57 protein-coding genes (2 of these 57 only partly in view) are annotated in these 55,835 nt (G+C 60.7%); 7 read left to right on the plus strand and 50 right to left on the minus strand.

All coding sequences use genetic code 11. From position 1 onward, the window contains the following. Together AC1DWQ_RS12060 and petA are read right to left on the minus strand one after the other, a co-directional pair. Positions 1-967: the 5' portion of a cytochrome b gene (locus tag AC1DWQ_RS12060; RefSeq protein ID WP_477669850.1), read on the minus strand. It extends 575 nt beyond the left edge of the window; only the first 967 of its 1,542 coding nucleotides appear in the window; the start codon lies at positions 965-967; the stop codon falls past the left edge of the window. 127 nt (positions 968-1,094) lie between these two features. Beyond that, entirely contained in the window at positions 1,095-1,730 is a 636-nt protein-coding gene (petA, locus tag AC1DWQ_RS12065; RefSeq protein ID WP_457279695.1) for a ubiquinol-cytochrome c reductase iron-sulfur subunit, read from the minus strand. A 291-nt stretch (positions 1,731-2,021) separates the two neighbouring features. Here petA and mscL point away from each other — a divergent pair, with 291 nt between their 5' ends. Beyond that, the gene (mscL, locus tag AC1DWQ_RS12070) at positions 2,022-2,447 is read left to right on the plus strand and encodes a large conductance mechanosensitive channel protein MscL (protein ID WP_457279696.1); all 426 of its coding nucleotides are present in this window, start codon (positions 2,022-2,024) and stop codon (positions 2,445-2,447) included. Between the two features lie 174 nt (positions 2,448-2,621). Here mscL and pdxA read toward each other — a convergent pair whose 3' ends face one another. Beyond that, positions 2,622-3,656 (minus strand): 4-hydroxythreonine-4-phosphate dehydrogenase PdxA, encoded by a 1,035-nt coding sequence (pdxA, locus tag AC1DWQ_RS12075; protein ID WP_477669851.1) that lies wholly within the window; start codon positions 3,654-3,656, stop codon positions 2,622-2,624. After that, positions 3,653-3,799, minus strand: a complete 147-nt coding sequence (locus tag AC1DWQ_RS12080) for a hypothetical protein (protein ID WP_477669852.1) — start codon at positions 3,797-3,799, stop codon at positions 3,653-3,655. Before AC1DWQ_RS12080 ends, pdxA begins: the two co-directional genes overlap by 4 nt. A gap of 80 nt (positions 3,800-3,879) precedes the next feature. Between AC1DWQ_RS12080 and AC1DWQ_RS12085 the strand changes: the two genes are divergently transcribed. Further along, positions 3,880-5,217: a hypothetical protein gene (locus tag AC1DWQ_RS12085; RefSeq protein WP_477669853.1), complete on the plus strand. Its 1,338-nt coding sequence runs from the start codon at positions 3,880-3,882 to the stop codon at positions 5,215-5,217. Between the two features lie 17 nt (positions 5,218-5,234). Here the strand turns inward: AC1DWQ_RS12085 and AC1DWQ_RS12090 are convergent, their stop codons facing one another. Together AC1DWQ_RS12090 and AC1DWQ_RS12095 are read right to left on the minus strand one after the other, a co-directional pair. Next, positions 5,235-5,996 carry a Nif3-like dinuclear metal center hexameric protein gene (locus AC1DWQ_RS12090; RefSeq protein WP_477669854.1) on the minus strand — a complete coding sequence of 254 codons (762 nt, stop codon included), beginning with the start codon at positions 5,994-5,996 and terminating at the stop codon, positions 5,235-5,237. A gap of 34 nt (positions 5,997-6,030) precedes the next feature. Continuing rightward, a complete protein-coding gene (locus AC1DWQ_RS12095) occupies positions 6,031-6,636 on the minus strand; it encodes a chalcone isomerase family protein (protein WP_477669855.1) in 606 nt (201 codons plus the stop codon). Between the two features lie 243 nt (positions 6,637-6,879). On the opposite strand from AC1DWQ_RS12095, the gene AC1DWQ_RS12100 reads away from it, so the two are divergent. Continuing rightward, positions 6,880-8,037, plus strand: a complete 1,158-nt coding sequence (locus AC1DWQ_RS12100; protein ID WP_477669856.1) for a S1C family serine protease — start codon at positions 6,880-6,882, stop codon at positions 8,035-8,037. 130 nt (positions 8,038-8,167) lie between these two features. On the opposite strand, the gene tatC is transcribed toward AC1DWQ_RS12100, so the two are convergent. The 39 genes from tatC to AC1DWQ_RS12295 form a co-directional block, all read right to left on the minus strand. Beyond that, positions 8,168-8,968, minus strand: coding sequence for a twin-arginine translocase subunit TatC (tatC, locus tag AC1DWQ_RS12105; protein WP_477669857.1), 801 nt, complete (start codon positions 8,966-8,968; stop codon positions 8,168-8,170). A gap of 70 nt (positions 8,969-9,038) precedes the next feature. Further along, entirely contained in the window at positions 9,039-9,506 is a 468-nt protein-coding gene (gene tatB / locus AC1DWQ_RS12110; RefSeq protein WP_457279703.1) for a Sec-independent protein translocase protein TatB, read from the minus strand. Positions 9,507-9,547: 41 nt separating this feature from the next. Then, positions 9,548-9,787 (minus strand): Sec-independent protein translocase subunit TatA, encoded by a 240-nt coding sequence (gene tatA, locus AC1DWQ_RS12115; protein ID WP_477669858.1) that lies wholly within the window; start codon positions 9,785-9,787, stop codon positions 9,548-9,550. Positions 9,788-9,962: 175 nt separating this feature from the next. Then, positions 9,963-10,322 (minus strand): histidine triad nucleotide-binding protein, encoded by a 360-nt coding sequence (locus tag AC1DWQ_RS12120; protein WP_477669859.1) that lies wholly within the window; start codon positions 10,320-10,322, stop codon positions 9,963-9,965. 23 nt (positions 10,323-10,345) lie between these two features. Continuing rightward, complete coding sequence (locus tag AC1DWQ_RS12125) at positions 10,346-10,693, minus strand: DUF4870 family protein (protein WP_477669860.1); 348 nt, start codon at positions 10,691-10,693, stop codon at positions 10,346-10,348. Between the two features lie 77 nt (positions 10,694-10,770). Next, the gene (locus AC1DWQ_RS12130) at positions 10,771-11,154 is read right to left on the minus strand and encodes a phosphoribosyl-ATP diphosphatase (protein WP_457279706.1); all 384 of its coding nucleotides are present in this window, start codon (positions 11,152-11,154) and stop codon (positions 10,771-10,773) included. Beyond that, positions 11,141-11,566 (minus strand): phosphoribosyl-AMP cyclohydrolase, encoded by a 426-nt coding sequence (hisI, locus tag AC1DWQ_RS12135; RefSeq protein ID WP_477669861.1) that lies wholly within the window; start codon positions 11,564-11,566, stop codon positions 11,141-11,143. The genes AC1DWQ_RS12130 and hisI overlap by 14 nt, the downstream gene beginning before the upstream one ends. A gap of 199 nt (positions 11,567-11,765) precedes the next feature. Then, positions 11,766-12,566 (minus strand): imidazole glycerol phosphate synthase subunit HisF, encoded by an 801-nt coding sequence (hisF, locus tag AC1DWQ_RS12140; protein WP_477669862.1) that lies wholly within the window; start codon positions 12,564-12,566, stop codon positions 11,766-11,768. 58 nt (positions 12,567-12,624) lie between these two features. Then, the gene (locus tag AC1DWQ_RS12145; protein ID WP_477669863.1) at positions 12,625-12,918 is read right to left on the minus strand and encodes a hypothetical protein; all 294 of its coding nucleotides are present in this window, start codon (positions 12,916-12,918) and stop codon (positions 12,625-12,627) included. 16 nt (positions 12,919-12,934) lie between these two features. Continuing rightward, positions 12,935-13,675, minus strand: coding sequence for a 1-(5-phosphoribosyl)-5-[(5-phosphoribosylamino)methylideneamino]imidazole-4-carboxamide isomerase (gene hisA, locus AC1DWQ_RS12150; protein WP_477658834.1), 741 nt, complete (start codon positions 13,673-13,675; stop codon positions 12,935-12,937). 94 nt (positions 13,676-13,769) lie between these two features. Further along, on the minus strand, positions 13,770-14,459 hold the full coding sequence (gene hisH, locus AC1DWQ_RS12155) for an imidazole glycerol phosphate synthase subunit HisH (RefSeq protein WP_477669864.1): 690 nt from the start codon (positions 14,457-14,459) through the stop codon (positions 13,770-13,772). A 124-nt stretch (positions 14,460-14,583) separates the two neighbouring features. Further along, a complete protein-coding gene (gene hisB, locus AC1DWQ_RS12160) occupies positions 14,584-15,192 on the minus strand; it encodes an imidazoleglycerol-phosphate dehydratase HisB (RefSeq protein ID WP_457279710.1) in 609 nt (202 codons plus the stop codon). Then, complete coding sequence (hisC, locus tag AC1DWQ_RS12165; protein WP_477669865.1) at positions 15,189-16,292, minus strand: histidinol-phosphate transaminase; 1,104 nt, start codon at positions 16,290-16,292, stop codon at positions 15,189-15,191. The genes hisB and hisC overlap by 4 nt, the downstream gene beginning before the upstream one ends. 47 nt (positions 16,293-16,339) lie before the next feature. After that, entirely contained in the window at positions 16,340-16,786 is a 447-nt protein-coding gene (locus AC1DWQ_RS12170; RefSeq protein WP_477669866.1) for a hypothetical protein, read from the minus strand. A 7-nt stretch (positions 16,787-16,793) separates the two neighbouring features. Beyond that, positions 16,794-18,170: a histidinol dehydrogenase gene (gene hisD, locus AC1DWQ_RS12175; protein WP_477669867.1), complete on the minus strand. Its 1,377-nt coding sequence runs from the start codon at positions 18,168-18,170 to the stop codon at positions 16,794-16,796. An 11-nt stretch (positions 18,171-18,181) separates the two neighbouring features. After that, positions 18,182-18,823, minus strand: a complete 642-nt coding sequence (gene hisG / locus AC1DWQ_RS12180) for an ATP phosphoribosyltransferase (RefSeq protein WP_477669868.1) — start codon at positions 18,821-18,823, stop codon at positions 18,182-18,184. After that, positions 18,820-20,094 (minus strand): UDP-N-acetylglucosamine 1-carboxyvinyltransferase, encoded by a 1,275-nt coding sequence (murA, locus tag AC1DWQ_RS12185; RefSeq protein WP_457279714.1) that lies wholly within the window; start codon positions 20,092-20,094, stop codon positions 18,820-18,822. Before murA ends, hisG begins: the two co-directional genes overlap by 4 nt. Positions 20,095-20,100: 6 nt before the next feature. Next, positions 20,101-20,346: a BolA family protein gene (locus AC1DWQ_RS12190; RefSeq protein WP_477669869.1), complete on the minus strand. Its 246-nt coding sequence runs from the start codon at positions 20,344-20,346 to the stop codon at positions 20,101-20,103. A 15-nt stretch (positions 20,347-20,361) separates the two neighbouring features. Then, the gene (locus tag AC1DWQ_RS12195) at positions 20,362-21,117 is read right to left on the minus strand and encodes an ABC transporter permease (protein WP_477669870.1); all 756 of its coding nucleotides are present in this window, start codon (positions 21,115-21,117) and stop codon (positions 20,362-20,364) included. A 110-nt stretch (positions 21,118-21,227) separates the two neighbouring features. Beyond that, positions 21,228-22,187 carry an ABC transporter ATP-binding protein gene (locus AC1DWQ_RS12200; RefSeq protein WP_477669871.1) on the minus strand — a complete coding sequence of 320 codons (960 nt, stop codon included), beginning with the start codon at positions 22,185-22,187 and terminating at the stop codon, positions 21,228-21,230. 100 nt (positions 22,188-22,287) lie between these two features. Continuing rightward, positions 22,288-22,569, minus strand: a complete 282-nt coding sequence (locus AC1DWQ_RS12205; RefSeq protein WP_477669872.1) for an STAS domain-containing protein — start codon at positions 22,567-22,569, stop codon at positions 22,288-22,290. A 13-nt stretch (positions 22,570-22,582) separates the two neighbouring features. Beyond that, positions 22,583-23,233 carry an MlaC/ttg2D family ABC transporter substrate-binding protein gene (locus AC1DWQ_RS12210; protein WP_477669873.1) on the minus strand — a complete coding sequence of 217 codons (651 nt, stop codon included), beginning with the start codon at positions 23,231-23,233 and terminating at the stop codon, positions 22,583-22,585. Between the two features lie 193 nt (positions 23,234-23,426). Further along, the gene (locus tag AC1DWQ_RS12215) at positions 23,427-24,203 is read right to left on the minus strand and encodes an MlaA family lipoprotein (RefSeq protein WP_477669874.1); all 777 of its coding nucleotides are present in this window, start codon (positions 24,201-24,203) and stop codon (positions 23,427-23,429) included. Next, the gene (gene mlaD / locus AC1DWQ_RS12220; RefSeq protein WP_457279721.1) at positions 24,200-24,706 is read right to left on the minus strand and encodes an outer membrane lipid asymmetry maintenance protein MlaD; all 507 of its coding nucleotides are present in this window, start codon (positions 24,704-24,706) and stop codon (positions 24,200-24,202) included. Before mlaD ends, AC1DWQ_RS12215 begins: the two co-directional genes overlap by 4 nt. Positions 24,707-24,837: 131 nt before the next feature. Further along, a complete protein-coding gene (gene mlaE / locus AC1DWQ_RS12225; protein ID WP_457279722.1) occupies positions 24,838-25,632 on the minus strand; it encodes a lipid asymmetry maintenance ABC transporter permease subunit MlaE in 795 nt (264 codons plus the stop codon). Further along, the gene (locus tag AC1DWQ_RS12230; protein ID WP_477669875.1) at positions 25,629-26,474 is read right to left on the minus strand and encodes an ABC transporter ATP-binding protein; all 846 of its coding nucleotides are present in this window, start codon (positions 26,472-26,474) and stop codon (positions 25,629-25,631) included. The genes mlaE and AC1DWQ_RS12230 overlap by 4 nt, the downstream gene beginning before the upstream one ends. A 665-nt stretch (positions 26,475-27,139) precedes the next feature. Further along, complete coding sequence (locus AC1DWQ_RS12235) at positions 27,140-28,606, minus strand: glutamate synthase subunit beta (protein WP_477669876.1); 1,467 nt, start codon at positions 28,604-28,606, stop codon at positions 27,140-27,142. Between the two features lie 114 nt (positions 28,607-28,720). Then, the gene (locus AC1DWQ_RS12240) at positions 28,721-33,466 is read right to left on the minus strand and encodes a glutamate synthase-related protein (RefSeq protein ID WP_477669877.1); all 4,746 of its coding nucleotides are present in this window, start codon (positions 33,464-33,466) and stop codon (positions 28,721-28,723) included. Between the two features lie 236 nt (positions 33,467-33,702). Next, positions 33,703-34,413 carry a transposase gene (locus tag AC1DWQ_RS12245; RefSeq protein WP_477669878.1) on the minus strand — a complete coding sequence of 237 codons (711 nt, stop codon included), beginning with the start codon at positions 34,411-34,413 and terminating at the stop codon, positions 33,703-33,705. A gap of 105 nt (positions 34,414-34,518) precedes the next feature. Next, positions 34,519-35,667: an ABC transporter substrate-binding protein gene (locus AC1DWQ_RS12250; RefSeq protein WP_477669879.1), complete on the minus strand. Its 1,149-nt coding sequence runs from the start codon at positions 35,665-35,667 to the stop codon at positions 34,519-34,521. Between the two features lie 192 nt (positions 35,668-35,859). Then, a complete protein-coding gene (locus AC1DWQ_RS12255) occupies positions 35,860-37,050 on the minus strand; it encodes an MFS transporter (protein ID WP_477670209.1) in 1,191 nt (396 codons plus the stop codon). A gap of 85 nt (positions 37,051-37,135) precedes the next feature. Continuing rightward, complete coding sequence (locus AC1DWQ_RS12260; RefSeq protein ID WP_477669880.1) at positions 37,136-38,332, minus strand: deoxyguanosinetriphosphate triphosphohydrolase; 1,197 nt, start codon at positions 38,330-38,332, stop codon at positions 37,136-37,138. Positions 38,333-38,431: 99 nt separating this feature from the next. Continuing rightward, a complete protein-coding gene (gene aroB, locus AC1DWQ_RS12265) occupies positions 38,432-39,547 on the minus strand; it encodes a 3-dehydroquinate synthase (RefSeq protein ID WP_477669881.1) in 1,116 nt (371 codons plus the stop codon). 45 nt (positions 39,548-39,592) lie between these two features. Continuing rightward, positions 39,593-40,129: a shikimate kinase gene (locus AC1DWQ_RS12270; protein WP_457279811.1), complete on the minus strand. Its 537-nt coding sequence runs from the start codon at positions 40,127-40,129 to the stop codon at positions 39,593-39,595. A gap of 157 nt (positions 40,130-40,286) precedes the next feature. Next, the gene (locus AC1DWQ_RS12275; RefSeq protein WP_477669882.1) at positions 40,287-42,395 is read right to left on the minus strand and encodes a type IV pilus secretin PilQ; all 2,109 of its coding nucleotides are present in this window, start codon (positions 42,393-42,395) and stop codon (positions 40,287-40,289) included. Continuing rightward, positions 42,392-42,946, minus strand: a complete 555-nt coding sequence (locus AC1DWQ_RS12280) for a pilus assembly protein PilP (protein WP_477669883.1) — start codon at positions 42,944-42,946, stop codon at positions 42,392-42,394. The genes AC1DWQ_RS12275 and AC1DWQ_RS12280 overlap by 4 nt, the downstream gene beginning before the upstream one ends. Then, the gene (locus AC1DWQ_RS12285) at positions 42,943-43,611 is read right to left on the minus strand and encodes a type IV pilus inner membrane component PilO (protein ID WP_477669884.1); all 669 of its coding nucleotides are present in this window, start codon (positions 43,609-43,611) and stop codon (positions 42,943-42,945) included. The genes AC1DWQ_RS12280 and AC1DWQ_RS12285 overlap by 4 nt, the downstream gene beginning before the upstream one ends. A 22-nt stretch (positions 43,612-43,633) precedes the next feature. Beyond that, complete coding sequence (locus AC1DWQ_RS12290; RefSeq protein ID WP_477669885.1) at positions 43,634-44,302, minus strand: PilN domain-containing protein; 669 nt, start codon at positions 44,300-44,302, stop codon at positions 43,634-43,636. Next, positions 44,299-45,378, minus strand: coding sequence for a pilus assembly protein PilM (locus AC1DWQ_RS12295; RefSeq protein ID WP_477669886.1), 1,080 nt, complete (start codon positions 45,376-45,378; stop codon positions 44,299-44,301). The genes AC1DWQ_RS12290 and AC1DWQ_RS12295 overlap by 4 nt, the downstream gene beginning before the upstream one ends. Before the next feature lie 268 nt (positions 45,379-45,646). Between AC1DWQ_RS12295 and AC1DWQ_RS12300 the strand changes: the two genes are divergently transcribed. Continuing rightward, positions 45,647-48,058 carry a penicillin-binding protein 1A gene (locus tag AC1DWQ_RS12300; RefSeq protein WP_477669887.1) on the plus strand — a complete coding sequence of 804 codons (2,412 nt, stop codon included), beginning with the start codon at positions 45,647-45,649 and terminating at the stop codon, positions 48,056-48,058. Positions 48,059-48,139: 81 nt separating this feature from the next. On the opposite strand, the gene cyaY is transcribed toward AC1DWQ_RS12300, so the two are convergent. Next, positions 48,140-48,490: an iron donor protein CyaY gene (gene cyaY, locus AC1DWQ_RS12305; protein ID WP_477669888.1), complete on the minus strand. Its 351-nt coding sequence runs from the start codon at positions 48,488-48,490 to the stop codon at positions 48,140-48,142. A gap of 12 nt (positions 48,491-48,502) precedes the next feature. Between cyaY and lptM the strand changes: the two genes are divergently transcribed. Next, positions 48,503-48,709 carry an LPS translocon maturation chaperone LptM gene (gene lptM, locus AC1DWQ_RS12310; RefSeq protein WP_477669889.1) on the plus strand — a complete coding sequence of 69 codons (207 nt, stop codon included), beginning with the start codon at positions 48,503-48,505 and terminating at the stop codon, positions 48,707-48,709. A gap of 162 nt (positions 48,710-48,871) precedes the next feature. Then, a complete protein-coding gene (lysA, locus tag AC1DWQ_RS12315) occupies positions 48,872-50,155 on the plus strand; it encodes a diaminopimelate decarboxylase (RefSeq protein WP_477669890.1) in 1,284 nt (427 codons plus the stop codon). 68 nt (positions 50,156-50,223) lie between these two features. Here lysA and AC1DWQ_RS12320 read toward each other — a convergent pair whose 3' ends face one another. The 4 genes from AC1DWQ_RS12320 to AC1DWQ_RS12335 form a co-directional block, all read right to left on the minus strand. Beyond that, the gene (locus AC1DWQ_RS12320) at positions 50,224-50,871 is read right to left on the minus strand and encodes a protein-methionine-sulfoxide reductase heme-binding subunit MsrQ (protein WP_477669891.1); all 648 of its coding nucleotides are present in this window, start codon (positions 50,869-50,871) and stop codon (positions 50,224-50,226) included. Positions 50,872-51,031: 160 nt separating this feature from the next. Continuing rightward, the gene (msrP, locus tag AC1DWQ_RS12325; RefSeq protein WP_477669892.1) at positions 51,032-52,030 is read right to left on the minus strand and encodes a protein-methionine-sulfoxide reductase catalytic subunit MsrP; all 999 of its coding nucleotides are present in this window, start codon (positions 52,028-52,030) and stop codon (positions 51,032-51,034) included. A gap of 91 nt (positions 52,031-52,121) precedes the next feature. Beyond that, entirely contained in the window at positions 52,122-53,498 is a 1,377-nt protein-coding gene (ccsB, locus tag AC1DWQ_RS12330) for a c-type cytochrome biogenesis protein CcsB (RefSeq protein WP_477669893.1), read from the minus strand. Continuing rightward, entirely contained in the window at positions 53,495-55,714 is a 2,220-nt protein-coding gene (locus AC1DWQ_RS12335; RefSeq protein ID WP_477669894.1) for a cytochrome c biogenesis protein ResB, read from the minus strand. Before AC1DWQ_RS12335 ends, ccsB begins: the two co-directional genes overlap by 4 nt. On the opposite strand from AC1DWQ_RS12335, the gene AC1DWQ_RS12340 reads away from it, so the two are divergent. After that, a protein-coding gene (locus tag AC1DWQ_RS12340; protein WP_477669895.1) for a hypothetical protein crosses the window boundary here: on the plus strand, positions 55,713-55,835 show its 5' portion. 81 nt of this gene lie beyond the right edge of the window; 123 of the gene's 204 nt are visible here — the first part of the coding sequence; it begins with the start codon at positions 55,713-55,715; its stop codon lies beyond the right edge, outside the window. The genes AC1DWQ_RS12335 and AC1DWQ_RS12340 overlap by 2 nt on opposite strands.

Genomic DNA, 55,835 nt, shown 5'->3' on the forward strand with positions numbered 1-55,835 from the left:
TTTCACCGGTGATGGCGCGCAGCATCGAGTAGTAAGGCGTGAAGTACCAGACCGGTGCGATGTGCGCAGGCGTCTTCAGCGGGTCGGCCGGGATGAAGTTGTTGTACTCCAGGAAGTAGCCGCCGAACTCGGGCGCGAAAAAGATGATCGCCGTGAAGATCATCAGGAAGACGCTCACACCGAAGATGTCGTGCACCGTGTAGTAAGGGTGGAAGGGTATGCCGTCCAGCGGGTGGCCTGCGGCGTCCTTCGGCGCATTCGGGCCCTTGATTTCAACGCCGTCGGGATTGTTGGAGCCGACTTCATGCAGCGCGATGATGTGCGCGGCCACCAGGCCCAGCAGCACCAGCGGCACGGCAATGACGTGGAAAGCAAAGAAGCGGTTCAGCGTCGCGTCACCGACCACATAGTCGCCGCGGATCAGCAGCGCGAGGTCAGGGCCGATGAAAGGGATGGCGGCAAACAGGTTGACGATCACCTGGGCGCCCCAGTAGCTCATCTGGCCCCATGGCAGCAGGTAGCCCATGAAGGCCTCGGCCATCAGGCACAGGAAAATCGCGCAGCCGAAGATCCAGACCAGCTCGCGCGGCTTGCGGTAGCTGCCGTAGAGCAGGCCGCGGAACATGTGCAGGTAAACCACCACGAAGAAAGCGGAAGCGCCGGTGGAGTGCATGTAGCGGATCAGCCAGCCCCAGGGGACGTCGCGCATGATGTATTCGACAGAGCCGAAAGCCAGTGCGGCGTCGGGCTTGTAATTCATCGTGAGGAAGATGCCGGTGACGATCTGGATGACCAGCACCAGCATGGCCAGCGAGCCGAAGATGTACCAGAAGTTGAAGTTCTTCGGTGCGTAGTACTCGCTCATGTGCTCTTTGTAGAGCTTGCTGGCGGGAAACCGGTTGTCGACCCAGTTCATCGCCTTGACGGCGAGCGGGGCATCGGGGGAAATTTCTTTGAATTCAGCCATAACTGATCCTGGTTCGGTGGGATTCTTTGGCAAGCACCTGGTACGCGGCAGAAAGGTCGGCGGGTATCAGGTGCTGGCTATAGGGTCTTGTGAAGGAGCTTGGTTAACGCGGGTTAAGGCAAGCGCCTCAGGCCTTCTTGTCTTCACCAATCAGCAGACGGGTGTCCGAAAGGTACATGTGCGGCGGCACTTCCAGGTTGTCCGGCGCGGGCTTGTTCTTGTACACACGGCCGGCCATGTCGAAGGTCGAGCCATGGCAGGGGCACAGGAAGCCGCCGGCCCAGTCGTTGGGCAGCGAAGGCTGTGCGCCGGGCTGGAACTTGTCAGAGGGCGAGCAGCCCAGGTGCGAGCAAATGCCCACCACCACCAGCGTTTCGGGCTTGATGGAGCGGTTTTCGTTGCGGGCGTATTCGGGGGTCAGTTCGTCGGGCTTGCGCTCGGATTTGGGGTCGGCCAGGAGGGCATCGACCTTGGGCAGCTCGGCGAGCTGCTCGGGCGTGCGTTTGATGATCCAGACGGGCTTGCCGCGCCATTCCACCGTGATCTTTTCGCCGGGTTTCACGCCGGAGATATCGACCTCGACGGCCGCACCGGCAGCCTTGGCTTTTTCGGAGGGCTGGAAAGTGCTGACAAAGGGGATTGCGGTGGCTGCAACGCCTGCGCCGCCTACAGCGCAGGTGGCCACGAGCCAGTTTCTTTTATCTTTATCGACGGGGGCGCCGTGGGGCACACCGTTCGCGCTTGCTTCGCTTGCTTGGGTCATGAGAGTCCTTCAAGAACTGGCTTGAAATAGGCTTGGTGGGAGGCTTAGTGGGGTCAACCCGCAATTGTAGCGGAGCGCGATGTCGTTTTTCAAGGCGGAGGGCCCGGCCCGGGCGGCGGCAGCCCGCATGGCTGGGCCGGAAGTGCCCGTTTTTAAGGCAGCCGGCCGCCTTCGCATATTTTGTTGCAAGCCGCGCCTTTCGCACCGCCCGAAAACACGGCCAGCCTTCATAATCATTTTTTGCAGAACGCCGGTACGGCCGGCAACCGCTACCAATAACAGGAGAGACTCATGGGAATGATGCAGGAATTCAAGGAATTTGCCGTCAAGGGCAATGTGATCGATCTGGCCGTAGGCGTGATCATTGGCGCCGCTTTCGGCAAGATCGTCGACGCCGTGGTGAGCGACCTGATCATGCCGCTGGTGGGCCTGGTCTTCGGCAAGCTGGACTTTTCCAGCATGTACGTATTGCTGGGCACTGTGCCGCCGGGCACCGACATGTCGCTTGAAGCCCTCAAAAAGGCTGGGGTCCCGGTCTTTGCCTATGGCCACTTCCTGACGGTGAGCGTCAACTTCGTCATCCTGGCTTTCATCATTTTCCTGATGGTCAAGCAGATCAACCGGCTCAAACGTCACCACGAAGCCGCACCACCGCCCGCCGCGCCGCCTGAAGACATCGTGCTGCTGCGCGAAATCCGCGACAGTCTAAAAAAGTAACCCCCCTGTTGCCCGCTCACTTCGTGTAGCGGGCCTCTCCCCTACAGGGGACGGCGCCTTGCGGCTGGCAAAGCCAGACCGCGGCCCCCGCTTGCGAAGGCATGGCTATGCTATTGATTTAATAGCTGCTTGCGCAGGCTCCTATTGGGCCAGGGCCCGATTTCGCTTGAATTTTCAGCCGGCAACAAGCTGGCGCGCCATGCGAACAGCCGCCAGCAAGCTGGATGCGTCCGCGCGCCCCGTGCCGGCGATGTCAAACGCCGTGCCGTGGTCGGGGCTCGTGCGCACCAGCGGCAGCCCCAGCGTCACGTTAACGCCCTGCTCCACGCCCAGGTATTTGACCGGGATCAACCCCTGGTCGTGGTACATCGCCACCACCACGTCAAACTCGCCGGGTTTGCCGACAGCATGGCGTGCACGCATGAACACCGTGTCGGGTGCGAAGGGACCGCTCACATCCAGCCCTTGCGCGCGGGCGGCAGCGATGGCCGGCGCGATGATGGCCTGCTCTTCGCTGCCGAACAGTCCGCCTTCACCGGCGTGCGGATTCAGCCCCGCCACCGCGATGCGCGGTGCCCGGCCCAGGCTGGCAGCCACCGCGCTGTGCGTGATGCGCAAGGTCTGCAACACGTTGTCAAAGGTGACGGCCTCAATGGCGCGCCGCAGTGACATGTGAATGCTTACCAACACGGTCTTGAGTTCATCGTTGGCCAGCATCATGCGCACCGGCACGTCCGCCGCCGATTTACCCAGAAAAGCGGCCGCCTCGGCCTGAAGCATTTCGGTGTGGCCCGGAAAAGCGGCCACCCAGCCACCGGCCGCCGCCAGTGCCTCCTTGTGGATGGGCGCCGTCACCATGGCGCATGCCTCGCCACCCAGCACGCTGCGCGCCGCCCAGACGATGCAGTCAGCCGCAGCCTGGCCCGCCCGCGCATTGACCTGGCCGTAAGGCACGGTCTCCAACTCGCATTTTTGCAACACCCCGATGCAATGGGGCGGCACCCCCGCCGCATCGGCCAGGGCGTCCAGCCGGGCCACCGGCAGCGCCAGCGGGGACGCTGTCAGCGCGGCAGCGCGGCGCATCGTGGCGACATCGCCTACCACGGCGCAGCCCGCCATTTCAACGGGCGCGTCGCGAAAAGCCCTGGCGATGATCTCCGGGCCGATGCCGGCGGCGTCACCCATGGTGATGAGCAGCGGCTTGTTCACAAGCCGGGCGCCGCCGCGGTGAATTGCGGCGACAGGGTGCATTTGGTTACAGGAAACCCCATAATCACAAAGAAACAGGTCAACACACCGGCTGCACAGCGCAGCGCCGGATCAATGAATTCAGGGGGGTCGGTCAGATGCATGCTGGGGGTATTTTGGCGCAAACCACATCGCAGCGGCAGCTCGCCGGCGCACAGGACATCAGCCTGCCATGAATGCTGCCATGCCCGTCCTGATGTCCGACGGTGAAATGATGCTGTGGAGTGCTGCGGCCGGCGCACTTGGCCTGGTGCTGCTGCTGGCCCTGGCCGATGCCCTTTACAGCCGCACCCGCGCTGCCTGGCAGACCCTGGCTTACCTCGCGCTTTGCTGGCTGGTGGTGATGCTGCTGAGCGGCCTGCCCATGGAGCTCTGGCCGGACGGCAAGGAGTCGCTGGGCATTGCGCAACTGCTTGTCGGGCCGGCTTGCGCGTCGATGGGCAGCTTCGGCGCCAGCAAATGGCTGTCGGCCCACCAGCGCGACCACCTGATGAAGGTCAGCCTGCTAACCATCACGCTGGTCTGCATCGCCGGCGGGCCGCTCTGCCTGCTGCTGGAGCCGCAGTGGGCCCTGCCCGCCTCGGCAACACTCGCCGTCGTCAATCTTTCCGTAGTGCTGTGGCTGTCGGTTCGCGCCACGCAACTCGGTGACCGGCTGGCCTGGGGCCTGGCGCTGGGCTGCCTGCTGACGCTGCCCGCGCAGATCGGCCTGTACGGCCTGGCGCTGAGCCCCACCCGGTTTTCACTGCCGCTGCAGGCCGGCGTGGCTATGGCAGCCTTGCTCAGTGTGGTCATCACGGCCGCCATGCTGTGGCTGCGCAACCGGCAGACCCGGCAGTTGAAGCACGGCGAAGCGTCGGGGCATGACCCGATCACCCAGCTCTATGACGGCGTGGCGATGGTGCAGAAAATCATCCGTGCGCAGCGCCGGCGTCTGCGCACGCGGCGCGACGGCGCGCTGATGGCCGTGCTGCTGTTCGAGCCCGAAGGCCTGCTGCCCCAGATTGGCCAGGCCGGCCTGAACGAAATCTACATCCAGATGGCGCGCCGCATTCAGCGCCACACCGGCGCCGTCAACCCGGCCGGCCGCTACTATGACCGCTGCTTTGTCGTGCTGCTGGAAACCATGCATTCGCCGCGCTGGATACGCACACTGGGCCTGCGCGTGGCCTCCGACCTGCGCCGGCCGATGGACGTGACGGCCCTGGGCGGGGGGCGCGCCCGGATCAAGCCGGACATTGCCGTCGGCATCGTTCATCTGTCGGTCGCCGGCAAGGACGTCGCCCAGCTGCTGCACGAAGCGCAGTCTGTGGCGCAGGCTGCCCGCGCCATGCGCTCCCGCGCCGCCCTGCTGGACCCGGAAACCCGCACCGCCGTGCCGGTGGAGCATGCCGAGCTGGGCTCCAGCTGGCATGCGCTGCGAAACGCCGCGCCGCAAACCCCGCTGCGGGCCAAACCCGCCGGCCCTAACGCCAGCCCCAACGCCAGCCGAACCGGGCGGCAGCGCCACAAGCCGGCCTGATCCCCGCAAGAAACGCTTCAGGCCGGGTTGTCGATGTCGATGAACTGGTGGGCCAGGCCGAGCTGCGTGGCAACCTGCGCCGCCACGGCCGGCGCGCCGTAGCGCTCGGAGGCGTGGTGCCCGCAGGCAATAAAGACCACGCCCATCTCGCGCGCGTAGTGCGCCTGGGGTTCGGAAATCTCGCCGGTGATGAAGGCGTCGGCGCCTGCGGCAATCGCCGCCTCAAAATACCCCTGCGCGCCGCCTGTGCACCATGCTATGTTTTTGATAGCTGCTTGCGTTGGTCCTGCTTTGGTTACAGCCCGATCAAGCACTTTTTCCACATGTGTTGCCAGTGCGCCGGCATCTGAAAACTGCCCTCCGTCGACACGCCCACCGATAAAACCCAGGTCCTGTTCGCCGAATCGCCCCGTCGCCGTGAGGCCCAGTTGCAAGCCCAGCTGGGCGTTGTTGCCGAGCTCGGGATGCGCGTCCAGTGGCAGGTGGTAGGCATAGAGGTTGATGTCGTGCGCCAGCAACAACGCCAGGCGCTGCTTCATCCAGCCCGTGACGCGGCCGTCCTGGCCGCGCCAGAACAAGCCGTGGTGCACAAAGACGGCGTCGGCCTGCGCCGCAATCGCCGCTTCGATCAGCGCCAGGCTGGCGGTAACGCCGGAAACGATCTTGCCGACCGACGGTTTGCCTTCGACCTGCAGGCCGTTGGGGCCGTAGTCCTTGAAACGCGCGGGCTGCAAAAGCGTGTCAAAGGCCTGCAGCAAGTCCTGTCGTGTGGTGCTCATGGCCCCATTGTCTCAGGGCGCTGCCTCAGGACGATCAGCTTTTCTCGAGGCCCAGCAAGGCGTCCTTGAGCATGAAGTCGGCCGGAACGGACCCCAGCCAGATGCCCAGCACCATGCGAAAGAACTCCGCATCACCGACCGCTGCGCCCTGCGGCTGCTCGGCGATGAAAAAGCTGGTGCCCTTGCCCGGCATGAACTCCATCGCGAACGAATCGCCGGGCATCAGCTTGCTGCGGCCCGAGAAGATATCGATCAAACGGTTGCTCGACACCGAGTGGCGGCTGACAGCGTCGCGGCTTGAATTGTCGGCCATGCCTCGCAGGAAGAGCCGGCCCAGGTCGGTGCCGGAGACTTCGCGCAGCGCCACAAAAGCCAGGCGGATGGGCGTGCCCAGCTTCATCGCCTCGTCGGCCGACGAGACCTTGCGGCTCGTGTACAGGGCCATGTCATAGACCTTGAAAATGGCCTTGAAGCGGGTGCCGGCGCCATTGAGCTGCAGTGTGGTGCCCTGCGCCACCACACTGGCCGGAAATTTCGTCGCCGTGGGTGCGGCCAGAACCGGCAATGCCAGTCCCGCCGAACCCGCTGTCAATGCGGCCGCGCCACGCGCGAGCCAGGTCCGCCTTGAACACTGATGCATGTTGTCACCTCCGTTATGGTTGTTGACCGCGGGCAGCGGTTCAGGCTGCCCGCGGCTGCGGCCTTGCGGCAGCCGGGAACATGGTACCGGAGCCAGCCGGCGTGCTTCCTTACAGCGAGCGGGAACCCGAAGCGATAAACTCCATCAGTTGGCGCCGCGCCCCTTCCGGCCCTGTGCCGCCCCGGATTCCCGCCCCATTTCGTCTTCCGCACCTTCGTACCGGCACGCCGACCTTCACGCCTCATGAAACGCACCTGGCTTCTTTTTTCCCAAACCGTCACCGTCCTGCTGGCGGCTTACTTCGTGGTGGCCACGCTCAAGCCGCAGTGGCTGGACCGCGGCAATATGCCGGGCGTGTCCGTCATCGAGGCCCCGGCCGGCAGCGCGCCGCGCAGCGGCGGCGCCGGAAGCGGCTTCGCGTCGGCGGCCAAAATTGCCTCGGCGGCTGTGGTCAGCATCAACACCAGCAAGGCCGCTGCCAAAAACCCGCATGCCGAAGACCCGTGGTTCAAGTTTTTCTTCGGCGACCAGAGCCCCAATGAACCGCAGGGCGGACTGGGCAGCGGCGTCATCATCAGCGCCAGCGGCTACATCCTGACCAACAACCACGTGGTGGAAGGCGCCGACGAGATCGAAGTCATCCTCAACGACACGCGCAAGGCAAAAGCACAGGTCATAGGCACCGACCCGGACACCGACCTGGCCATCCTCAAGATCGACCTGGACAAGCTGCCCGTCATCGTGCTGGGCAACTCCGACGCCTTGCAGGTGGGCGACGCCGTGCTGGCCATCGGCAACCCGTTTGGCGTGGGCCAGACGGTCACCGGCGGTATCGTGAGCGCACTGGGGCGCAACCAGCTGGGCATCAACACCTTTGAAAATTTCATCCAGACCGACGCCGCCATCAACCCCGGCAACTCGGGCGGCGCGCTGGTCGACGTGAACGGCAACCTGATGGGCATCAACACCGCGATTTATTCGCGCTCGGGCGGCTCCATGGGCATTGGTTTTGCCATCCCGGTGTCGACCGCCAAGCTGGTGCTCGACGGCATCGTGAAGGACGGCCAGGTCACACGGGGCTGGATCGGCGTGGAGCCGCAGGACCTCAACCCCGAACTCGCTGAAACATTCGGCCTTCCGGCAGCTGCGGCCAAAGAGGGTGGTGTCATCATCACCGGCGTTCTGCAGAACGGCCCGGCCGCGCAGGCCGGCCTTCTGCCCGGCGACGTGATCACTGCCGTGAACGGCAAGGGCGTGCGCAACGTGAGCCAGTTGTTGACCGCTGTGGCAGCCCTCAAGCCCGGTACGCCGGCGCCGTTGACGGTGCTGCGCAAGGACAAGCAGACCGAGATCCCGGTGACGCCCGGCAAGCGCCAGCGGCCCAAGGTTCAGCAGCGCTGACCGGCCGGGGCGGCGGGGAGCCCGCAGCCATCAATGCGAAGGTGCTATTGAGTTAATAGCTGCTTGCGCCCGGCCATATTGGGCTGCAGCCATTTTTATCCAAGGTTTTTTGAACAGCCCCGGCGGAAAATCAGGGCTTGGCCGCTTCGGTGTCACTGTCGGTCTCTGGCGCCTTGGTGTGCTTGACGAACAACAGGGCCGCCAGGATGCCGACCTCATACAGCCCGCCCACCACCATCAGCAGCATGATCATGGAACCGGCGTCGGGCGGCGTGACCAGGGCGGTGCCGATGGCGGCAATCACCCAGAAATAGCCGCGGTATTGGCGCAGCTGGGCCACGGTGAGTATGCCCATGCGCACCAGCAAAATGACCGCAATCGGCACTTCAAAGGCCAGCCCGAACGCCAGGAACATGCCCAGCACGAAGCTCAGGTATTCCTCGATGTCCGGCGTAGCCGTGATGGACTTGGGCGCAAAGCTCTGGATGAAGGCAAACACCTGGCCAAACACGAAGTAATAACAAAACGCCACGCCGATGAAAAACAGCAGGGTGCTGGAAACCACCAGCGGCATGACCAGTTTTTTCTCATGCGAATACAGGCCCGGCGCGACGAAGGCCCACACCTGGTACAGCACCACCGGCAGTGCGATCATGAAGGCGGCCATGAAGAGTATCTTGATGGGTACCACGAACGGCGTGATCACGCTGATGGCGATCAGCGTGGCGCCCTTGGGAAGCGTAGCCACCAGCGGTGCGGCCATCAGGTCATAGAGGGCGCTGGCGCCGGGGTACACCGCCAGCACGGCGGCCGCAATGCCGATGGCAATCACCGCCTTGATCATCCGGTCGCGCAGCTCCACGAGGTGCTGCACAAAAGGCTGTTCGGTGCCCGCGAGTTCGTCGGGCTTGTCGGTGTGGGGATCGCTCATGAGGGGAATTTGCGCTGGTGGGGCTGCGCGGGGAGGCACGCAAACAGGAAGGAATCAGCAGAAAAGCAGCTCAAGGCATGCGGCCCGGCTGCGGACGGAAGCGCGCCACGCGGGCCGCGCCGGACTGGGCCTTGGTACGCACGCCCGAACGGGCCTTGTACCACTGCGGTGTCGCGCCCTGCTTGAGCCGCCACTTCTTTTTCGGGTGCCTGTACTCGGGGAAGATTTCCATGCCCGGCAAAGCGCCGGAGGACGACTCTCCCGTGGCCTCGGCCCAGGATTTTTCGAAATCGCTGGCGTTGGTCTGGATGGAGTTCTCTACGTCACGGGCGGCGCCCTCAACGGTTTCCTTCATCTTCTTGAGCTCGTCCAGCTCCATGGAGCGGTTGACCTCGTTTTTGACGTCGGCCACATAACGCTGCGCCTTACCAAGCAACGTACCCACGGTGCGCGCCACGCGCGGCAGTTTCTCCGGGCCGATAACGATCAGCGCCACGGCGCCGATGAGCGCCATTTTGGAGATGCCTAGATCAATCACTGCAGAAGGTGTCGCTGGAAGGTTGCGTCAGATGATTGCGCTCAAGACTTCTGCTTGGCTTCGACGTCGATTGTCGTTTTGTCAGTGGCCTGAGCGTTGGTCACGCTGGCGGGCGGCACGGGCACGTCGGCGGGCGTCTGGCTGCCGTCCTTCATGCCGTCTTTAAAACCCTTGACGGCGCCGCCGAGATCGCTGCCCATGTTTTTCAGCTTTTTGGTGCCGAAAACCATCACCACGATCAACAGCACGATCAGCCAGTGCCAGATGGAAAATGAACCCATGATTTGCTCCTAATCTGTAAATACAGGTGTAAATGCAACATTGCCGGTTTGGGGCGGTTTGCACGTAATTGCGTTGATTCTAAAGGCCCTGTCTGCCGGAAAACCGATTACACACATTGGCCTACCGGTTTAGTGTGGTTGTGGGCACCGGGGTTCCCTTTGGCTTGTAACCCTTCTAGCCCTTCAGCCATGGACGAGGGCCGCCGATCACGTGAAAGTGCAGGTGATGCACTTCTTGTCCGCCTTCGGCGCCGGTATTGGTCACGATCCGGTAGCCGCCCTCCGGATAAGGGTTACAGCCCTGCTCTATCGCCAGCTTGGGGGCCAGCACCATCATGCGCCCCAGCAGGGCGGCGTGTTCGGGGCCAACCTGGGCCATGGACGGAATGTGGTCCTTGGGAATGATCAGGAAATGCACGGGCGCCCACGGGTTGATGTCGTGAAAAGCGTACAGCTCGTCATCTTCGTACACCTTCCGGCTTGGAATGGTGCCCGCAGCGATCTTGCAGAAAATGCAGGTGTCGGAATGGTTCATGGCTGGGTCGTGACTCAAGGAAATTACGCAGGACGGTGGCTGCTAAAACGCATCCAGCCACGCACGCAGCGGTACAGGTACCAGAGGCAGACAATGCCATAGGCCACCCACCCCGGCACAATCAACAGCCACAGCGGCGACAGCAGCACCAGCCACGCAAGCGTCCACCAGAAGGTGCGAATCATGTAGTTGTGGTGGTCGATGTAGAGCGCATCGGTTTCATCCGCGCGGCGAATGTAGTTGATGATGACGGCGATCACCGCAAACACACCGCCGCTGAACCAGGCCAGCGTGTGCAGGCCGTACAGCACATGCATGATGGTGCGGTCGGCGGGATTCTTGCCTTCGAATTCGGCCAGGTCGGTTTCCATGCGTTCAGGTTCCAGTCAAAGCGATATCAGGGAGAAGAAAAATCAGCCACGGTGATGGGGGCCATGAAACGCCCGTCTCAGGGCTTTTCGGCCGCATCACGGTGCTGGGCCTTGCGCAAGGCTTTTTCCTCGATGCCGCTGGTGCCTTCGCGGCGCTCCAGCTCGGCGATCACGTCCAGTGGGCTGAGGCCATAGTGCGCCAGCGCGATGAGGCTGTGAAACCACAGGTCGGCCACTTCGCCGACCAGCTTGCCCTTCAGCTCCGCCGTGGGGCCCCCGCGGTCGATGTCCTTGGCGGCCATCACGGTTTCGGTGGCTTCTTCACCGATTTTTTTCAGGAAGGCGTCGGGGCCTTTGTGCAGCAGGCGAGCCACATAGCTGGTGTCCGGGTCACCGCCGTTGGCCGCCTTGCGGCTTTCAATGATCTGCGCCAGGCGCTGGAGGGAGTCATTCGTGGTCATGTTTGCCGGAGTCTGTTGATGCTTTTTTATACATGGTTGTCGGGTCTTTCAGGACCGGCTCGGTCACCACCCACTGGCCGTCTTTATACACACTGAAAAAGCAGCTGTGGCGGCCCGTGTGGCAGGCGATGCCCGGCGTGTGGCCCAGCTGCGTCACCTTGAGCAGGATCACGTCGTTGTCGCAATCCAGGCGAATTTCATGCACTGTTTGCTGGTTGCCGGATTCTTCACCCTTGTGCCAGAGGCGCCCGCGTGAGCGGCTGTAGTACACCGCCTGGCCCAGCTCGGCGGTTTTTTGCAGCGCCTCGCGGTTCATCCAGGCGAACATGAGCACATCGCCGCTGGAAGCTTCCTGCGCAATGACAGGGATCAGGCCTTTGTCATCCCAGCTGACTTCATCTAACCAGTTCATAAAAGTATTATCGCCCCCACGGTCGCTCACTGCGTTTAGCTCCCTGCCCCCCGAGGGGGCCGCCCGCCTGCGGTCTGGCAAAGCCAGTCCCGCGGCTCATGCTGGTTTGGGGGAGCAGGGGCGGCTTGCAAGTAGTCACTATCAAATCGATAGCTGCTTGCGCATGCGGGGTAAGGGCTGGATGCCGAAACTCTAAAAACTACAACCTCACAGGAATACCGCGCGCTGCCATGTGCTGCTTGGCCTGCTGAACGGTGTATTCGCCGTAATGAAAGATGCTGGCAGCCAGCACCGCGTCGGCGCCGCCGTTTTGTATGCCGTCGGCCAGGTGCTCCAGGTTGCCGACGCCGCCCGAGGCGATCACCGGCACGCTGATGGCGTCGCTCACCGCGCGGGTCAGCGCCAGGTCAAAGCCCGACTTGGTGCCGTCGCGGTCCATGCTGGTCAGCAAAATCTCGCCGGCGCCGCGGCGCGCCATCTCGGTGGCCCAAGCCACGGCGTCCAGGCCGGTGTTCTTGCGCCCGCCGTGGCTGTAGACATCCCAGCCCGGGCCGACCGGTTCGCCGGTGGGTGTGAGGCGCTTTTCGTCTTCCGCGCCGCGGCGCTTGGCGTCGATCGCCACCACGATGCACTGCGAGCCGTATTTGGCGGAAGCGTCGGCGATCACCTGCGGGTTGGCGATGGCGGCCGAGTTGAAGCTGGTCTTGTCGGCGCCGGAGTTGAGCAGGCGGCGCACGTCCTCAACGGTGCGAACACCGCCGCCCACGGTAAGAGGGATAAAGACCTGGGATGCAACCGCCTCGATGATCGGCAGGATCAGGTCACGCCCATCGCTGGTGGCCGTGATGTCGAGGAAGGTGAGCTCATCCGCGCCCTGCTCGTTGTAGCGCGCGGCGATTTCCACCGGGTCGCCTGCGTCACGCAGCTGGGTGAAGTTGACGCCCTTCACGACGCGGCCGCCGGTGACGTCGAGGCAGGGAATGATTCGTTTAGCGAGCATGGAAATCTATGAAGAAGGCGTTGGAACGCCACAGAAGGCGAATGAGAAGTGTGGCCGGCTACAAGGCGGAATCCAGAACAAGGTAAATCACGGCAGGAAGAGTCAGTACGGTGAAAACAGCATATCTGTAAGCCTCGTTCTTTTGCCAGTAGTCGTCAATGTGCTGATGAATATGCCAGTAAACAAAAATCGAGACTGCCAACGCGGCTAATGCGCACAATCCCACAAGATAAGACGCGGTATCAAGCCCGAACCAGATGACGAAACCGGCCACAAACATGAGAGGAGCGGCAGCCAATAGTGAGACTCCCCAAATAGCCCAAAACCAGTTGGGAGTAACAGGCTTCTCCAATGAAGAAAGTCCTGTCTCAGCCGTTCAGTTCATCGGCCCTGGCCTGGGCTTTCTCAAAATCGAGATCACCGCTGTAAATCGAGCGCCCGCAGATCACACCTTCCACGCCCTCTTCCTCGACCTCGCAGAGTTTTTCGATGTCAGCCATGTTCGAAAGGCCGCCCGAAGCGATCACGGGAATCGTCAGCGCCTGGGCGAGCTTGACGGTGGCGTCGATGTTGATGCCGGTCAGCATGCCGTCGCGGCCGATATCGGTGTAGATGATGGATTCGACGCCGTAGTCCTGGAATTTCTTGCCGAGATCGATGACCTCGTGGCCGGTCATCTTGCTCCAGCCGTCGGTGGCTACTTTGCCGTCCTTGGCGTCGAGGCCAACGATGATGTGGCCGCCGAACGCGGTGCAGGCGTCCTGCAGGAAGCCGGGGTTCTTTACAGCGGCCGTGCCGATGATGACGTAGCGCAGGCCAGCATCGAGGTAGCGCTCGATGGTGTCCAGGTCACGGATGCCGCCACCCAGCTGCACATCGATCTCGCTGCCGACTTCCGCCAGGATCTGCTTGATGGCTGCCTCGTTGCGGGGCTTGCCTGCGAACGCACCATTCAGGTCCACCAGGTGCAGGCGCCGCGCGCCCTTGTCGACCCAGCTGCGCGCCATGGCGGCCGGGTCTTCGCTGAAGATGGTGGATTGATCCATGTCGCCCTGTTTGAGGCGGACGCAGTGACCGTCTTTCAGGTCAATCGCGGGGATAAGTAGCATGTGCGGTTAAAGACGGTAAAACGGTAAAGTACAAAACGGACGCTCAGGGTAACAAAAAGCCGGACGCCCCGGTACCGGGTCTGACCCAAGGTATTCAGGGATTCCAGTGCAGGAAATTGCGGTACAGGGCCAGCCCATGGTCGGCACTCTTTTCGGGGTGGAACTGGGTGGCAAAAATATTATCGCGTGCAATCGCCGCCGTAAAGCGCGCGCCGTAGTCGGCCTCCCCCGCGATGTGGTGTGCATCCGACGGCCGGGCATAAAAGCTGTGTACAAAATAAAAGTACGCGCCGTCGGGCACGCCAGCCCAGACCGGGTGGGCCCTGGCCGTGCCCGCACCATTTTGGTAAACCTGGTTCCAGCCCATCTGCGGCACCTTGTAACGGCTGCCGTCGGGCTGGATTTTGCCGGCCAGCTCGAATTTGGTGACCTCCCCAGGGATTAATCCGAGGCCGGTGGTACCCACGCCGCCGTCGCCGGGCTGGCCTTCGTCGCTGTGGCTCAGCAGCATCTGCATGCCAACACAAACACCGAACAGCGGCTTGTTGGCCGCAGCGTGCAGCACCGACTCCAGCATGCCGGAATCTGCGAGCTCGCGCATGCAGTCGGCAATGGCGCCCTGGCCAGGCAGCACGATGCGTTCGGCCGACATCACATCTTCGGCCCGGGAGGTGACCAGCACGTCAAAGCCGCTGCCGCCCGCCACATGGCGAACAGCCTGTGACACGGAGTGCAGGTTGCCCATGCCGTAGTCGACCACGGCGACTGTTTTGGGTTTTGCCATTGAAAGTCGAAAGGTAGTTTGCTACGAATTTAATAGCTGCTTGCGCCCGTCACCATTGGTCTGGAGGCAAAAACAGGCATTAAAACAAGGATTGGACGTGTTCCCGGCGTTGAGTGCGAAGGGGTTACAGCGAACCCTTGGTCGATGGAATCACGCCTGCGGCGCGCGGGTCGATCTCCAGCGCCATACGCAGCGCGCGGGCAAATGCCTTGAACACGGTTTCGGCCTGGTGGTGGGCGTTCTCGCCCTTGAGGTTGTCGATGTGCAAGGTCACAAAGGCGTGGTTCACAAAGCCCTGGAAGAATTCGTAGGCGAGCTGGCTGTCGAAGGTGCCGATCATGCCGCTCTTGAAAGGAACATGCATCTCGAGGCCCGGACGGCCCGAAAAATCGACCACCACGCGCGACAGCGCCTCGTCGAGCGGCACATAGGCGTGGCCGTAGCGGCGCAGGCCTTTTTTGTCTCCCACAGCCTTGGCCACAGCCTGGCCCAGCGTGATGCCCACGTCTTCCACCGTGTGGTGGCCGTCAATGTGCAAATCGCCCTTGGCCTGGATGTCGAGGTCGATCAACCCGTGGCGGGCGATCTGGTCCAGCATGTGGTCGAAAAAGCCTATGCCCGTGGAAAGGCTGGCTTTACCGGTGCCGTCCAGGTTGAGCTTGACGATGATCTGGGTTTCGGCGGTGTTGCGTGAAACCTCGGCAATGCGGGGAGCGTGGGTAGGGGTGGTCATAGGGACTTTTCAAGCGCCGCCAGCATTTGCACGTTCTCGTCCGCGGTGCCGACCGTCAGGCGCAAACAATTGGCCAGCAATGGGTGCATTTTAGAAACGTTTTTGACCAGGACCTTGCGCGATTTCATGCCCTCAAAGGTTTTGGCCGCATCGGGCACCCGCACCAGGATCATGTTGGCGTCGCTTTTCCAGGCTTTGACGCCCTTTGCCTCCATGCCGGCCAGGGCCTCCAGCAACACAGCACGTTGGGCCACCAGCTCCGCGGCCTGCGCGACGAATTCACCCTGGTGCTCCAGCGCGAACAGCGCGCATTCGTAGTTGAGCACGCTGATGTTGTAGGGCGGGCGCACCTTGTCGATCTCGGCAATCAGCGCTTTCGGGCCCATCATGTAGCCGATGCGCACGCCGGCGAGGCCGAGCTTGCTCAGGGTGCGCATCAGCAGCACATGGCCGTGCCTGGCGATGCGGTCGATGTAGCTTTTGCTGGCAAAGGGCTGGTAGGCCTCGTCCATCACGACCAGGCCACCTTGCTCGCCTACGGCTTCGATGATCTTTTCAATCACCGCGTCGTCCCACAGGTTGGCCGTCGGGTTGTTCGGGTAGGCCAGGTAAATGATCGACGGCTGGTGCTCGGCAATGGCGGCCAGCATGGCGGCTTCGTCGAGCTCGAAGTCGGCCGTCAGCGGCACGCCGATGAATTTGAGGCCCTGCAGCTGCGCGCTCATGGCGTACATCACAAAGCCCGGCAGCGGCGCCAATATGGAGCCCCCTTCCACATCGCAGGCCATGGCCAGCAGCGAGATCAACTCGTCCGAGCCATTGCCCAGCATGATGTCGAAGCCCTCGGGCATCTGCGCATAGTCGGCCAGCGCACGGCGCAGGTCATTCACGCGGCCATCCGGGTAGCGGTTCAATGCCAGCGCACCCAGGCGCTGGCCCAGATGGGCCTGCAGCGATGCCGGCAAGCGGTGCGGGTTCTCCATGGCATCGAGCTTGACCATGCCGGCCGATTCCTGGATGGCGTAAGCATGCATGGACTGCACGTCCTGGCGGATCAGTTTTTTGAGCTTGGGAGCCAGTGAGGCGTCTGACTGTTTCATGATGGGTGAATTGACTCTGTCTGGCGGTATTGTGAGTGCCGGTTCGCTCAGCAGCTGCTTTTCTGCACGAAAGCGGAGCCCGTGGGCATGCTCCTGTTGGCCACGTCTTTGCGGTTCAGCAGCTCCCTGAACATGGGATCTACAAAAAGCTTCACGCATTCGCCGGACCGGAAAGTACCACTCACAGGAAGCGTCAGCGACAAGATGTTTGAAACGGTCACCACGATGGAGCTGACGTCGCGATTGCCCTGCTGCGCACCAATGGCGTTGGCCAGCATGACGCCAGCAGAGCCCCCTGCAAGCGTCGCGCTACTTTGCTGAACCGAACTCAAACCATAGTAGGGCGAGGCAGACACTTCGGAGACCACTCCTGAAAGCTCAATCGCATTGGGAGGTTTCTCTGAGGGTTGCACCACGGACGCGCAGCCCTGCAATCCTGCCAGCGCAATGCAAGCAGCAACGACAAGATTCAGCGATCTGAAAATGCGGGTCATTTACGATTCAATCGGGTTTGGAAAGCCGCATTTCGGCGGCGCGGGCATGCGCCTGCAGGCCCTCGCCATAAGCAAGTTCTGCGGCGATCTTGCCGAGGACCTGCGCACCGGCTTCGCTGACCTCAATAAGGCTGGAGCGTTTCTGGAAGTCGTAGACACCCAGTGGCGAACTGAAGCGCGCCGTGCCGCTGGTGGGCAGCACGTGGTTGGGGCCGGCGCAGTAGTCGCCCAGCGATTCGCTGGTGTAGGCGCCCAGGAAGATGGCGCCGGCGTGCTTGAGCAAGGGCTCCCACTTGTGCGGGTCGCGGCTGGAGACTTCGAGGTGTTCGGGTGCGATGCGGTTGCTGATCTCGCAGGCCTCTTCCATGCTGCGGGTGTGGATCAGTGCACCGCGGCCGGTGAGGGACTTGGCGATGATTTCGGCGCGCGGCATTTCGGACAAAAGGCGGTCGATAGCGGCCTGCACTTCATCGATATACGCGGCGTCGGGGCACAGCAGGATGCTTTGCGCGAGTTCGTCGTGCTCGGCCTGGCTGAACAAGTCCATGGCCACCCAGTCGGCCGACGTGCTGCCGTCAGCCAGCACCAGGATTTCAGACGGGCCGGCAATCATGTCGATGCCCACCGTGCCAAAAACGCGCTTTTTGGCGCTGGCAACATAGGCGTTGCCGGGGCCGGTGATCTTGTCGACCTTGGGCACGGTCTGCGTGCCGTAGGCCAGCGCAGCCACGGCCTGCGCGCCGCCGATGGTGAAGGCGCGGGTGACGCCGGCCACGTAGGCGGCGGCCAGCACGAGCTCATTGCGCTCGCCTTTGCTCGACGCCGCCTGGTCGCCCGAGCCGCCCGTGGCCACGCTGCCGCGCACGGGCGTTGGCACCACCATGATGATCTCTTGCACACCAGCCACGTGGGCGGGGATGGCGTTCATGAGCAAGCTGGAGGGGTAGGCAGCCTTGCCGCCCGGAACGTAAATGCCCACCCGGTCCAGCGGCGTGACCTTCTGGCCCAGCAGCGTGCCGTCTTCGTCGCGATAACTCCAGCTCTCTCCCGATGCCTTCTTCTGTGCCTCGTGGTACTTGCGCACCCGGGCGGCTGCGGCCTGCAGGGCCTCGCGCTGGGCAGCGGGAATGGCATCAAATGCGGCCTTGAAATCCGCCTGCGTCAGTTCCAGCCCAGCCATCGACGCAGCTGACAGGCCATCAAACCGCGCGGTGTATTCCAGCACCGCCGCATCGCCGCGCTGTTGCACATCGGCCAGGATGTCGGCCACGCGCTGCTCGATGGCCGCGTCAGTGTCGGCGGACCAATGCAGCCGCGCCTTGAAATCAGCATCAAAAGTTGCCGAGACCGTTGACAGTCGTGCGGGAGAAGCTATTAATTTCATAGCATCAAGACTCAAGGTGTGGCCGTGGCGGCGGCGAAGGCATCGATCAGCTTGCGGATGGGCTCTTGCTTGAGCTTGAGCGCGGTCTGGTTCACGACGAGGTGCGAGCTGATGTCCATGATGCGTTCGACCTCGACCAGGTGGTTGGCCTTGAGCGTGCTGCCGGTGGAGACCAGATCGACGATCGCGTCGGCCAGGCCTGTAAGCGGTGCGAGCTCCATGCTGCCATAGAGCTTGATCAGGTCGACGTGCACCCCCTTGGTGGCGAAAAAGTCGCGGGCAATCGCCACGTACTTGGTGGCCACTTTCAGGCGCGAGCCCTGGCGCACGGCGGCGGCGTAGTCAAAACCTTCGCGCACCGCCACGCTGATGCGGCATTTGGCGATTTGCAGGTCGAGCGGCTGGTACAGGCCCTGGCTGCCGGATTCGAGCAAAGTGTCTTTGCCGACCACGCCGAGGTCGGCGCCGCCGTACTGCACATAGGTGGGCACGTCGGTGGCACGCACCAGCACCACACGCAGGCCGGGTTGGTTGGTGTCCAGAATCAGCTTGCGGGATTTTTCCGGGTCGTCGAGTACCTCGATGCCGGCGCTTCGCAGCAGCGGCAGGATGTCGTCGAAGATGCGGCCTTTGGATAACGCCAGGGTGATCATGCTTTGACTCGTTCTATGTCGGCACCGATTCCGCGCAGCTTGGCTTCCATCTGGTCATAGCCGCGGTCCAGGTGGTAAATGCGGTCCACCATGGTTTCGCCCTCGGCCACCAGGCCGGCAATTACCAGGCTGGCGGAGGCGCGCAAATCAGTGGCCATCACGGTGGCGCCCGACAGCTTTTCAACACCCTCCATGACCGCGACCTTGCCTTCGATCTGGATCTTGGCGCCCAGGCGCACCATCTCGTTGACGTGCATGAAACGGTTTTCAAAGATTGTCTCCGTCACCGTGCTGCTGCCCTGTGCAATGGCGTTCAGCGCCATGAACTGGGCCTGCATGTCGGTCGGGAAGCCGGGGTATTCAGTCGTGCGGAAGGATTGCGCCTTCATTCGGCCGCTGGCCTGGATGCGGATAAAACCCTCACCCGCAGTCACCACGGCACCGGCTTCACGCAGCTTGTCGATCACGGCATCGAGGTGGTCGGCTCGGCCATGCTTCAAGACAACGTCGCCGCCGGCAGCGGCCACCGCGCACAAAAAGGTCCCGGTTTCAATGCGGTCGGCCACCACCTGGTGGGTGCAGCCATGCAGGCGCTCCACGCCCTGGATACGGATACGGCGCGTGCCGTGACCTTCAATCTTCGCGCCCATCTTGATGAGCATTTCAGCCAGGTCGCCAATCTCGGGCTCCTGTGCGGCGTTCTCCAGGATGGTTTCACCTTCTGCCAGGCTGGCGGCCATCAGGAAGTTTTCAGTGCCGGTCACCGTCACCATGTCGGTGGTGATGCTGGTGCCCTTGAGCCGCTTCTGACCAGCCGGCAGCTTGGCGATCATGTAGCCATGCTCCACGGCGATTTCAGCGCCCATGGCCTGCATGCCCTTGATGTGCTGGTCGACCGGCCGCGAACCAATGGCGCAGCCGCCGGGCAGTGACACAGTCGCTTCGCCAAAGCGCGCCAGCAGCGGGCCGAGGGCCAGCACGGAAGCGCGCATGGTCTTGACGAGCTCATAAGGGGCTTCCGGTGAGCTCAGGCCGCCGGCATTGAGCACCACGGTGCTGGGCACGTCCTGGCTGCGTTCGGCCTGCACGCCCATGTTGCGCACCAGCTTGAGCATGGTGGCCACGTCCTGCAGGCGCGGCACGTTCTGCAGCGTCACCGTGTCGGCCGTCAGCAGGGCTGCACAAAGCTCCGGGAGCGCGGCATTCTTGGCGCCGGAAATTTCGACCGTGCCGGCGAGTGATTTGCCGCCCCTGATGAGTAATTTGTCCATGTTCTTTTATTGCGTGTTGTTGTTGGCCCATTCGGTGGGCGTATACGTTTTCATCGACAGCGCATGCACTTCGTCGGTCTGCATGCGGCCACCCAGCGTGGCGTACACCTTCTGGTGGCGCTGGATCAAGCGCAGGCCCTCAAAGGTGCTGGAGATGATTGTCGCGTACCAATGGCGCCCGTCGCCCGACAGCTCGATATGTTCGCACGGCAGGCCTGCGGTGATGATGGATTGAAGTTCTTCGCTGGTCATATGTTTTGGTTTCAGTCAGTGTCTTATTTTGTAGCCGGTGCGCAGCATGTTCACGGCAACGGAGCTAACGACAAGCAAGGCCGTCAAAACAATCCCCAGGCTCAGCCAGGGCGAAACATCGCTGACGCCAAAGAATCCGTAGCGAAAACCGTCGATCATGTAGAAAAACGGGTTCAGGTGGCTGACCTTTTGCCAAAACGGCGGCAGCGAGTGGATCGAATAAAACACGCCGCTCAGGAAGGTCATGGGCATGATGACGAAATTCTGGAAGGCTGCCATCTGGTCGAACTTTTCAGACCACAGCCCGGCGATGACGCCCAGTGCGCCCAGCATGGCGGCGCCCAGCACCGCAAACAGCACAATCCACAGCGGCGCCACAAAGACGGGTTGGCCAAAGAACACGGTGACGGCAAATACGCCCGCTCCCACCAGCAGGCCACGTGCGACGGACGAGCCGACGTACGCAAAAAACCAGTGCCAGTGCGACAGCGGCGTGAGCAGCACAAACACCAGGCTGCCCATGATCTTGCTCTGGATCAGCGAGGAAGAGCTGTTGGCGAACGCGTTCTGCAACACGCTCATCATCACGAGGCCCGGCACCAGGAAGGCGGTGTAGCTGACCTGGTCGTAGACCTTCACTTGATCCTGCAGCACGTGACCAAAGATCAGCATGTAGAGCACGGCGGTCAACACCGGGGCTCCGACCGTCTGGAAACCCACTTTCCAGAAGCGCAAGGTTTCTTTATAAAGCAGTGTTTGCCAGCCAGTCATTCAAAAGCCCCCACGCTTGTCGCTTCGCGTACTACGCTGCCCCCCCGAGGGGGCTGTGCTTGCTTGGGGCGGCCCGGCGCGGCGCACGGCCCTTCCCCGGATGAACGCGATCATGTTGCCACTCCCATTAAATTCAGTTCGGTGGCTTCTCGGGCCGGCTTTTTGTTCATGACATCCAGGAACACATCTTCCAGGTCGGCCTTGCGGATTTCAACGTCTTCCGCAACCAGCCCCGCTTCGCGGATGGCCGCCAGGTATTGTTCGATTTCATGGGCGTTGTGCGCCGGAAACTGCACGATGCGCCCGGTGATACGGGCCTGCGCGGCCAGGTGCACCGGCAATTCGCTGTCGATCTTGAAGCGCAGCACATTGGAGGACGCCGCCTTGAGCAGCTCGGAAGTCTGGGCCAACGCCACCACCCGCCCCTGCTTGAGCATGGCGATGCGGCTGCACAGGGCCTCAGCTTCTTCGAGGTAGTGCGTGGTGAGCAGCACCGTGCTGCCCTGCTTGTTGAGTTTGGCGATGAACTGCCACAGCGTCTGGCGCAGTTCGACATCAACGCCAGCAGTGGGCTCGTCCAGCACGATGACCTGCGGCTTGTGCACCAGCGCCTGCGCCACCAGCACGCGGCGCTTCATGCCGCCGGAGAGCTGGCGCATGTTGGCATTGGCTTTGTCGGCCAGCCCCAGGCTGACGAGCAGCTCGTCGATCCAGTCGTCGTTGCGTTTGATGCCGAAATAGCCGGACTGGATGCGCAGCGCCTCGCGCACGGAGAAAAAGGGGTCGAACACCAGTTCCTGGGGTACGACGCCGAGCTTTCGCCTTGCATTGGCATAGTCGGTGAGCACGTCGCTGCCATGCACCAGGACCTGGCCGCTGCTGGCGCGCGAAAGGCCGGCGAGTATGCTGATGAGAGAGGTTTTGCCGGCGCCGTTAGGGCCCAGCAAGCCAAAAAATTCACCTTGCCGGATATCAAAACTGACGTCGTCCAGCGCCTTGACAGCAGGCCCCGTCTGATTTCGCGTGGATGAGTAGGTTTTGGAGACGGACTGAAATGAGATCGCTGGCATGAGCCCGCCATTTTAAGGGCGGATGCTGTTTTTATCCGGGTCGGCGGCTGAATGCCCTGCGTCAGGACCCCGATGGGCGAAGAAACCCGAAAGCGGCGTCTCAGGCCGCCGGGGCGGCAGCGGCGGGAATCAGCTCTGCCACGCCATACAGGCCTGCCAACTGACGCAGGCGAGCCGGCAAGCCGGCCACCGAAAACGCCTTGCCGGCAGCCAGCGCTTCACGCCGGCATTCCAGCAGCACCGCCAGCGCGGAGGAGTCAAACTCCTTCAGCGCGCCTGCATCGGCCACCACGCCGGCCGGCTGGGACAGCACGGCCTGCTTGAGGCCGAGAGCAAACCCGGCAGCCTCGGCATGCGTGAGGACAGAAGGAAGCGTCAGCACTGGCGATGCCTGCTCAGGGCTTCTTGGCAACAGCTGCGCCTGCGCCGGTGTTGGACTGGTTGCGCTGAACCAGGGAAGCGATCAGGCCATCGACGCCCTTGGCGCTGATTTCCTGGGCGAACTGGGTACGGTAGGTTTCCACCAGCCAGACGCCCAGCACGTTGAGGTCATAGATCTTCCAGCCCGTAGCGGTTTTTTCCATGCGGTAATCCAGCTGGATTGGATCGCCCCGGCCCAGAACTTCGGTGCGTACGACGACTTCAGTGTCTTCCGGAGCCGCACGCAGCGGTTTGACATTGACGCTCTGGTCGCTGACCTGTGCCAATGCGCCGGAATAGGTGCGGATCAGCAGGGTCTTGAACTCGTCCTGAAGCTTCTTTTGCTGCTCAGGCGTGGCCTGGCGCCAGTTGCGGCCCACGGCAGAGGCCGTCATGCGTGTGAAGTTCACGTTAGGCATGATCTTGCTGTCGACGAGCGCGAGCACCCGGGTGAGGTCACCGGCTTTTACAGCCTTGTCCGTCTTGATGTTGTCCAGCACATCGGCCGAGACGCGCTTGATCAGGGCATCGGGTGCCTCATCGGCTGCGCGAACGAACGGCGCAGACCCCATCAGGGCCAGGCTGAGGGCGGCGGTGAATAAATGGCCAAGTGTTCTGCGTTTCATGATTTTCCTTCTATGACGAAGCATGCGGCTGCGAAAATTGCAGTACCCCTATGGATACGTCGCTGCTGCAACCGATGGTTCGATGGTTATTCTGCGGGATGGTTTCCGGGCTGTGAATGAAGTTTTACGGCAGTCTTGTAAATATTGTTTGCAATCAACAGCCTTTTGACCCCTGTTCAAACCCGGGATGACACTATTTGGCGGCGGAGGCTGGTGCCGCCGGGGCGGCCGATGTGCCTTCCGGCAAATCGTAACGTTCCTCTTTTTCCACCGAAGTCCCGCCTATCAGGCTACGGCGGCGCTGCAGGTAGATTTCGCGGGTGAAGCTGTATTTGTCGAGTGCGGCCTGGTCCAGGACATCACCGGCCCCGAGCACGTTGGCCCTGGCGTTCACCAGGCGCAAAGTCGTCAGGGAATTGCGGGCACGGACATTGTCGATCCGGCTTACCAGGTCGCCCTGGTAATCAACCAGCGAACCTACCGAATCACGCGCGGAAGAAGGGCCCAGCAAAGGCAGCACGAGGTAGGGGCCCGAGCCCACACCCCAAACGCCGAGCGTCTGGCCAAAATCTTCCGAGTGTTTGGGAATCTTCAGATCGCTGGCAACGTCAAAAATGCCACCCACGCCCCAGAGGGTATTGGTCGTGACACGGAAAAAACTTTCGATAGAAGCCTGGCCTTTACCCTGGAGCAGGTTGTTGACGGTGGACCACACGTCGGAAATGTTGCCGAAGAAATTAGTGACACCGGTGCGCACAGGCGCAGGCGTGATATCCCGGTACGCGGTTGCCACGGGTTTGACGACGGCGCGGTCCACGCCGTCATTGAAACTGAACATGGTCCGGTTGAACGGCTCCAGCGGATCGGATGGGCTCGCATTGGGACCGGTAGCACACCCCTGGAGAAGTGCCAGTGCAAGCACTGCCGCAGCCCAGCCGGCCGGTTTTTTCATCGTGATTTCTGCTGTCATTTTTTTTCTGGCGTCCCTGATGGCGGCGCAGACCCTGATCCGGAACTGCTGTCTGCCGCCTTGCTGTATAAAAACTGGCTGATCAGATTCTCAAGCACCACGGCGGACTGCGTGTTTTTGACCACGTCCCCTGCGGCAAGATTTTTCTCGTCCCCACCGGCCTCCACGCCGATGTACTGCTCGCCCAGCAATCCGCTGGTCAAAATCTTCAGCGAGCTGTCTTTCGGGAACACGTAACGGCTTTCCATCGCCAGATTGACGCTGGCCTGGTAGGACTTGTCGTCGAAAGTGATATTTTCAACCCTGCCCACTACCACGCCAGCGCTTTTGACAGCGGCTCGCGGCTTGAGGCCACCAATGTTGTCGAATTTCGCCGTCACCTTGTAGGAGGTATCGAAATTCAGGCTGAGCAAATTCGCGGACTTGAGCGCCAGAAACAGGATGGCGGCGCCGCCAATCAACACGAACAAACCCACCCACAAATCATTTTTGGAACGTTGCATCGTTTTCTTTCAGTGGCCTGGTCCGGCGTTTTCGCCATTCCGGGCTGTTTTGTCCTTGCGGGGTTCACCCAAGGCAAACACTGGGAAGCAGGATTTTCTCATGGGCGAATTAAAAATGTATGAAGACGGTTTTAAAGGCTGAACATCGAGGCGGTCAGCAGGAAATCCAGCCCCAGCACGGCCAGCGACGCAACCACCACGGTCCGCGTGGTCGCGCGCGACACGCCCTCAGGCGTCGGCTGGGCCTCGAAACCCTGGTGCAAGGCCACAAAAGTGACCGTGACGCCAAACACAAAACTCTTGATGATGCCGTTGCCTACGTCGCGCCAGACATCGACACCGGACTGCATCTGGCTCCAGAAGGAGCCCGCATCAATACCGATCATGACCACACCCACCAGCCAGCCACCCATGATGCCCACAGCGCTGAACACGGCAGCCAGCAGGGGCATGGCGATGATGCCGCCCCAGAAGCGGGGCGCCAGGATGCGCCGCACCGGGTCTACCGCCATCATTTCCATGGCTGAGAGCTGTTCGCCGGCTTTCATCAGGCCGATTTCGGCCGTCAACGCCGTGCCGGCGCGGCCGGCAAACAGCAAAGCAGTGACCACCGGCCCGAGTTCGCGCACGAGGCTGAGCGCCACCAGCAAGCCCAGCGCTTCTGCCGAGCCATAGCGCTGCAGCGTGTAGTAGCCCTGCAGGCCCAGCACAAAGCCGACAAACAGACCCGACACGGCAATGATGGCCAGCGAGTAGTTGCCCAAAAAGAAAATCTGGTCGCGCACCAGGCCAAAGCGGGCCAGGGCCGGGCCGGTGAGGGCCACCAGCCGGGACATCAACCGCGCGGCGTAGCCCAGCTCGGCCAGCTGGCTGCGCACGGAAAAACCGAGGCCGGAAATCAGCGCGACAGGGCTATAGCGGCTCATGCGCGCTTCCCTGATTTGGCCGCCGGGTCGCCGAAATCGGCATCCACAGTGGGGCCCGGATAGTGGAATTTCACGGGGCCTTCGCTTTCGGCATTGACGAACTGGTGCACCAGCGGATCGGTGGAGCGACGCACCTCGTCAGGTGTGCCCTGCGCCGCAATGCCACCATTGGCCAGGATGATGACCTTGTCGGCAATGCGGAAGGTTTCTTCCAGATCATGCGACACCACCACGCTGGTAATGCCCAGCGTATCGTTGAGCTGGCGTATGAGCTGCGCGGCGGTACCGAGCGAGATCGGATCGAGCCCGGAGAACGGTTCGTCGTACATGATGAGTTCCGGGTCCAGCACAATGGCCCGCGCCAGCGCAACCCGGCGGGCCATGCCGCCCGAAATCTCGCTGGGCAGCAGGTCCCGCGCGCCGCGCAGGCCCACCGCATTGAGTTTCATCAGCACGATATCGCGGATCAGGGCTTCACCCAATTCGGTGTGCTCGCGCAAGGGAAACGCCACATTGTCGAAAACACTCAGATCGGTGAACAACGCACCGAACTGGAACAGCATGCCCATGCGACGGCGCGCGGCATAGAGTTCCGCCTGGGCCAGCTTGCCGACGTCCTTGCCGTCGAACAGCACAGCGCCGCTGACAGCCTTTTGCTGCCCGCCGATGAGGCGCAGCACGGTGGTTTTGCCGCCTCCCGAAGCGCCCATCAGCGCGGTAACCTTGCCGCGAGGCACGGACAGCGTGACCTTGTCCAGGATGACGCGATCACCGGCGGAGCCGGGATAGGAAAACGTCACATCCTTGAACTCAACCAATGATGAAGCGGAAATGTCGGGCATTGAAGGAGAAAAGACAGGCCAGCAGGTGTGTTGGCTTGGGTAAGTAATACCGAATGATACGGGGTTTGCCCTTATACAGCCCCTGACCGGAAACCAAAAACCTTGGGCTGAGCGGCCTAAAGCAGCGAGGGTGGCCCAAAAAAGCGGCCGCCTTATCGGGCCGATAGTGGCCGCAAGCCACAACTATCCGGCGCAAGCAGCTATTTTTTTGATAGCACCCGGGGTTTTCGGTGTTATTTGCCAACCAGGCAGGTGTGCGCAAAGCGCAACGGACCGTCACGCCAATTGGGTGATTTCTGGAGGTTTGGCACCATTTCACGCAACCCGGGCACCAGCTTGGGCCTCACAATCGCCCCTTTTTGGCGATTTGAGAAGGCCGGCGCGGCGCTTAGCGAGGCAGGTCGCTAAAGCCCATCAGAAACTCGTCGACCGCGCGCGCGGCCTGGCGGCCTACGCGCACCCCAAGCGCGAGCTTGGGGTTTATTTAACCGCCCCTTGGGGCGATTTGAGAAGGCCGGCGCGGCGCTTAGCGAGGCAGGTCGCTAAAGCCCATCAGAAACTCGTCGACCACGCGCGCGGCCTGGCGGCCTACGCGCACCCCAAGCGCAAGCTTGGGGTTTATTTAACCGCCCCTTGGGGCGATTTGCGAAGGCCGGGCGCGGCGCTTAGCGAGGCAGGTCGCTAAAGCCCATCAAAAACTCGTCGACAGCACGCGCGGCCTGACGGCCTTCGCGAATCGCCCATACGACCAGGCTCTGGCCGCGGCGGATGTCGCCAGCGGCAAACACTTTGGGCACATTGGTGGCATAGCCGCCGGTGAAGTCAGTGCCCGCTTTGGCGTTGCCGCGGTTGTCTTTTTCGATGCCGAACGCATCCAGAACGGACGCCACCGGCGAAATAAAGCCCATGGCCAGCAGCACCAGGTCAGCCTTGAGGGTTTGCTCAGAGCCTGGCACTTCCACCATCTTGCCGTCTTTCCATTCGACGCGAACGGTCTTCAGGCCCGTGACCTTGCCTTTTTCGCCGATCAGTTCCTTGGTGGAGATCGCGAACTCGCGCTCGCAGCCTTCTTCGTGGCTGGAAGAGGTGCGCAGCTTGATCGGCCAGTAAGGCCAGGTCATGGGGCGGTTTTCTTCTTCGGGCGGCTGGGGCATCAGCTCAAACTGGGTGACGCTGACCGCGCCGTGGCGGTTGCTGGTGCCCACGCAGTCGGAACCCGTATCGCCACCGCCGATGACGATGACATGCTTGCCGTCGGCGCGCAGCTGGCCTTTGACCTTGTCGCCGGCATTGACCTTGTTCTGCTGGGGCAAAAACTCCATCGCAAAGTGCACGCCGTCCAGGTCGCGGCCGGGCACGGGCAGGTCGCGCGACTGTTCGGCGCCGCCGGTGAGGATGACGGCGTCGAAGTCTTTTTGCAGTTGCTCAGGGGTGATGCTTTCTTTCGCCCAGTTGGTGACTTTGGAGTCCTTTGGCAGGCTGCCCACCATCACGCCGGTGCGGAAGTTCACGCCCTCGGCCTTCATCTGCTCGACGCGGCGGTCGATGTGGACTTTTTCCATCTTGAAATCGGGAATGCCGTAGCGCAGCAGGCCGCCGACGCGGTCGTTCTTTTCAAACAGCGTCACGTCGTGGCCTGCGCGAGCCAGTTGCTGCGCGGCGGCCATGCCGGCAGGGCCAGAGCCGACCACGGCAACCTTTTTACCGGTCTTGTGCTTGGGCATCACGGGCTTGACCCAGCCTTCGGACCAGGCGCGGTCGATGATGGCGTGCTCGATCGACTTGATGCCGACGGCGTCGTCATTCACGTTCAGCGTGCAGGCGGCTTCGCAGGGCGCGGGGCAGATGCGGCCGGTGAACTCGGGAAAATTGTTGGTGCTGTGCAGCGTGTCGATCGCGTTTTTCCAGTCAGCGCGAAACACCATGTCGTTGAAGTCGGGAATGATGTTGTTGACCGGGCAGCCGTTGTTGCAGAACGGCGTGCCGCAGTCCATGCAGCGTGCGGCCTGCTTGTTGGCCTGCGCGTCGTCCAGCCCGATGACAAATTCCTTGTAATTCTTCAGGCGCTCCGGCACGGCCTTGTAGCCCTCCTCGATGCGCTCGTATTCCATGAAGCCGGTGATTTTTCCCATGATGCGGTCCTGTGCAATTCTTTAAGCGTTTTATGCCTCTAGCCCTTTGAAGACGGGCGTAAGCAGCTATAAATTCGATAGCAGATAGTTTGATGCGTAAAAGGCGCAACCGGCTTATTTAGCCGCCACCGCTTCCTGGTTGGTGGCGACCTGGGCCCTTGTGGTCTCGGTCGCGGCTTCCAGGCGGCGTTCCTTGCGCTCGATCAGTGCCTTCTTGTATTCGTTCGGGAAGACCTTCACAAATTTCAGGCGCGACTCGCTCCAGTTGTCGAGCAGCTCGCGCGCGCGCTTGCTGCCGGTCCAGCGGTTGTGGTCCTGCAGCAAGCGCTTGAGCAATTCCTCATCGCTTTCGCCCGCATGCCAGTCGGCCTTGTCATGGGTGTGCTGCTCTGCGGTGGTGACGATGCGGTCCATCGACACCATGGAGGTGTTGCAGCGCGTGGCAAACAAGCCGTCCTCGTCATACACATAGGCCACGCCGCCGCTCATGCCGGCGGCGAAGTTGCGGCCGGTCTTGCCCAGCACCGCGACGGTACCGCCCGTCATGTATTCGCAGCCGTGGTCGCCCGTGCCTTCAACGACCGCCGTGGCGCCCGAGAGGCGCACGGCAAACCGTTCGCCGGCCACGCCGCTGAAGAAGGCTTCGCCGGTGGTTGCGCCGTAGAGCACGGTGTTGCCGACGATGGTGTTCTTCACCGCGTCGCCGCGGAAGTCGATGCTGGGGCGCACCACGATGCGGCCGCCCGACAGGCCCTTGCCGGTGTAGTCGTTGGCGTCGCCGATCAGGTACATGGTGATGCCCTTGGCGAGAAAGGCGCCGAAGGACTGACCACCCGTGCCTTCAAGCTGGATGCGCAGCGTGTCGTCTGGCAAGCCTTGCGGGTGATGCCGTGTCAGCTCGCCCGACAGCATGGCGCCGACGGTGCGGTTGACGTTGCGCGCCACTTCGATGAACTGGACTTTTTCGCCCTTTTCAATCGCGGCTTTCGATTTTTCGATCAGGCGCACGTCCAGCGCTTTTTCGAGCGCATGGTCTTGTTCCATCACATGCATGCGCGGCACGTCGGCCGGCACATTCGGCTGGTAGAACAGGCGGGCGAAATCAAGGCCGCTGGCTTTCCAGTGCTCAATGCCTTTTTGCGTGTCGAGCAGGTCAGCGCGGCCGATCAGCTCGTCAAACTTGCGCACGCCGAGCTGCGCCATGAGCTGGCGGGCCTCTTCGGCGACGAAGAAGAAGTAGTTAACGACATGCTCGGGCTTGCCGCTGAATTTTTGGCGCAGCACCGGGTCTTGCGTGGCCACGCCGACGGGGCAGGTGTTGAGGTGGCACTTGCGCATCATGATGCAGCCTTCAACCACCAGTGGCGCGGTGGCAAAGCCGAATTCATCCGCACCCAGCAGCGCGCCTATCACGACGTCACGGCCGGTTTTCATCTGGCCGTCGGCCTGCACGCGAATACGGCCGCGCAGGCGGTTGAGCACCAAGGTCTGCTGCGTTTCTGCCAGGCCGATTTCCCAGGGTGAGCCGGCATGCTTGATGGACGACCAGGGCGAGGCGCCCGTGCCACCGTCATGGCCGGCAATCACCACGTGGTCGGACTTGGCCTTGGCCACGCCCGCGGCAATGGTGCCGACGCCGACTTCACTGACCAGCTTGACGCTGATGCTGGCGCGCGGGTTGACGTTCTTCAGGTCGTGGATCAGCTGGGCCAAGTCTTCGATGGAGTAGATGTCGTGGTGCGGCGGCGGCGAGATCAAACCGACGCCGGGCACCGAGTAGCGCAGGTGGCCGATGTATTCGCTGACTTTGCCGCCGGGCAGCTGGCCGCCCTCGCCGGGCTTGGCGCCCTGGGCCATCTTGATCTGGATCTGGTCGGCCGACACCAGGTATTCGGCCGTGACACCAAAACGCCCCGACGCGACCTGCTTGATGCGCGAGCGCAGCGAATCGCCGTCCTGCAGCGGCAAATCAACCTCGACCTGTTTAGGGCCGATCACGCTCTTCAGCGTCTCGCCCTTCTTGATGGGGATGCCCTTGAGTTCTTGCCGGTAGCGGTTCGGGTCTTCACCGCCCTCGCCCGTGTTGCTCTTGCCGCCGATGCGGTTCATGGCCACAGCCAGCGTGGCGTGGGCTTCGGTGCTGATGGAGCCCAGCGACATGGCGCCGGTGGCAAAACGCTTGACAATCTCTTTGGCCGGCTCGACTTCATCGATCGGGATGGCCTTGGACGGGTCGATCTTGAACTCGAACAGGCCGCGCAGCGTCATGTGACGGCGGTTCTGGTCGTTGATCAGCTGGGCGTATTCCTTGTAGGTGTTCCAGTTGTTGGAGCGGGTGGAGTGCTGCAGCTTGGCAATTGCATCGGGCGTCCACATGTGGTCTTCGCCGCGCACGCGCCAGGCGTATTCGCCGCCGGCGTCCAGCATGTTGGCCAGCACCGGGTCGTCGCTGAAGGCAGCACGGTGCATGCGCAGCGCTTCTTCAGCGATCTCAAACACACCCATGCCTTCAACCTGGCTGGCCGTGCCGGTGAAGAACTTGGCCACGGTGTCACGGCTCAGGCCGATGGCCTCGAACAGCTGCGCACCGCAGTAGCTCATATAGGTCGACACGCCCATCTTGGACATGATCTTGGACAGGCCCTTGCCGATAGCCTTGGTGTAGTTGTAGACGGCCTTGTCGGTGCTGAGGTCGCCGGGCAGGCCTTTGGACAACTCGGCCAGGGTTTCCATCGCGAGGTAGGGGTGAACAGCTTCAGCGCCGTAGCCGGCCAGCACGGCAAAGTGATGCACTTCGCGGGCAGAGCCGGTTTCAACCACCAGGCCGGCGGTCGTGCGCAAGCCTTCTTTCACCAGGTGCTGGTGAATCGCCGACAGCGCCAGCAGGGCCGGGATGGCCACCTGCGTGGCGGTGATGCCGCGGTCGCTGATGATCAGGATGTTTTTGCCGTCCTTGATCGCGTCGACCGCTTCAGCGCACAGCGAAGCCAGCTTGGCCTCGACGCCTTCGTGGCCCCAGGCCAGCGGGTAGGTGATGTCCAGGGTATAGCTCTTGAACTTGCCCTGTGTGTGCGCTTCGATGTCGCGCAGCTTTTGCATGTCGGCCACGTTGAGCACGGGCTGGCTCACTTCAAGCCGCATCGGCGGGTTGACCTGGTTGATGTCCAGCAGGTTGGGCTTGGGGCCGATGAAGGACACCAGCGACATCACGATGGCTTCGCGGATCGGGTCGATGGGTGGGTTGGTCACCTGCGCGAACAACTGCTTGAAGTAGTTGTAGAGCGGCTTGTTCTTGTTGGACAGCACAGCCAGCGGGCTGTCGTTGCCCATGGAGCCGGTGGCTTCCTCGCCGTTGGCGGCCATGGGGGACATCAGGAATTTGATGTCTTCCTGTGTGTAGCCAAAGGCCTGCTGGCGATCAAGCAGCGCGATGGTTGAGGCGGCGGGCACAGTGACCGGAGCGGTCTTGGCGGCCTTGCCGGCCACGTCGTCCAGCTTGATGCGCAGGTTTTCAATCCATTGCTTGTAAGGCTTGCTGTGGGCCAGCGTGGCCTTGATTTCTTCGTCGTCGACCATGCGGCCTTGTTCGAGGTCGATCAGGAACATCTTGCCGGGCTGCAGGCGCCATTTGCGCACGATCTTGTGCTCAGGAATCGGCAGCACGCCGGATTCGGAGGCCATGATGACCAGGTCGTCATCGGTCACGCAGTAGCGCGAGGGGCGCAGGCCGTTGCGGTCCAGCGTGGCGCCGATCTGGCGGCCGTCGGTGAAGACGATGGAGGCCGGGCCGTCCCAGGGCTCAAGCATGGCGGCGTGGTACTCATAGAAGGCCTTGCGGCGCTCGTCCATGGTGGTGTGCTGTTCCCAAGGCTCGGGGATCATCATCATCACGGCCTGGCTGATGGGGTAGCCGGCCATGGTCAGCAACTCGAGGCAGTTGTCGAAGGTCGCGGTGTCGGACTGGCTGGCAAAGCTGATCGGGTAGAGCTTTTGCAGGTCGGCACCCAGCACCGGCGAAGACATCACGCCTTCACGTGCCTTCATCCAGTTGTAGTTGCCTTTGACGGTGTTGATTTCGCCGTTGTGCGCCACATAGCGGTACGGGTGGGCCAGCGGCCACTCCGGGAAGGTGTTGGTCGAGAAGCGCTGATGCACCAATCCGAGTGCCGAGACGCAGCGCGGGTCGGTCAAGTCACGGTAGTAGGTGCCCACCTGGTCGGCCAGCAGCAGGCCTTTGTAGACCACCGTGCGGCTGGACATGCTGGGCACGTAATATTCTTTGCTGTGCGTCAGGCGCAGGTTCTGGATGGCGGCGCTGGCGGTTTTGCGAATGACATACAGCTTGCGCTCCAGCGCGTCCTGCACGATGACGTCGTTGCCGCGACCGATGAAGATCTGGCGCAGGATGGGTTCTTTTTCGCGCACGGTGGGCGACATGGGCATGTCGCGGTTGACCGGCACGTCGCGCCAGCCCAGCAGCACCTGGCCTTCGGCCTTGACGGCGCGCTCGAGCGCCTGTTCGCAGGCCAGGCGGGAAGCGTGCTCTTTCGGCAGGAAGACCATGCCGACGCCGTATTCTCCGGGTGGCGGCAGCTGCACGCCCTGGCCGGCCATTTCTTCACGGTACAGCGCATCGGGCAGCTGGATCAGGATACCGGCGCCGTCGCCCATGAGCTTGTCAGCGCCCACTGCGCCCCGGTGGTCTAGGTTCTCGAGGATCTTCAAGCCTTGCTGGACGATGGCATGGCTTTTGTGCCCCTTGATGTGCGCCACGAAACCGACGCCGCAGGCATCGTGTTCGTTCGCACCGGAGTACAAACCGTTTTCTTCAAAATGCTTGATTTCAGCAGCCGTGGTCATGGCAATTCCTCGTCAGTTGGGATGACGGCGGTGCCGAGTGGCCTCGAAAAGCCTGGGCAACGCTTCCATCCGCAAGGTTCATAATTTTTCGCAGGGAATGGGAGCATATTGCATTGCAACAACAATGCCAAGCGCTTTAAATAGGGTCAGATTCTAATTAAATGTCGATTAATTTAATCAACAATAAATTAGGGACATATTAAACTCAAACGCGCCAAGCCTTGATAAATATGAAGTTATTCATCATCCGGGCCCTCAGCCACGCGTAGGGGTGGGCGCCCCGCCTGGTTCCTGGTGACACGGCGCTCCGTGCGCTTTTGCAACTCCGCCAAAAAGCCATCTCCACCCAGGGCCCAGCCACTCAGGGCGGATCGGGTCAGCTGGTCTTGCTGCTCCAGCGTGATGCCGGCGCGCACCAGTTCGGCGTAGGCCACTTCACGGGCGAAGGGCGTGTTGCCCAGCGCCCAGACCAGCGGGTGCGGCGTGAGCAGGCCGTCGACCCGCAGGCCTGCGTAGTGGCCGTAGCTGGACCACGGATAGTCTTTGACCTCGGCCACCTGTCCCGCGCGGACCGGATTGAGGTCCATATAGGTCATGCAGGCCAGCAGGTAGCGCTCGGCCTCGATCACGGTGGCCCGGTAACGCCCTTCCCACAAGGTGCCGGAGCGGCCCTGGTTGTCGTTGAAGTAACGCACATAGCGCCGCCCGGCAGCCTGCATCATCTGCGGCAGGCTGTCCGCTGTGGAAGGCGTCGCCAGTAAGTGGAAATGGTTGTCCATCAGCACGTAAGCATGCAGGGCAACGCCGAACTTGCGGGCGCTTTCTTCAAGCAACGCCAAAAACACCTGGTGGTCGGCGGCCGAAGAAAAGACAGTTTGCCGGTTATTCCCCCGCTGGATGATGTGGTGCGGGTAACCGGGGAGCGTCAGCCGGGGAAGACGGGCCATGGGATGCAATGCCTGAAGTTTGCGTCATGATATTTGATCTGACCCTGATTTCCTGCTCCGCACTGAGTTCATTGGGCGCCGTTGAAACGACGGGAAAGAAGACGCTTAACGGACAACTTTGCCGTCAGGCGTGATGGTGACCAGGTCAATCGCACGCACCGATTCGTATTTCTTGGGGCGCAGGTTCACACGAAAGCCGCCCACGTCGTAGTCCGTCATGGTTTCAAACGCCTTTTGCAGACCTGCCCTGTCGGGTTTGCCGCTGCCGGCCGCACTGCGGCGTACGCCTTCGGCAAAAGTACGGGCAGCAATATAACCCTCCACACTCTCGTAACTCGGCGTCTGGTCCGTCTGGTTCAGTACATCCAGGTATTCCTTGATGATGGGCGTACCCGTGCTGCGTGGCGACGGCACCACCTGCGAGATCACCACACCGCCTATCTCCTTGCCCAAGGCACTGAACAGCGGATCGATACCCACGACGGAGAAATTGAGGAACTGCCCGCTGAAGCCGGCCTGGCGCATCTTGCGGATGAACGCTGCCGATGAATTGAACAGGCTGACCTGGATCACGGCCTGAGGTTGCGCCTTCATCAGCTGCGCCACTGCGGCATCGACCTTGTCGCTGTTGACCGGCGACAGGGCGCTGCCAACGATGGCCGGGCGCTTCAGGTCGATCAGGGCCTGGTTCACCGCTGCAAGGCCGCCCCGCCCCATGGCGTCATCTTCGGCAAATACACCGATACGGTCCTGGTTGAGGGTGGCACAGTGGCGCGCAATTTTGTAGGCCTCATCGGCCAGCGCCGGACGCACATGAAATATGTTTGCCAGCGCAGGATCATGCAATGCGTCCGACGCCGCAAAAGGTGCGAAAAAGAGCGCCCCGGATGCCTTGGAAGCGGCAAACGCGGCATCACAGCTGGCTGTACCGGCAAAGCCGAACAGCGCATCGACGCCTTCGTCGATCAACTGCTTGGCATTGGCGGCAGCCTTGGCCGGGTTGTAGCCGTCGTCGAGTGTCTTGACTTCTATCTTGTGGCCGCCGGCACCGCCCTTTGCATTGATGGCATCGAAATAAATCTTTGCTCCATTCAGATACGCCAGACCGATCTGGTCGGCTGCACCTGTCAGGGGAACCGATTGGCCAAGAAGAATCTTGCGGCTGGTTTTGCTTTGAGCCCAGAGCGCAGGGCTTGCTACCGCAGCGCCCGCGGAAACCCCACGCAGAATTAGTTGACGTCGATTGAAACCCATGAGAACACCTTTTGAGAGACGAAATAGCCAAAGCAGGTTTGATGCCCGTACCTCAGCATGCGCTCAATATTCCGAAGAAATGTCACAAATTGTGCGCAGACCCTCAGCGTAATCGGTGCAACCCTCAAAAACCACCGTGGAAATGCCAACACGTCATAAGCCTATGCGCATGGGGCGCCAACATACGCCCGTTCAAGTGCGTTGGCGGGCAGATCCAGGCAGACGATCAAGCAAGATCGCCAACACGAGGGCGATGGCGCAGCCGGCCGTCGCAAGCCAACCCGTCCATTGCCATCCTCCCGCAGTACTGGCCACCCAGGCAACCAGCGGAGGACCGGCAAATTGCCCCAACGCCGACCACTGCTGGACCCAGCCAACGGTGGTCGACACGGCATCACGGCGGGGCGCAAGCTGGATGGCCAGGCTAAACAGCGTTGCGGGGATCAGGCCACCCACCATCGAGAAGACCAGTATGGCCACGTACTGTATTTCCGGGCGCAGTTGCACGGCAAATGCGAGCTGTGCGCCTCCAGCCATCGACAGGAAGCCTGCCCCAAGCAGAACCACCGGTCGTACACCACGCTCCAGCAGCCTGCCTGCCGCGACGTTGCCGATGATATTGACGGCAGCAGCAAGCGCCGTAAGCCATGCCACCCACACACCGCTCACGCCAGCCTGGGTGTAGATGGACGGCAGGAAACCGACCACAGCAAGCCACTGTCCCGAGTACATCGCAAAAGCAACAGCCATGTACCAGGCTGCGCGCGACCGCAGCGTCGCGCGGACAATATCTCCGCCACGGAAATGAGGAGCCGGCGATTGCCGGGGGGAGATGCCATCATGCAGATGCCCCTGTGCAGGAACTTGCCACGCGACCAGCAAAGCCAGCACTGCGGCCAGCGCGGCCAGAAGCCACCACAAGATTCGCCAACCCCAGTCAGGTGCGGCCAGGCCGATGATCATGGGGCCTCCCAGCAAGGCCAGAGAGGCGCCCAGCGGCATGTAGGCGCCCCATACTCCCAGCATGCCATTGAGCCGCTCTTGTGGCACCAGCTGGCGGATCAGGGCTGGGGCCGGTAACACCACCCAGAGGAATCCCAGCCCTTCGAATACACGTGCGGCGAGCAGCCAATGCACATCGGGAGACACGCCGCCCAACAGACCGGCACCGGACAACACCAGCAACCCGGCCACCATGCTGCGCTTGAGGCCGGCACGCTGCACAACAAGCCCGATGAGCAGCCCGAGCACCATACCCGCCAGCTGCACCAGCGACAGCAGAAATCCGGCCTGCAGCAATGTCACGCCCAATACCTTTCCCAGTACAGGCAGCGCAGGCGGTAGTTTTCCCACGTAAAGGGCGGCCACCACACCGGCAGCCATCACGTACCAGGCCGCGTTCGGGCTCGGGGTTGTTGTTGGCCGGGGCTCCGTCACGCTTGCTGCCTATGGGCCGCTACAACTCCACCTAAACCGGAAAAGCTGCGCGCCCCTTAAGGCGCTCATGCTCTTTGGCGGCGAAGCGGTCTGTCATGCCGGCAATGTAGTCGGCGACCACCCTCTCGGGTTTTGCGCCCGCCGCATGGGGGGCATCAATGCCGTCAAACCGGTCGATGTGAGCCTGCGGCATCTGGGCCGGGTCGGCCATATAGGCTTCGAACAGGTCACGGACTACCTGCTTGGCAGCCTGCGTGGTTTCCACCACTTTCGGGTGGCGGTACAGGTTTCGCAGCAAAAAACGTTTGAGGGATGCAGACTGCATCGCCATTTCTTCGGTAAAACACACCAGCGCCGGATGCCTGCGAACTTCGTCCACGCTGGCAGGTGCAACCTTGTGAATCGCAAGCGATGTCGCATCCATCACGTTATAGACCTGGGCACTGAGCATGCGCCGTATGGTCTCAAACAGCAGCCGCCGGCCTTTCAACGCCCGGTGCGCCAGTTGCGTTTCCCGGCAGTGTTGCGCGAACAGCTCGACACCCTCCAGTTGCTCCAGGGTTAACAGGCCGGAGCGCACGCCGTCGTCAATATCGTGCGCGTTGTAGGCTATTTCGTCCGCAAGATTGGCCAGTTGTGCCTCCAGACCGGGTTGCTGCCAGCGCGGCCCGTCAGCGGGCTCCACGAACCGGCGGGCAACACCGTCCGGCTCGCGGGCTTCAATATGGCGTGCATTGCGCCTGGAACAATGCTTCAGGATTCCTTCTCGCGTCTCAAAGGTCAGGTTCAGCCCGTTGTAGGCCGGATAGCGCTCCTCAAGGGAATCCACCACGCGCAGGCTTTGCAGGTTGTGCTCAAAGCCTGCGCTGTCTGGGTTACAGGCTTTCAGACACGCGTTCAAGGCATCCTGACCGGCATGACCGAACGGCGTATGGCCCAGGTCATGCGCCAGCGCAATGGCTTCCACGAGGTCTTCGTTGAGCTGAAGCGTGCGGGCGATGGACCTTCCCAGCTGGGCGACCTCCAGCGAATGAGTCAGACGGGTGCGAAACAAATCACCTTCGTGATTCAGAAACACCTGGGTTTTGTACACCAGGCGCCGAAAAGCGGTGGAGTGCACGATACGGTCGCGGTCGCGCTGAAACTCGGACCGGGTTGGCGCAGCAGGCTCGGCAAAGCGGCGGCCGCGCGAACGCGACGGGTCACAGGCGTAGGGCTGGAGATTCATGGATTAAGCATAAAAATGACCGAAATCCCATACCGTATAAGCGCAAACAGCTCCTGAATTGATAGCAATTTCAGGTACTTCTTCCATATTTTCCGCCGCTTATTCACAGCACATATCTATGACAGTGCGCACCATGGCATCCGGTGCACTGCGAACGGCTGCCTTCCCGGGGCCGTCGATCACAACAAACCTTATCTCACCCGCTTCGGATTTTTTGTCGATGCGCATCAGTTCGAGATAGCGGCCGGCATTGTCGGTGGTTGACAGCACAGGTCCTCGCACCGGCAGGCCGCATCGTCGGACAAGATTGGTCAGGCGTTCCGTAAAAGGCTTGTCAACCAGGCCCAGACGCTCTGACAGATGCGCGGCCATCACCATGCCGCAGCCCACACCTTCGCCATGCAGCCATTCCCCATAGCCCAGGCCGGATTCAATCGCGTGGCCGAAGGTGTGACCGAAATTCAGGATGGCCCGCAAGCCCGACTCCCGCTCGTCCTGGCTTACAACCCATGCCTTGATCTCACAACTGCGCTGGATGGCGTGGGCCATGGCCACGGGCTCCCTGGCGAGCAGATCCTCCAGGTTAGCCTCGATCCATTCAAGGAATGCCATGTCGGCAATGGGGCCGTATTTAATGATCTCGGCCAGGCCCGCACTCAGTTCGCGAGAAGGCAGCGTCGCCAGGACATCCAGGTCGCACACCACCTGCAAGGGCTGGTAGAACGCACCGATCATGTTTTTGCCCAGCGGGTGGTTGATCGCCGTCTTGCCGCCTACCGAGGAATCCACCTGGGCCAGCAATGTCGTGGGCACCTGCACAAATGGTACGCCGCGCATATAGCTGGCCGCGGCAAAGCCGGTCATGTCGCCGACCACGCCACCGCCCAAGGCAAACAGCACCGTCTTTCGGTCGCAGCCGTTTTCCAGCAGCGCATCAAAAATCAATTGCAGGGTTGGCCAGTCCTTGTGGACTTCACCATCCGGCAAGGTGACCAGCAGCACCTTGTCATAGCGTTGCTGCAAGGCCCGGGTGAGTTGCACGGCATACAGCGGGGCCACGGTGGTGTTTGACACCACCAGCGCCGTCGCCGCTTTGGGCACGTCCTGATAGGTATTGCTGCTTCCCAGAAGCCCGCTGCCAATGACGATCGGATAGCTGCGTTCGGCCAGATCAATCCGGATTGTCGCAACGGCGGAAGAGGAATTTTCTTGCATGGAAGAAGTGTAGAGGCTTCCACCCTTTCCAAGGCTTGCCAATGGTTATGGCCGGTCGGGAGGCGGAGCCATCACGCCTGCCAGCTCCAGCTGCATCAGGATCATGTTGACCAGCGTAGAGACTGAAGGGCGGCCTGTTTCAATGACATAGTGTGCCGTTTCCCGATAGAGGGCGTCACGGGCGGCGTAAAGATCCCTGAGCCGCGCCAGCGGATCGGCCACCTGAAGCAAGGGGCGGTTCTGGTCATGCCGCAAACGGCGAAAAACCTCTTCGGGGATGGAATGCAGGTAAACCACCTGCGCCCGCTCCCGAAGATGTTGCCGGTTGGCGGGGCGCAGCACAGCCCCGCCGCCGCTGGAGAGTACGCAAACCTCACCCTGAGTCAACTCATCGATGACCAGCTGCTCGATGTCGCGAAATGCGTCTTCACCTTCGCGCTCAAAAAACTCACGGATAGAGCAACCGATACGTTGTTCTATCACCTGATCCGAGTCAATGAACCGCAACCCCATTCTTCGGGCAAGATGCCTGCCGACGGTGGATTTCCCCGACCCAGGCAAGCCCACGCAGGCGATTCTCAACGGATGTGCATTCAATTGATATGGAGGAAAGGTTGCCCAGAAGCATGCCAAGCAACTACGCAGAGGACTGGCAGTCCCACGCGCAGTCCTTCAGCACGACGCCTTCTTTACCTACCGCCCTCGAACTCGCCCAAGGCGATCAGACGGGTGGTCGGAATTAACGCAGGGCAGATCCGTTAGTCAGCATTTTGGGTGTGATGAACACCAGCAATTCAGACTTCGTGGCAGATCGCGTTCTTTGTTTGAACAAATTGCCAACACCGGGGATGTCGCCCAAAAGCGGGACTTTGGTTTCATTGTCACGATCATTTTGCTCAAAAATGCCGCCAATGACCACGGTTCCACCATTTTCCACCAGTACCTGCGTTTGAATATGCTTGGTATCAATCGCGAATCCGTTCGCTGTTTCACGTCCCACGCTATCCTTGTTCACGTCCACTTGAAGGATGATGTTCCCCTCCGGCGTTATTTGCGGAGTGACTTCGAGCTTCAAGTTTGCCTTTCGAAAGGCAATAGCGGTGGCACCACTGGAAGTCGCCTGTTGATAGGGAAGCTCTGTACCCTGTTCAATCAGAGCCTTCACCTGATCAGCAGTCACGACACGTGGACTGGAAACAATTTTCGTCTTGCCATCTGCTTCAGATGCAGAAATCTCAAGATTAAGGAATCGTGTCTTTGCGGCATTGAACAAAGAAATGGCAAACGTACTTGCGTTGAATCCGTTTTGGCCTACACCAGGCAAGCTCACGAATTCACCTGCAGTAGTTCCTGCAACCGTCGCGTTATACGACCCGCCAAAAGCGGTGTTATTACCCTGGGTGAAGGGTCGACCCCCTAACCGCACGCCCAGAGATTTACCGAAGGAATCCGATGCTTCAACGATACGAGCTTCAATCAACACTTGACGGACTGCGACGTCTAATTTCGCTATCAGCGCCTGCACCTGTTCAAGTCGCGATGGTATGTCGGTAACGAACAATTGATTGGTGCGCGCCTCCGATATCACACTACCTCGCGCAGACAGTATCTTTGTAGCGCCAGCGCCGGAGCCCAACAGCCCTGCCGCAATGTCTGCAGCCTTTGCATAGTTAAGCTTGAAATCCTGGGTCCGGAGCGTTTCCAGACTTTGAATCGCATTCTTTGACTCCAGTTCCAGCTTGTCTTTGGCTGCAAGTTCGTCTTTGGGTGCGATCAACAAGACGTTGCCTGTTTTGCGCATGCCCAGTCCCTTGGCCTGAAGAATAATGTCCAGTGCCTGATCCCAGGGAACATCTTTCAGACGCAACGTTACCGCACCGGTAACCGAGTCCGACGTCACGATATTGAAGTTCGTAAAGTCTGCAATCACCTGCAGAAGGGAGCGAATTTCAATGTTCTGAAAATTCAGGGATAGCTTCTCACCGTTATAACCAGGTCCTTGCGTCAGCTTGCTTGGGTCAATTTTTTGCTGGCGCACTTCCAGAACAAACTGGTTATCACTTTGATACGCACTGTGTTCCCAAGCGCCCTTGGGCTCAACCACCATACGGACCTTATCCCCCGTTTGAAATGTGGTGACGGTTTGCACCGGTGTTCCGAAATCGCCCACATCCAGACGACGGCGAAGTCCTTCTGGCAATGCGGTTTTCAGGAACTCAACCACCAAAGTCTGGCCTTGCTGGCGTATATCCACGCCAACCTGGTTATTGGGCAGATCCACAACGATACGGCCAGAACCCTCAACGCCACGACGGAAATCGATGTCCTTCAAAGGCAATGTGTCGGTGTTGCGATTTTCGGCAAACACTGGTGGTGTAGTGGCGGAGGGCGTAGCCGCCGCCACTGAATCGAGGGTAATCAACAACGATTTCCCTTGAATCTCAGCTTTATACGCCGTTGGCACCTTTAGATTCAGTACTACACGGGTTCTTTCACCCGCCTGCACTACATTCGCCGAGCGCAGATTTCCCAAGTTGAGGTCCACTGCAGATCGTCCCATGGAGTTACCAACCCCGGGAAAATCAAGTGCTATACGCGCCGGCGTCTGGATACTAAAACCCGTCGGTACCGCAGCCAAAGGTTCCGCCAAATCGATTCGAATGACCTCTGCACCGCCCTGAACTGATCCGGAAACAGCCTGGATGGCATTCTGTGCCTGCGCCAGCAAGGGAGCGGCAGTTACAGAAAATGCCAGACTGAGCGAAGCACAACGCAACACACGCCCAAACAAAAGCTGCAGGCGGCCCTTTTTTTCCTGCGTCTCTAGTGCCGGTGTCTGCTTGTTCATTTTGATCCCTCTAATAACTGTAAAGTCGCGGTCCGCTCTATCCATTCACCCGCGGCGTCTTGCACTATCTCGCGCAAGGCGAGATCTGTTTCAGTGACCTTGGTGATCCGGCCGTAGTTTTGCCCCAGGTAATTCCCTACCCGGGCTTGATAAATCAGGTTGTCAACTCGTACCAGCGCGACTGGCTGGCCAACCTTGATCAGGCTACCCACCATGGCAATAGCGTCCAGGGGATATGCCTCCAGTGGTTCTTTTCGTCGGCTCAGTTCAGGTGCGATCAAGGCGGCGTTGGCCGTCGACTGATTGGATTCGCGTTTCAGCGCCTGTGTCAGTTTTTGAATGCTGAAAGGCTCTATTGAACCTTCCTGGCCATACAACTGAGGTGAAAATTTAGTAGGCTCTGGCAACGGCTCTACTTTCGGCTTGGTTGCGTTCCGTTGCTGGGTCATCCATTCCTGCAACTCCTCCTGTTCAGAGGAACCACAGCCGGACAGGCCCAATAAAATCCCTGCCAAACCGCAAAAAATTACCGCATATTTTCCTGCACTCATTTTTTGGCTCCAGGAGCGCTCTTGCGCTGCAAGGCTACTTCATCATTGTCCAGATAGCGGAACGTTTTGGCTGTGGTATCCATAACCAAGGTACTATCTTTGCCTGGCGTTATGCTCAGATTATTCAGAGTGACAATGCGGGAAAGATTGGCAATATCAGCTGCAAAAGCACCGATATCGTGATATCTGCCAGTGACTCGAACAGCGATCGGCAATTCCGCGTAATACTCCCTCACGCTCACCTGACCTGGACGAAACAATTCGAACTGCAGACTACGCCCCAAACCCGCCTGATTAATATCAGAAAGCAGTGCGTCCATTTCGGCCTTGCTCGGTAGTTGCTTTTCAAGCTGGGTTACATATTGTTGAACCTGTTCGCGCTGCTTCTTCAGCGCATCCAGATTGACAGCCTGTGCAAGCTTCTTTGTGTAATCTTCCTTGAGCTTGACTTCCTTGGCTTTCTCCGCCGTCAACTCTTCATCGGACGCGCTGAGCCATACAAACCAGAGAGCCACGACAACAAAAATCGTGACGGCCAAACAAAGGAGGTAACGTGGAAGTGCTGGCCATGAAGGTGGATCATTGGGATCCAGTCCCGTAAACTGGGACTTCAGACTGCTTTGAATTGCTGCAAAGTCGATGGAATTTTTAGAGATTTTTGCCATGGTCAAACTCGTTCATTCCGCCTCATACCTTGGCCGGCGCCGAGGCGGCAGAAGCTGGCTTGGCAGCCGCCCCCGACACCACCGGTACTGTCCCTGAGCTTGCTGGTGTGGCGCCAACAGTTTTCGGATCGCTGGCCCGCTTCAAACCGATCTTCATTGAAAAATTGGATACCCTGCGCTGGTCACGCGCACTGAGTGACACCGTGCCGGCGGTGATTTCTACAAGTTCCGGCCGGGTTAACCACGCACTGTTGTTAGCCAGGTTGCGCAACAATTCCGAAACACGTTCGTTTGACTGTGCGACGCCGGTGATCATCACGGCCTGGTTGTCTTGTTTCATGCTGGTGATATACACCCCATCGGGCAACTGCTTGACCAGTTCGCTCAGCAAATACACCGGCAGATTGCGGTTTCCCTGCAGATCTTCCACGGCATTCTGACGAGCCCTGAGAGCGGAAATCTCCGCCTGCAGCGTGGCGATATCCTTGATCTGCCCTTCCAACCGGGTAATTTCCGTTTTCAGAAAATTGTTCTTTCCCCGCTGGCCCTCAATCTGGGCCAGGTACCAGGAATAAACAGCACCGCAAATAAGAACGCCGACCAAGGCCGCCATACCCAGTGTGGCAAAAAATACTTCGCGCCTGCGCTTGCGCGCAGCTTCGCGATGGGGAAGCAGATTGACGAGAATCACTGCAGAAACCTCCGCAAAGCCAGACCGCAAGAGGTCAGGTAGGATGCCGCTTCGCGCCGCATCTTCTTTTCACGTACGCCTTCTCCGAGCTCCATTCCTTCAAAAGGGTTTGCCAGCACGCAGGCAAATGAAGTCTGCTGGGTGACGGAATCGGTCAGACCTGGCAAGGCGGACGAGCCACCTGCCAACATCACATAGTCAACTTTGTTGTGCGGTGTGCTGGTAAAGAAGAACTGCAAGGCCCGTCCGATTTCCTGCGCCATGCTCTCGACAAATGGCTTCAGCACGCCGGATTCATAGTCTTCCGGCAAATCGCCACTGCGTTTTTTGCTTTCTGCTTCTTCAGGGGAAAAACCGTACTGCCGAATGATGAGCTGCGTCAGCTGTGCTCCACCGAAGGCCTGATCACGCTCATAAAGTACTTCGTCGTTTTTGATGACCTGCATGCTGGTCGTCAATGCACCCACTTCAAACAGGGCCACCATGGTGTCCACGCCCTTGTTGGGAAGGCTCTCAATCAAGCGAGCGGTGGCCAGGCGGGAGGCATACGACTCCACATCTATAACTATAGGCTTGAGCCCGGCGGCTTCCGCAAGACCCTGCCTGTCCTGCACTTTTTCCTTGCGCGAAGCAGCAATCAGCACTTCAACGTCGCCACTGGAGGTAGCGCTCGGGCCTACCACGCAGAAATCGAGGCTGACTTCATCCAGTGAGAACGGAATGTATTGATTGGCTTCGGATTCGACCTGAATTTCCAGCTCTACGTCGCTGAGGCCGCCCGGGAGAATGATTTTTTTGGTAATGACCGCCGAAGCCGGCAGGGCCATCGCCACATTCTTGGTGCGGGTTCCGCTTTTTTTGACGAGCCGGCGCACGGCATCGGCCACTTCGTCAAACTTTTCGACGTTACCATCGGTAATCCAGCCTCGTTCCAGCGGTTCGATCGCACAGCGATCCAACACCAGATTACCGGCCTTGTCACGGCTCAACTCCACCAGCTTGACACTGGATGAGCTGATATCTAAACCCAGCAAAGCGGGTTGTTGGCGGTTGAATAACGATCCCAGAGAGATCAAGGCGGTCCCCAAATGACGGCTAATATGTAGCCCTGCATACTTAAGAAATCACTTGAATAGTAGCAGTAAGCTCTTTGTGCAGTAAGGATTTTTCCTGTTTTGGACGTCTGGAACGTTGTCAAAAGCAGACGGTCGTATCGGACCAGGAGTTTGCAAGGTTCCCCAAAACGATGTCTGCAAACGTAAAAGTATGGCACTTGCCCTGACACCCCGCACAACTCGCTTCCCGGGATTTTTATAATGGTGACGCGACTTTACGATTGCCTACATGCCCTCCACACCCACGTCTTCTGATTCAAACTCTGCCCCGGTCAAGCAAGGTCGCGCAAAGTCCCTTGTCCCCCGCTGGCTGGTCATGTTCTTTTTGTGGAGTGGTGGCCTGTTGCTGGCTGGTGTTGCCGCCGTCTTGCTGTTTGTGGCTGTGGCGCTGTCGGTTGCCTACCCCAACCTGCCGGATATCTCTGACTTGTCCGACTACCGGCCAAAGTTGCCATTGCGGGTTTACTCCGCCGATGGGGTGGTTATTGGAGAGTTCGGGGAAGAACGCCGCAGCCTCACCCCGATCAAGGACATCCCGCAGGTCATGAAGGACGCGGTGCTGGCCATTGAAGACGCCCGCTTTTTCTCACATGGCGGCGTGGATTACCTGGGCGTGATCCGGGCCGGCTTTGCCAATGTGGGCCGGGCCAAGAGCCAGGGCGCCTCCACCATCACCATGCAGGTGGCCCGCAATGTCTATCTGTCAGCCGAGAAAAGCTATACCCGCAAGATCTATGAAATCCTGCTGACCTTCAAGCTGGAGCACCTGCTGACCAAGGACCAGATCCTTGAGATCTATATGAACCAGATTTTTCTGGGAAACCGGGCTTATGGCTTTGCCGCGGCCTCAGAGGCCTATTTCGGCAAGCCCCTGAAGAACATCTCCATCTCCGAGGCGGCCATGCTGGCGGGCCTGCCCAAGGCACCTTCGGCCTACAACCCCATCATCAATCCCAAGCGAGCCCGGGCCCGGCAGCTCTACATCATAGAGCGCATGGAAGAAAACGGCTTCATTACCGCCGAACAGGCCAAGGCCGCAAAAGAAGAAGAACTCAAGGTCAGGACCGGGCCCGATGCAGGCCGGGTACACGCGGAATACGTCGCTGAAACCGTGCGCCAGCTGGTTTACAACCAATACGGGGACGAAACCTACACCCGCGGGCTGAATGTCTATACCACCCTGCGTGCCACCGACCAGACCGTCGCCTACAAAGCCTTGCGCAAGGGCATCATGGATTATGAGCGCCGGCAAATTTACCGGGGCCCCGAGAAGTTCATCGATCTGCCGGCCAATGCACAGGAAACGGAAGATGCGATTGACGACGCACTGACCGACAACCCCGACAACGGAGATGTGATGTCGGCCATCGTGCTGGAAGCCAATCCCAAACGAATTCTGGCCATGCGCCAGAACAGCGAAACGGTTGAAATTACCGGCGACGGCCTGAAACCCGCCCAATCCGGGCTGACTGACAAGGCCGGGCCCAACATCAAGATTCGCCGCGGCGCCTTAATCCGCGTGGCGAAAACACCGAAAAACACCTGGGAAATTACCCAGCTGCCTGAGGTGGAAGGCGCTTTTGTGGCCCTTGATCCGCGCGACGGTTCCATCCGGGCACTGGTGGGCGGGTTCGATTTCGAAAAAAACAAGTTCAACCATGTGACCCAGGCATGGCGCCAGCCGGGTTCCAGCTTCAAGCCCTTTATTTACTCCGCCGCCCTCGAGAAGGGCTTTACCCCAGCGACCGTGGTGAATGACGCCCCGCTGTTTTTCGACGCGGGCGTCACTGGCGGCCAGCCTTGGGAGCCAAAAAACTACGACGGCACTTTCGACGGTCCCATGAGTCTGCGGACCGGCCTGAAGAAATCCAAGAACATGATTTCCATCCGCATACTGCAGGCTATCGGCGCCCCGTATGCGCAGGACTGGATCACCCACTTTGGCTTTGAGGCCGAAAAACATCCCGCCTACCTGACGATGGCGCTGGGCGCCGGATCGGTCACCCCGATACAAATGGCCACCGCTTATTCGGTATTTGCCAACGGCGGTTACCGCGTCAATCCCTACCTGGTCACCAAAATCACCGACCAGCGCGGCAAAGTCCTGCTGGAAAGCAAGCCCCCCGTGCTGGACGAATCAGCCCGGGCCATCGATGCGCGCAATGCGTTCATCATGGACAGCCTGCTGCAGGAAGTCGCACGCTCAGGTACGGCGGCCAAAGCGCAAGCCACGCTCAAACGCCCCGACCTTTTCGGCAAGACCGGTACCACCAATGACTCGATCGACACCTGGTTCGTGGGGTTCCAGCCTACGCTGACAGCGGCGGTCTGGATGGGTTACGACACGCCGAAAAAACTCGGCGACCGTGAAACCGGTGGCGGCCTGAGCCTGCCCATCTGGATCAACTTCATGGAATACGCACTCAAGGGCGTGCCGGTCACCGAATACCCACCGCCCGAAGGTGTCGTCAACGTTGGCGGGGAGTGGTATTACAGCGAATATGCCAAAGGTTCCGGAGTCAGCACAGTCGGTATACAACAGGACCCGGCAGCCGCCGGCACCCCGGCTACGCCAGGGGCGATCCAGGTGCTGCCGCCTTCAGACGAGAAAAAGCGCATCCTGGATCTGTTCAAAAACTGACATGAAGCGCATCAAAAAAGGGCTCCACAGAGCCCTTTTTTGTTTTGGTGCCACTCAAGGCACGCCTGCAAGCTTCGGCAGCTACGCCTTATTGACTTCAGCCGGCGCCGCGAACACCAGTGCCTGGCCGGCCTGCTCACTGGCATAGCGAGACAAATTGGCAAAAAACTCGCTCGAGTCCTTGGTGTCAGCCCATTGACCGCCACTGTATTTGTAGTGGAATCCGCCGGCCTTGGCCGCCATCCATATTTCCTGCAAGGGTTTCTGGAGGTTGATGATGATCTGGCTGCGGTTGGAGAAAGTCAGCGTGACCATGCCGCCGGTGCGCTGGTTATCAATGTCCGCGTCGGTCTCATCATTGATACGGTCACAGGCGGTTTCAACGGCCCTGAGTGCACTCTCGGCCAGATCCTGGTATTCAAGGTCCGTCATTACAATCCCATCATGGTTTCTTCAGCTCAAATTTTAGGCCGCATCCGCCCTTCGGCCTCCCGCTATGGCCTTGCTGCAATTGTGGTCGGCGCGGCCTTGCTGGGCGGTTGCGGACAAAAAGGCGCACTTTACCTGCCAGTTCCCCCGAAGGTGCCGGCCACGGCCACCACAGCACCGCCGGCTGCCGCGCCTGCGACGCCGGCGTCAGCCGCTCGCTGACCAGCAACCTGGCCGATTCATTGAAGATTCAGGCCATCCGGTGGCTGGGCCTTCAATCTAAAGGCTCCCGACCGTTCATGCCGTCAATCGATCATGGCGCGCAAGCCCTGCGCTCCTTAAGATAGTTGCCAATAACTCCAACCGCTTCAAAGCCCATTCTTCATGACCCGCCAACCTCTCCCCGGCCATCCCCATTTCGCTTACCGCGATACCGAGCTGTTTGTTGAAAATGTCCGGCTTGGCGATCTGGCCGCGGCACACGGCACGCCGCTGTTTGTGTATTCCAAGGCGGCCATGCTTTCGGCGCTGGCGGCTTACCAGCGTGGCTTTGCAGGGCGCAACGCGCAAATTTGCTATGCCATGAAAGCCAATTCGTCCCTCGGCATCCTGCAGGCGTTTGCCCATGCGGGTTGCGGCTTCGACATCGTTTCGGGCGGCGAACTCACCCGCGTACTGGCCGCTGGTGGCGAGGCCCGGAAGATCATTTTTTCAGGCGTAGGCAAAACCTGCAGCGAAATGCGCCAGGCCCTGAGCGCCGGCATCGGCTGCTTCAATGTCGAAAGCGAAGCCGAGCTGGATGTGCTGTCCGGGGTAGCTCTCGCCATGGACATGCGTGCGCCCGTCAGCATTCGCGTCAATCCCGATGTCGACCCCAAGACGCACCCCTACATTTCCACGGGCCTGAAAGACAACAAGTTCGGCGTGGCACACCAAGACGCGCTGCGCATCTACCGGCACGCGGCTTCGCTGAAAGGCTTGCAGGTCGTCGGCATCGACTGCCACATCGGCTCGCAAATCACCGACACCACACCGTACCTTGACGCCATGGACCGGGTGCTCGACCTGGTGGCAGCCATTGAAGCCGCGGGCATCCCGCTGGAACATATCGATTTCGGCGGTGGCCTGGGCATCAACTACAACAACGACACCCCGCCCGAAGCCGACGCACTCTGGCAGCAGTTGCTCGCGAAGATCGACGCGCGCGGCTACGGCAGCAAAAAGCTGATGATCGAGCCGGGCCGTTCACTGGTCGGCAACGCAGGGGTTTGCCTGACGGAAGTGCTCTACGTCAAGCCGGGCGAGCACAAGAACTTCTGCATCGTCGATGCGGCGATGAACGACCTGCCACGTCCTGCGATGTACCAGGCTTTCCACGCCATCGTCCCCGTATTGGCCGAAGGCAAGACCGCCGAAGCGACGTATGACGTCGTGGGCCCGGTCTGCGAGAGCGGCGACTGGATAGGCCGCGACCGCGTGTTGTCTGTCGCGGCGGGTGACCAGTTGGCTGTGATGTCGGCAGGTGCGTATTGCATGAGCATGGCCAGCAACTACAACACACGTGGCCGGGCCGCTGAACTGCTGGTTGACGGTGTCGAAGTGCACCTCATACGCCGGCGGGAAACCGCTGAAGACCAGATGCGGCAGGAACAGCTGGTAGCGGGCTAATCCGGAACCACGCCCGGGGCAAGCGCGCGCCTCATCGGATCAGTGTCGATCAGCGCACATCGCTATCATTATGATAGCTGGTTGCGCACGTCGTATATGGGTTTCAGCCTCTTTTTCCTCAAGAACTGCTGCACACGCCAGCCGAGCAGTACGGCGATGATCGCAGCGTAAACGAACACTTCGGCAAAATTGTTCTTGCCGGCGCGCATCCAGAAAAAATGCAGCAGCCCCAGCCCGGCGATCATGTAGACCAGCTTGTGCAGCCACTGCCAGCGTTTGGCACCCATGGCTTTGATGGCCGCATTGAAGGACGTTGCCGCCAGGGGCGTCAGTAACACAAAGGCCGAAAACCCCACGAGGATGAAAGGCCGCTTGGCAATGTCTTTGGCAATATCGGCAAAGTCAAAGCCCATGTCGAACCAGCTGTAGCTCAGCAGGTGGACGACGACATAAAAATACGCGAACAGCCCCAGCATGCGCCGAAAGCGCGCCAGTGCAGGCGTGCTGGTGATGACCCGAAGCGGCGTGACCGTCAGGACGATGCAGATAAAGCGTAACGTCCAGTCGCCGGTGGCGCGTATCAACGCCTCGGCCGGGTTGGCGCCCAGCTGGTTGGTGAAGGCGCCGTAGAACAGCCAGACAAAGGGCAGCAGACAGACGAGGAACAGCACCGGTTTGGCGGCAGGGTGCAGCAACCATTTTTGCGCTGTCGACATCACAGCAATCCACCGCCGGGTCGACCTACATCGAAACACAGCGCAGCGTGCGTCCCAACCCAGCAGGGGCCGCGGAACCGGCTTTGCCGGGCCGCAGGCGCAGCGGCCCCCTCGGGGGGCAGCGCAGTACGCGAAGCGACAAGCGTGGGGGCCATATCTTTTAGAAGTTCTTCTTGAGGTCCATGCCCGCGTAGAGCTGGCCCACTTGCGCTTCATAGCCATTGAACATCAGCGTTTTGCGCTTCTTGGCAAAGAGGCCGTCTTCACCGATACGCCGTTCGGTGGCCTGGCTCCAGCGAGGGTGGTCGACGTCCGGGTTCACATTGGAATAAAAGCCGTATTCCTGCGCCGCGGCCTTGTTCCAGGCGGTGCGCGGCTCCTTGTCGGTAAAGCGGATCTTGACGATGCTCTTGCCGCTCTTGAAGCCGTACTTCCAGGGCAGCACCATGCGCACCGGTGCGCCGTTCTGGTTGGGGAGCACTTCGCCATACATGCCGAAAGCCAGCAGCGCCAGCGGGTGCATGGCTTCGTCCATGCGCAGGGCTTCCACATACGGCCAGTCGAGCACGCGGGAGCCCACAAACGGCATGGTCTTGGGATCGGCCAGGGTGACGAATTCAACGTATTTGGCGTTGCCGAGCGGCTCGACCTTCTTGATGAGCTCCGACAGCGAATACCCCACCCACGGGATCACCATGGACCAGCCCTCGACACAACGCAGGCGGTAAATGCGCTCTTCCTGCGGTGCGAGCTTGATCAGGTCTTCGAGCGTGAAGGTCTTGGGCTGCTTGACCAGGCCTTCGACGGCCACCGACCAGGGCTTGGTCACCAGCGTGTGGGCGTTCTTGGCTGGGTCGGCCTTGTCGGTGCCGAACTCGTAGTAATTGTTGTAGGTAGAGGCATCTTTGTAGTCGGTGATCTTTTCCATGGTCACCGCACCGGCCACCGCCGATTTGCCGCCGGCCAGCGCCGCCAGCTTGCCGGGTTTTTGTACCGTCTGCGCCATCGCCTGGCGGCCCGCCCAGCTGGCCATGGCCACGCCCGCGGCACCTGTGGCCATCAGTTTGATCAGGTCGCGACGGCCATGGTAGATGCCGCGCGGCGTAATCTCGCTGGGAACGAGGTGGTCGAAACCATCGGCATGGGTCTTGATGAGCATATGAGTCCTTGAAATCCGTTGAGGGTTAGTCTGAATACGCAGCAACTTCTTACAGGGATTCAGCCAGGGCTTCTAAAAGACTCGCAGGCAGTTACAAGGTTCCGTAACTGTGCAGCCCCGACAGGAACATGTTGACGCCCAGGAAAGCAAACGAGGTAACTGCCAGCCCGACCAGCGCCCACCAGGCGGCGACGGTGCCGCGCAGGCCCTTCATGAGCCGCATATGCAGCCAGGCCGCGTAGTTGAGCCAGACAATCAGCGCCCAGGTTTCCTTGGCGTCCCAGCTCCAGTAGCCGCCCCAGGCCTCGGCCGCCCACAAGGCGCCGAGTACGGTGGCAATGGTGAAAAAGGCAAAGCCGACGGCAATCGCCTTGTACATCACGTCGTCCAGCACTTCAAAGCTGGGCAGGCGCGCGGCAATGCGCTTGCGGCCCACCAGGATGCCGGCGGCGATCAGCCCCGACACGGCCAGGTAACCTACCCAGTAGTAGCTGCCGCCCACTTCGGCCGGCGACTTGCTGCGAAACACGACAGGGACAAAACACAGCACCACGCCCAGCAGCCACAGCGGCGTGAGCCGGTGCCAGCGCGTCTCGTTGGCCTGCTGCTTGATGAGATAGGACAGCGACACCATGGCAGCCAGCGAGAACATGCCGTAGCCGATGAAATTGGCCGGCACATGCAGCTTCATCCACCAGCTTTTGAGGGCAGGCACCAGCGGCTGGATTTCATGGGCTTCGCGTATCACGGTGTACCAGAGCAAAAAACCGACCGCGGCACTGACCACCAGCATCACGAAAGCGCCGAGCGCGCGGGTGTTGTACTGCGATTCAAAGTAGAGGTAGAAGGCCGCCGTCATCCAGCAGAACAGCACGAACACCTCGTACAGGTTGCTGACCGGGATGTGCCCGACGTCTGCGCCAATCAGGTAGCTTTCGTACCAGCGCACCAGCGTGCCGATCAGCGCCATGCCGATCGCCACCCACGCAATTTTGGAGCCCAGCGACTCCAACGTGCTGCTCTGGCCTTTGGCAAACATGCCCAGCCAGTAAAAAATCGTGCTCATGAAGAACAGCACGCTCATCCACAAAATGGCCGACTGGCTGGAGAGAAAGTATTTGAGCCAGAACACCTGCTCGGCGCGCGCCAGGTCACCCTGGTACGACGCAATGCCCAGCAGCGCGAAGGCGCTGACCACCATCATCAGTACCCGCAGCGGCCGCCAGAACCAGCCCATGGCGATAGCCGCCGGAATGGCCGCGAACAGGATGCCTTTTTCATAGACATCCATGAAATCACTGTAGCGGGCGAAGGCATACAGAAAGCCGCCGGCGACCAGCGCAGCAAACACCCAATCCAGCACATTACGCCGGGCGAAATAGCCCTCGTTCAGGCTCAGCGTGCTGTCGCCGCCCGCCTTCAGCGTGGTGGTGTTCACCGCGGTGTTGTTGATCGTGGAGGTATTCATAAAGGCGCCTGCAACAGTTTCGTTTTCAACATCTCAAACTCCTTGTCGCCGTCCATGGTCTTGCGGTTGGTCGACAAGGCCATGGTGGCCTGACTGTGGCCTTCGGCCGATTCTGGCATTGAACCCACAACATTGCCATCTTCTGCCTGACCGCCCCCTGCGCCGCGCGGCGCCAGCCAGACCCAGACGCGGCGTTCGCGCACGTAAAGCATGGCGAACACCCCCAGGATCAGGAAGGCGCAACCCAGGTAGACGATGGTCTTGCCCGGTGCACGCGCCACCTGGAACACACTGGCCTGGACCTGGGTGAAGTCTTTCAGCTCAAACGCCATGGGCGCGGGGTAAAAATTGGCGTCCGACAGGCTCAGCACCATTTGCGACATGAAAGCCCGCGTCTTTTCATCCTGACCCAACGGCTTGAGCCCGGCCTGCTCACGCGTCATCTGCGTCAGCTCAAACAAGGCACCGTTGAGGATGCGGATCAGCACCTCGCCGGCACGGTTGCGCTCGGCTTCGGGCACATTGGCTTCCATAAAGTCAGAGATGGCCTGCAGGCCTGCAGCGGTTTTGGGCTTGCCCGTCGAACCTTGCGCGGCGCCCGCTGCGTCTGCAACGTCACCGGCAAAAAGAGCCAGCGCCCGCGATGTCGACGCGGCGAGCTGTTGCATCAGCTCCGGCCGTTCCCGGCCAATGGCCTGGCTTGCGTAGCGCCTGACCGCCAGCTCACGCTGCGCCGGATTGGCGAGCGCGGCACGCAGCCGCAAAAAGGTTTCCATGCCGCCTTCGGCGTCCACCGGAATCCGGAGGTACTGGAAGGGTGCAGACGGTGTCTCGCGAACACCCATCAGGTAGACCGCAGGGCTGTCTTCCGCCGGGTCCGTCTTGACCGGCAACATGTAGTTGTGAAATTCACGGGCCTGTCCGGACGCATCGCGCAACTTGTAGCTCACGCTGGGGCCCACGTTGCGCAGCTCTTTTTGCGTCACGGTCTTGTTCGCCGCGCCGAGCCGTGTGTCAATCGCCTGGTGCAGGTCGACCTTGCGCACATCGGCGCCGGAACCCATGCTTCCGCCCGACGCAAAATTTTCCACGTTGATGACCCGCAGCGCGGTGTATTCCAGCGTCAGCTTTTCGGCGCCATCGCCCTGCCCGTTGGTCAGGCCGCTGGAGCCGCCGATCGTGCCCTGAATTTCAAACGGCTTGCTGGCCGCGGCCATCGGAATGGCCTTGAGCGTCACGCTGGAGCCGCCGTCGTCGAAGCTCGACTGGTAAATCTCGATACCGCGGTGATTGGCCGGGTGATTGACCTCCACCCGCACCGGAATCTTTTCGCCAGTTTCCTTGTCGTGGATGATGATGTCGCTGGCAAAGAGCTTGGGCATGCCGGTCGAGTAATACTCAACGATGAATTTTTTGAGCTCAATGGAAAACGGCAGTTCCTGCAGCAATACGCCGCCCGGCTGGTTCAGGATGGCGGTGCTGGACTGCGTGCCTTCAGCCACCAGCAGGTTGGCGCGAAACGTCGGGTTTTTGTCGCTGAGCCGGTGCTGGGCCGGCACGTCGGCAATCAGTCCGCCGCCGGCATAAATCGACTTGCCGTTCAGCCACATCTGCGCGCGTACGATCATGTCGCCGTCGAGCAGGCCGCCCACGCAGACCAGCACGATGGCGCTGTGCGCTGCGATGTAGCCCAGTTTGTTGGCCGCGCCTTTTTTGGCCGCCACCATCCAGCCGTTGCCGGCGCGCTGCTGCAGCTTCACTTTCCAGCCGCTTTGCACCAGCGTCTGGCCAATGCGGCGCGCAGCCGTTTCGGGTGACTCGGCCAATGCGGCCTCGGCACGGTGGCCAAAGGCCTTGAGGCTTTGCTCCCTGACGTTTTCCTTGAGCTGGTTCAGGTCCGCGAAGATCTTGGGGGCGTTGCGCGCAATGCACAAAGAAGTAGAGACCACCAGAAAAGCCAGGATCAGCAGGAACCACCAGGCGCTGTACACGGTGTTGAGGCTGAGCAGGCTGAACACCTGCGCCCAGAACGGACCGAACTGGTTCACGTAGTTGCCCAGCGGCTCTGCCTGCTTGAGCACCGTGCCGATGATCGACGCGATGCAGATCACCGTCAGCAGCGAAATGGAAAACCGCATGGACGACAGCAGTTCCACCGCCGCCCGCCAGCTGCGGGAGCCCCAATTGACTTTCATACCCTCGGTGGAAACTGTCATGCTTGAAATGGAACCTGCGGTTGGCTCAGGAAAGCCTGCGAACCAGAAAAAGAAGGGAAAAAGAAAAAAGGCGGGCTTTCATCAGAAAGACCCGCCTTGGTGTGATTGGTTTTGGAGGCTT

The organism is Polaromonas sp. P2_G11 (assembly GCF_056403595.1).

Bases quoted from the DNA above. Each gene is read 5' to 3' on its own strand.
- AC1DWQ_RS12120 (WP_477669859.1), bottom strand. From the start codon at position 10,322: ATGAACCATTCCGACACCTGCATTTTCTGCAAGATCGCTGCGGGCACC.
- AC1DWQ_RS12090 (WP_477669854.1), bottom strand. From the start codon at position 5,996: ATGAGCACCACACGACAGGACTTGCTGCAGGCCTTTGACACGCTTTTG.
- hisF (WP_477669862.1), bottom strand. From the start codon at position 12,566: ATGCTCGCTAAACGAATCATTCCCTGCCTCGACGTCACCGGCGGCCGC.
- cyaY (WP_477669888.1), bottom strand. From the start codon at position 48,490: ATGACGGACCTTGAATACCAGGATCTGGCCGAGAGTGCACTCAGGGCC.
- AC1DWQ_RS12275 (WP_477669882.1), bottom strand. From the start codon at position 42,395: ATGAACAAGCAGACACCGGCACTAGAGACGCAGGAAAAAAAGGGCCGC.
- petA (WP_457279695.1), bottom strand. From the start codon at position 1,730: ATGACCCAAGCAAGCGAAGCAAGCGCGAACGGTGTGCCCCACGGCGCC.
- AC1DWQ_RS12335 (WP_477669894.1), bottom strand. From the start codon at position 55,714: ATGACAGTTTCCACCGAGGGTATGAAAGTCAATTGGGGCTCCCGCAGC.
- AC1DWQ_RS12320 (WP_477669891.1), bottom strand. From the start codon at position 50,871: ATGTCGACAGCGCAAAAATGGTTGCTGCACCCTGCCGCCAAACCGGTG.
- AC1DWQ_RS12130 (WP_457279706.1), bottom strand. From the start codon at position 11,154: ATGACCACGAATGACTCCCTCCAGCGCCTGGCGCAGATCATTGAAAGC.
- hisH (WP_477669864.1), bottom strand. From the start codon at position 14,459: ATGGCAAAACCCAAAACAGTCGCCGTGGTCGACTACGGCATGGGCAAC.
- AC1DWQ_RS12230 (WP_477669875.1), bottom strand. From the start codon at position 26,474: ATGCCCGACATTTCCGCTTCATCATTGGTTGAGTTCAAGGATGTGACG.
- AC1DWQ_RS12245 (WP_477669878.1), bottom strand. From the start codon at position 34,413: ATGGCCCGTCTTCCCCGGCTGACGCTCCCCGGTTACCCGCACCACATC.
- lysA (WP_477669890.1), top strand. From the start codon at position 48,872: ATGACCCGCCAACCTCTCCCCGGCCATCCCCATTTCGCTTACCGCGAT.
- AC1DWQ_RS12085 (WP_477669853.1), top strand. From the start codon at position 3,880: ATGCCCGTCCTGATGTCCGACGGTGAAATGATGCTGTGGAGTGCTGCG.
- AC1DWQ_RS12300 (WP_477669887.1), top strand. From the start codon at position 45,647: ATGCCCTCCACACCCACGTCTTCTGATTCAAACTCTGCCCCGGTCAAG.
- AC1DWQ_RS12235 (WP_477669876.1), bottom strand. From the start codon at position 28,606: ATGGGAAAAATCACCGGCTTCATGGAATACGAGCGCATCGAGGAGGGC.
- AC1DWQ_RS12125 (WP_477669860.1), bottom strand. From the start codon at position 10,693: ATGGAAACCGACCTGGCCGAATTCGAAGGCAAGAATCCCGCCGACCGC.
- AC1DWQ_RS12250 (WP_477669879.1), bottom strand. From the start codon at position 35,667: ATGGGTTTCAATCGACGTCAACTAATTCTGCGTGGGGTTTCCGCGGGC.
- aroB (WP_477669881.1), bottom strand. From the start codon at position 39,547: ATGCAAGAAAATTCCTCTTCCGCCGTTGCGACAATCCGGATTGATCTG.
- AC1DWQ_RS12100 (WP_477669856.1), top strand. From the start codon at position 6,880: ATGAAACGCACCTGGCTTCTTTTTTCCCAAACCGTCACCGTCCTGCTG.
- AC1DWQ_RS12080 (WP_477669852.1), bottom strand. From the start codon at position 3,799: ATGCATCTGACCGACCCCCCTGAATTCATTGATCCGGCGCTGCGCTGT.
- mlaE (WP_457279722.1), bottom strand. From the start codon at position 25,632: ATGAGCCGCTATAGCCCTGTCGCGCTGATTTCCGGCCTCGGTTTTTCC.
- hisI (WP_477669861.1), bottom strand. From the start codon at position 11,566: ATGAACTGGTTAGATGAAGTCAGCTGGGATGACAAAGGCCTGATCCCT.
- ccsB (WP_477669893.1), bottom strand. From the start codon at position 53,498: ATGAATACCTCCACGATCAACAACACCGCGGTGAACACCACCACGCTG.
- hisC (WP_477669865.1), bottom strand. From the start codon at position 16,292: ATGAAACAGTCAGACGCCTCACTGGCTCCCAAGCTCAAAAAACTGATC.
- murA (WP_457279714.1), bottom strand. From the start codon at position 20,094: ATGGACAAATTACTCATCAGGGGCGGCAAATCACTCGCCGGCACGGTC.
- tatA (WP_477669858.1), bottom strand. From the start codon at position 9,787: ATGGGTTCATTTTCCATCTGGCACTGGCTGATCGTGCTGTTGATCGTG.
- AC1DWQ_RS12200 (WP_477669871.1), bottom strand. From the start codon at position 22,187: ATGCCAGCGATCTCATTTCAGTCCGTCTCCAAAACCTACTCATCCACG.
- mscL (WP_457279696.1), top strand. From the start codon at position 2,022: ATGGGAATGATGCAGGAATTCAAGGAATTTGCCGTCAAGGGCAATGTG.
- AC1DWQ_RS12260 (WP_477669880.1), bottom strand. From the start codon at position 38,332: ATGAATCTCCAGCCCTACGCCTGTGACCCGTCGCGTTCGCGCGGCCGC.
- AC1DWQ_RS12095 (WP_477669855.1), bottom strand. From the start codon at position 6,636: ATGCATCAGTGTTCAAGGCGGACCTGGCTCGCGCGTGGCGCGGCCGCA.
- hisG (WP_477669868.1), bottom strand. From the start codon at position 18,823: ATGATCACCCTGGCGTTATCCAAAGGCCGCATCTTCGACGACATCCTG.
- AC1DWQ_RS12210 (WP_477669873.1), bottom strand. From the start codon at position 23,233: ATGAAACGCAGAACACTTGGCCATTTATTCACCGCCGCCCTCAGCCTG.
- tatC (WP_477669857.1), bottom strand. From the start codon at position 8,968: ATGAGCGATCCCCACACCGACAAGCCCGACGAACTCGCGGGCACCGAA.
- hisA (WP_477658834.1), bottom strand. From the start codon at position 13,675: ATGCTACTTATCCCCGCGATTGACCTGAAAGACGGTCACTGCGTCCGC.
- msrP (WP_477669892.1), bottom strand. From the start codon at position 52,030: ATGCTCATCAAGACCCATGCCGATGGTTTCGACCACCTCGTTCCCAGC.
- hisD (WP_477669867.1), bottom strand. From the start codon at position 18,170: ATGAAATTAATAGCTTCTCCCGCACGACTGTCAACGGTCTCGGCAACT.
- hisB (WP_457279710.1), bottom strand. From the start codon at position 15,192: ATGACCACCCCTACCCACGCTCCCCGCATTGCCGAGGTTTCACGCAAC.
- AC1DWQ_RS12280 (WP_477669883.1), bottom strand. From the start codon at position 42,946: ATGAGTGCAGGAAAATATGCGGTAATTTTTTGCGGTTTGGCAGGGATT.
- mlaD (WP_457279721.1), bottom strand. From the start codon at position 24,706: ATGCAACGTTCCAAAAATGATTTGTGGGTGGGTTTGTTCGTGTTGATT.
- AC1DWQ_RS12195 (WP_477669870.1), bottom strand. From the start codon at position 21,117: ATGACTGGCTGGCAAACACTGCTTTATAAAGAAACCTTGCGCTTCTGG.
- AC1DWQ_RS12190 (WP_477669869.1), bottom strand. From the start codon at position 20,346: ATGACCAGCGAAGAACTTCAATCCATCATCACCGCAGGCCTGCCGTGC.
- AC1DWQ_RS12285 (WP_477669884.1), bottom strand. From the start codon at position 43,611: ATGGCAAAAATCTCTAAAAATTCCATCGACTTTGCAGCAATTCAAAGC.
- AC1DWQ_RS12215 (WP_477669874.1), bottom strand. From the start codon at position 24,203: ATGACAGCAGAAATCACGATGAAAAAACCGGCCGGCTGGGCTGCGGCA.
- AC1DWQ_RS12255 (WP_477670209.1), bottom strand. From the start codon at position 37,050: ATGGCTGCCGGTGTGGTGGCCGCCCTTTACGTGGGAAAACTACCGCCT.
- lptM (WP_477669889.1), top strand. From the start codon at position 48,503: ATGGTTTCTTCAGCTCAAATTTTAGGCCGCATCCGCCCTTCGGCCTCC.
- AC1DWQ_RS12240 (WP_477669877.1), bottom strand. From the start codon at position 33,466: ATGACCACGGCTGCTGAAATCAAGCATTTTGAAGAAAACGGTTTGTAC.
- AC1DWQ_RS12170 (WP_477669866.1), bottom strand. From the start codon at position 16,786: ATGACCCGCATTTTCAGATCGCTGAATCTTGTCGTTGCTGCTTGCATT.